This is a genomic window from Arcicella rosea, assembly GCF_014204325.1.
In the GTDB taxonomy this organism is placed as follows: domain Bacteria; phylum Bacteroidota; class Bacteroidia; order Cytophagales; family Spirosomataceae; genus Arcicella; species Arcicella rosea_A.
Window position 1 is genome coordinate 115,343 of sequence record NZ_JACHKT010000009.1, and the last position, 57,671, is coordinate 173,013.

54 protein-coding genes (1 of these 54 cut by a window edge) are annotated in these 57,671 nt (G+C 34.8%); 27 read left to right on the forward strand and 27 right to left on the reverse strand.

What is annotated here, in order from left to right; genetic code table 11:
• On the reverse strand, positions 1 to 822 hold the beginning of the coding sequence (locus HNP25_RS08180) for a TonB-dependent receptor (RefSeq protein WP_184133114.1). It extends 2,571 nt beyond the left edge of the window; 822 of the gene's 3,393 nt are visible here — the first part of the coding sequence; it begins with the start codon at positions 820 to 822; its stop codon lies off the left edge, out of view.
• Between the two features lie 503 nt (positions 823 to 1,325).
• Between HNP25_RS08180 and HNP25_RS08185 the strand changes: the two genes are divergently transcribed.
• From HNP25_RS08185 to HNP25_RS08200, 4 genes are all read left to right on the forward strand, one after another.
• Complete coding sequence (locus tag HNP25_RS08185; RefSeq protein WP_184133116.1) at positions 1,326 to 2,099, forward strand: alpha/beta fold hydrolase; 774 nt, start codon at positions 1,326 to 1,328, stop codon at positions 2,097 to 2,099.
• Between the two features lie 50 nt (positions 2,100 to 2,149).
• Positions 2,150 to 2,842 (forward strand): SAM-dependent methyltransferase, encoded by a 693-nt coding sequence (locus tag HNP25_RS08190; protein ID WP_184133119.1) that lies wholly within the window; start codon positions 2,150 to 2,152, stop codon positions 2,840 to 2,842.
• Positions 2,843 to 2,903: 61 nt separating this feature from the next.
• The gene (locus HNP25_RS08195) at positions 2,904 to 3,545 is read left to right on the forward strand and encodes an MBL fold metallo-hydrolase (RefSeq protein WP_184133122.1); all 642 of its coding nucleotides are present in this window, start codon (positions 2,904 to 2,906) and stop codon (positions 3,543 to 3,545) included.
• 23 nt (positions 3,546 to 3,568) lie between these two features.
• Positions 3,569 to 4,291, forward strand: coding sequence for a CDP-alcohol phosphatidyltransferase family protein (locus HNP25_RS08200; RefSeq protein WP_184133125.1), 723 nt, complete (start codon positions 3,569 to 3,571; stop codon positions 4,289 to 4,291).
• Positions 4,292 to 4,555: 264 nt separating this feature from the next.
• Here HNP25_RS08200 and HNP25_RS08205 read toward each other — a convergent pair whose 3' ends face one another.
• Together HNP25_RS08205 and HNP25_RS08210 are read right to left on the reverse strand one after the other, a co-directional pair.
• Positions 4,556 to 7,336 carry an alpha-amylase family glycosyl hydrolase gene (locus HNP25_RS08205; protein ID WP_184133128.1) on the reverse strand — a complete coding sequence of 927 codons (2,781 nt, stop codon included), beginning with the start codon at positions 7,334 to 7,336 and terminating at the stop codon, positions 4,556 to 4,558.
• Positions 7,337 to 7,562: 226 nt separating this feature from the next.
• Positions 7,563 to 8,141: a Maf family protein gene (locus HNP25_RS08210; RefSeq protein ID WP_184133131.1), complete on the reverse strand. Its 579-nt coding sequence runs from the start codon at positions 8,139 to 8,141 to the stop codon at positions 7,563 to 7,565.
• A gap of 73 nt (positions 8,142 to 8,214) precedes the next feature.
• Between HNP25_RS08210 and HNP25_RS08215 the strand changes: the two genes are divergently transcribed.
• The 5 genes from HNP25_RS08215 to HNP25_RS08235 all read left to right on the forward strand — a co-directional run bounded on the left by HNP25_RS08215 (position 8,215) and on the right by HNP25_RS08235 (position 12,956).
• Positions 8,215 to 10,113: a BamA/TamA family outer membrane protein gene (locus HNP25_RS08215; protein WP_184133133.1), complete on the forward strand. Its 1,899-nt coding sequence runs from the start codon at positions 8,215 to 8,217 to the stop codon at positions 10,111 to 10,113.
• Positions 10,114 to 10,216: 103 nt separating this feature from the next.
• Positions 10,217 to 10,678, forward strand: a complete 462-nt coding sequence (locus HNP25_RS08220) for a MarR family winged helix-turn-helix transcriptional regulator (protein ID WP_184133135.1) — start codon at positions 10,217 to 10,219, stop codon at positions 10,676 to 10,678.
• 107 nt (positions 10,679 to 10,785) lie between these two features.
• Positions 10,786 to 11,256 carry a MarR family winged helix-turn-helix transcriptional regulator gene (locus HNP25_RS08225; protein ID WP_184133137.1) on the forward strand — a complete coding sequence of 157 codons (471 nt, stop codon included), beginning with the start codon at positions 10,786 to 10,788 and terminating at the stop codon, positions 11,254 to 11,256.
• Positions 11,257 to 11,292: 36 nt separating this feature from the next.
• Entirely contained in the window at positions 11,293 to 11,892 is a 600-nt protein-coding gene (locus HNP25_RS08230) for a YceI family protein (RefSeq protein WP_184133139.1), read from the forward strand.
• A gap of 173 nt (positions 11,893 to 12,065) precedes the next feature.
• Positions 12,066 to 12,956, forward strand: coding sequence for an SDR family oxidoreductase (locus HNP25_RS08235; RefSeq protein ID WP_184133141.1), 891 nt, complete (start codon positions 12,066 to 12,068; stop codon positions 12,954 to 12,956).
• Positions 12,957 to 13,167: 211 nt separating this feature from the next.
• On the opposite strand, the gene HNP25_RS08240 is transcribed toward HNP25_RS08235, so the two are convergent.
• The 9 genes from HNP25_RS08240 to HNP25_RS08280 all read right to left on the reverse strand — a co-directional run bounded on the left by HNP25_RS08240 (position 13,168) and on the right by HNP25_RS08280 (position 25,165).
• Positions 13,168 to 13,740 carry a hypothetical protein gene (locus HNP25_RS08240; RefSeq protein WP_184133143.1) on the reverse strand — a complete coding sequence of 191 codons (573 nt, stop codon included), beginning with the start codon at positions 13,738 to 13,740 and terminating at the stop codon, positions 13,168 to 13,170.
• A gap of 72 nt (positions 13,741 to 13,812) precedes the next feature.
• Positions 13,813 to 16,563 carry a class I SAM-dependent DNA methyltransferase gene (locus HNP25_RS21835; protein WP_184133145.1) on the reverse strand — a complete coding sequence of 917 codons (2,751 nt, stop codon included), beginning with the start codon at positions 16,561 to 16,563 and terminating at the stop codon, positions 13,813 to 13,815.
• A gap of 637 nt (positions 16,564 to 17,200) precedes the next feature.
• Positions 17,201 to 18,106, reverse strand: coding sequence for a sugar phosphate isomerase/epimerase family protein (locus tag HNP25_RS08250; RefSeq protein WP_184133147.1), 906 nt, complete (start codon positions 18,104 to 18,106; stop codon positions 17,201 to 17,203).
• A 69-nt stretch (positions 18,107 to 18,175) separates the two neighbouring features.
• Positions 18,176 to 18,961 (reverse strand): hypothetical protein, encoded by a 786-nt coding sequence (locus HNP25_RS08255; protein WP_184133149.1) that lies wholly within the window; start codon positions 18,959 to 18,961, stop codon positions 18,176 to 18,178.
• Between the two features lie 2 nt (positions 18,962 to 18,963).
• Entirely contained in the window at positions 18,964 to 20,112 is a 1,149-nt protein-coding gene (locus HNP25_RS08260) for an AAA family ATPase (RefSeq protein WP_184133152.1), read from the reverse strand.
• A complete protein-coding gene (locus tag HNP25_RS08265) occupies positions 20,105 to 21,250 on the reverse strand; it encodes a DUF262 domain-containing protein (protein ID WP_184133155.1) in 1,146 nt (381 codons plus the stop codon). Before HNP25_RS08265 ends, HNP25_RS08260 begins: the two co-directional genes overlap by 8 nt.
• Before the next feature lie 75 nt (positions 21,251 to 21,325).
• Positions 21,326 to 22,750, reverse strand: coding sequence for a CCA tRNA nucleotidyltransferase (locus HNP25_RS08270; protein WP_184133158.1), 1,425 nt, complete (start codon positions 22,748 to 22,750; stop codon positions 21,326 to 21,328).
• Positions 22,751 to 22,946: 196 nt separating this feature from the next.
• Positions 22,947 to 23,501 (reverse strand): L-threonylcarbamoyladenylate synthase, encoded by a 555-nt coding sequence (locus HNP25_RS08275; RefSeq protein WP_184133160.1) that lies wholly within the window; start codon positions 23,499 to 23,501, stop codon positions 22,947 to 22,949.
• Between the two features lie 80 nt (positions 23,502 to 23,581).
• The gene (locus HNP25_RS08280) at positions 23,582 to 25,165 is read right to left on the reverse strand and encodes a hypothetical protein (protein ID WP_184133163.1); all 1,584 of its coding nucleotides are present in this window, start codon (positions 25,163 to 25,165) and stop codon (positions 23,582 to 23,584) included.
• A 128-nt stretch (positions 25,166 to 25,293) separates the two neighbouring features.
• On the opposite strand from HNP25_RS08280, the gene HNP25_RS08285 reads away from it, so the two are divergent.
• From HNP25_RS08285 to HNP25_RS08305, 5 genes are all read left to right on the forward strand, one after another.
• Positions 25,294 to 25,854, forward strand: a complete 561-nt coding sequence (locus HNP25_RS08285; protein WP_184133166.1) for a hypothetical protein — start codon at positions 25,294 to 25,296, stop codon at positions 25,852 to 25,854.
• A 39-nt stretch (positions 25,855 to 25,893) separates the two neighbouring features.
• A complete protein-coding gene (argS, locus tag HNP25_RS08290; protein ID WP_184133169.1) occupies positions 25,894 to 27,669 on the forward strand; it encodes an arginine--tRNA ligase in 1,776 nt (591 codons plus the stop codon).
• Between the two features lie 13 nt (positions 27,670 to 27,682).
• Positions 27,683 to 28,312: a glutathione peroxidase gene (locus tag HNP25_RS08295; protein WP_184133172.1), complete on the forward strand. Its 630-nt coding sequence runs from the start codon at positions 27,683 to 27,685 to the stop codon at positions 28,310 to 28,312.
• A 127-nt stretch (positions 28,313 to 28,439) separates the two neighbouring features.
• The gene (locus HNP25_RS08300) at positions 28,440 to 29,423 is read left to right on the forward strand and encodes a 1,4-dihydroxy-2-naphthoate polyprenyltransferase (RefSeq protein WP_184133175.1); all 984 of its coding nucleotides are present in this window, start codon (positions 28,440 to 28,442) and stop codon (positions 29,421 to 29,423) included.
• A 153-nt stretch (positions 29,424 to 29,576) separates the two neighbouring features.
• Positions 29,577 to 30,908 carry a tetratricopeptide repeat protein gene (locus HNP25_RS08305; RefSeq protein ID WP_184133178.1) on the forward strand — a complete coding sequence of 444 codons (1,332 nt, stop codon included), beginning with the start codon at positions 29,577 to 29,579 and terminating at the stop codon, positions 30,906 to 30,908.
• Positions 30,909 to 30,999: 91 nt separating this feature from the next.
• Here HNP25_RS08305 and HNP25_RS08310 read toward each other — a convergent pair whose 3' ends face one another.
• Together HNP25_RS08310 and HNP25_RS08315 are read right to left on the reverse strand one after the other, a co-directional pair.
• Positions 31,000 to 31,296 carry a hypothetical protein gene (locus HNP25_RS08310; RefSeq protein WP_184133181.1) on the reverse strand — a complete coding sequence of 99 codons (297 nt, stop codon included), beginning with the start codon at positions 31,294 to 31,296 and terminating at the stop codon, positions 31,000 to 31,002.
• Positions 31,297 to 31,380: 84 nt separating this feature from the next.
• Positions 31,381 to 32,358, reverse strand: a complete 978-nt coding sequence (locus HNP25_RS08315; protein ID WP_184133183.1) for a GlxA family transcriptional regulator — start codon at positions 32,356 to 32,358, stop codon at positions 31,381 to 31,383.
• Positions 32,359 to 32,479: 121 nt separating this feature from the next.
• Between HNP25_RS08315 and HNP25_RS08320 the strand changes: the two genes are divergently transcribed.
• The 7 genes from HNP25_RS08320 (at position 32,480) to HNP25_RS08350 (ending at position 35,689) form a co-directional block, all read left to right on the forward strand.
• A complete protein-coding gene (locus HNP25_RS08320; protein WP_184133186.1) occupies positions 32,480 to 32,905 on the forward strand; it encodes an SRPBCC domain-containing protein in 426 nt (141 codons plus the stop codon).
• A 15-nt stretch (positions 32,906 to 32,920) separates the two neighbouring features.
• Complete coding sequence (locus HNP25_RS08325) at positions 32,921 to 33,760, forward strand: VOC family protein (RefSeq protein WP_184133189.1); 840 nt, start codon at positions 32,921 to 32,923, stop codon at positions 33,758 to 33,760.
• A gap of 71 nt (positions 33,761 to 33,831) precedes the next feature.
• Entirely contained in the window at positions 33,832 to 34,272 is a 441-nt protein-coding gene (locus HNP25_RS08330; RefSeq protein ID WP_184133192.1) for a VOC family protein, read from the forward strand.
• The gene (locus HNP25_RS08335; RefSeq protein WP_184133195.1) at positions 34,259 to 34,630 is read left to right on the forward strand and encodes a DoxX family protein; all 372 of its coding nucleotides are present in this window, start codon (positions 34,259 to 34,261) and stop codon (positions 34,628 to 34,630) included. Before HNP25_RS08330 ends, HNP25_RS08335 begins: the two co-directional genes overlap by 14 nt.
• Positions 34,631 to 34,646: 16 nt before the next feature.
• Positions 34,647 to 35,009: an iron chaperone gene (locus HNP25_RS08340; RefSeq protein WP_184133198.1), complete on the forward strand. Its 363-nt coding sequence runs from the start codon at positions 34,647 to 34,649 to the stop codon at positions 35,007 to 35,009.
• A gap of 26 nt (positions 35,010 to 35,035) precedes the next feature.
• Positions 35,036 to 35,452: a DUF1801 domain-containing protein gene (locus HNP25_RS08345; RefSeq protein ID WP_184133201.1), complete on the forward strand. Its 417-nt coding sequence runs from the start codon at positions 35,036 to 35,038 to the stop codon at positions 35,450 to 35,452.
• 15 nt (positions 35,453 to 35,467) lie between these two features.
• The gene (locus tag HNP25_RS08350) at positions 35,468 to 35,689 is read left to right on the forward strand and encodes a hypothetical protein (protein ID WP_184133204.1); all 222 of its coding nucleotides are present in this window, start codon (positions 35,468 to 35,470) and stop codon (positions 35,687 to 35,689) included.
• Between the two features lie 331 nt (positions 35,690 to 36,020).
• On the opposite strand, the gene HNP25_RS08355 is transcribed toward HNP25_RS08350, so the two are convergent.
• The 7 genes from HNP25_RS08355 to alaS form a co-directional block, all read right to left on the reverse strand.
• A complete protein-coding gene (locus HNP25_RS08355; RefSeq protein ID WP_184133207.1) occupies positions 36,021 to 36,500 on the reverse strand; it encodes a DUF4199 domain-containing protein in 480 nt (159 codons plus the stop codon).
• 58 nt (positions 36,501 to 36,558) lie between these two features.
• Positions 36,559 to 37,038: an NUDIX domain-containing protein gene (locus tag HNP25_RS08360; RefSeq protein ID WP_184133209.1), complete on the reverse strand. Its 480-nt coding sequence runs from the start codon at positions 37,036 to 37,038 to the stop codon at positions 36,559 to 36,561.
• A 23-nt stretch (positions 37,039 to 37,061) separates the two neighbouring features.
• Positions 37,062 to 37,937 carry a hypothetical protein gene (locus HNP25_RS08365; RefSeq protein WP_184133212.1) on the reverse strand — a complete coding sequence of 292 codons (876 nt, stop codon included), beginning with the start codon at positions 37,935 to 37,937 and terminating at the stop codon, positions 37,062 to 37,064.
• A 7-nt stretch (positions 37,938 to 37,944) separates the two neighbouring features.
• Complete coding sequence (locus HNP25_RS08370) at positions 37,945 to 38,949, reverse strand: aminodeoxychorismate synthase component I (RefSeq protein ID WP_229202821.1); 1,005 nt, start codon at positions 38,947 to 38,949, stop codon at positions 37,945 to 37,947.
• A 98-nt stretch (positions 38,950 to 39,047) separates the two neighbouring features.
• Positions 39,048 to 39,896 (reverse strand): Rpn family recombination-promoting nuclease/putative transposase, encoded by an 849-nt coding sequence (locus HNP25_RS08375; protein WP_184133214.1) that lies wholly within the window; start codon positions 39,894 to 39,896, stop codon positions 39,048 to 39,050.
• Positions 39,881 to 40,807 carry an Rpn family recombination-promoting nuclease/putative transposase gene (locus tag HNP25_RS08380; RefSeq protein WP_184133217.1) on the reverse strand — a complete coding sequence of 309 codons (927 nt, stop codon included), beginning with the start codon at positions 40,805 to 40,807 and terminating at the stop codon, positions 39,881 to 39,883. Before HNP25_RS08380 ends, HNP25_RS08375 begins: the two co-directional genes overlap by 16 nt.
• A gap of 88 nt (positions 40,808 to 40,895) precedes the next feature.
• Positions 40,896 to 43,535, reverse strand: a complete 2,640-nt coding sequence (gene alaS, locus HNP25_RS08385) for an alanine--tRNA ligase (RefSeq protein ID WP_184133220.1) — start codon at positions 43,533 to 43,535, stop codon at positions 40,896 to 40,898.
• Between the two features lie 264 nt (positions 43,536 to 43,799).
• Between alaS and HNP25_RS08390 the strand changes: the two genes are divergently transcribed.
• The 3 genes from HNP25_RS08390 (at position 43,800) to dprA (ending at position 46,326) form a co-directional block, all read left to right on the forward strand.
• Positions 43,800 to 44,693 (forward strand): oxygenase MpaB family protein, encoded by an 894-nt coding sequence (locus HNP25_RS08390; RefSeq protein WP_184133223.1) that lies wholly within the window; start codon positions 43,800 to 43,802, stop codon positions 44,691 to 44,693.
• A gap of 98 nt (positions 44,694 to 44,791) precedes the next feature.
• The gene (locus HNP25_RS08395) at positions 44,792 to 45,154 is read left to right on the forward strand and encodes a MerR family transcriptional regulator (protein ID WP_184133226.1); all 363 of its coding nucleotides are present in this window, start codon (positions 44,792 to 44,794) and stop codon (positions 45,152 to 45,154) included.
• A 53-nt stretch (positions 45,155 to 45,207) separates the two neighbouring features.
• A complete protein-coding gene (gene dprA, locus HNP25_RS08400) occupies positions 45,208 to 46,326 on the forward strand; it encodes a DNA-processing protein DprA (protein ID WP_184133229.1) in 1,119 nt (372 codons plus the stop codon).
• Between the two features lie 72 nt (positions 46,327 to 46,398).
• On the opposite strand, the gene pyrE is transcribed toward dprA, so the two are convergent.
• Complete coding sequence (gene pyrE / locus HNP25_RS08405) at positions 46,399 to 47,037, reverse strand: orotate phosphoribosyltransferase (protein ID WP_184133232.1); 639 nt, start codon at positions 47,035 to 47,037, stop codon at positions 46,399 to 46,401.
• Positions 47,038 to 47,174: 137 nt separating this feature from the next.
• Between pyrE and HNP25_RS08410 the strand changes: the two genes are divergently transcribed.
• Positions 47,175 to 47,861, forward strand: a complete 687-nt coding sequence (locus HNP25_RS08410) for an NUDIX hydrolase (protein WP_184133234.1) — start codon at positions 47,175 to 47,177, stop codon at positions 47,859 to 47,861.
• A gap of 2 nt (positions 47,862 to 47,863) precedes the next feature.
• On the opposite strand, the gene HNP25_RS08415 is transcribed toward HNP25_RS08410, so the two are convergent.
• From HNP25_RS08415 to HNP25_RS08430, 4 genes are all read right to left on the reverse strand, one after another.
• Positions 47,864 to 49,300 (reverse strand): ATP-dependent DNA helicase, encoded by a 1,437-nt coding sequence (locus HNP25_RS08415; protein WP_184133237.1) that lies wholly within the window; start codon positions 49,298 to 49,300, stop codon positions 47,864 to 47,866.
• Positions 49,301 to 49,921 carry a retron system putative HNH endonuclease gene (locus HNP25_RS08420; protein WP_184133239.1) on the reverse strand — a complete coding sequence of 207 codons (621 nt, stop codon included), beginning with the start codon at positions 49,919 to 49,921 and terminating at the stop codon, positions 49,301 to 49,303.
• Positions 49,922 to 49,928: 7 nt separating this feature from the next.
• Positions 49,929 to 51,209 (reverse strand): AAA family ATPase, encoded by a 1,281-nt coding sequence (locus HNP25_RS08425; RefSeq protein ID WP_184133242.1) that lies wholly within the window; start codon positions 51,207 to 51,209, stop codon positions 49,929 to 49,931.
• Between the two features lie 299 nt (positions 51,210 to 51,508).
• Complete coding sequence (locus HNP25_RS08430; protein WP_184133244.1) at positions 51,509 to 52,144, reverse strand: porin family protein; 636 nt, start codon at positions 52,142 to 52,144, stop codon at positions 51,509 to 51,511.
• 214 nt (positions 52,145 to 52,358) lie between these two features.
• Here HNP25_RS08430 and radA point away from each other — a divergent pair, with 214 nt between their 5' ends.
• On the forward strand, positions 52,359 to 53,735 hold the full coding sequence (radA, locus tag HNP25_RS08435; RefSeq protein ID WP_184133247.1) for a DNA repair protein RadA: 1,377 nt from the start codon (positions 52,359 to 52,361) through the stop codon (positions 53,733 to 53,735).
• Between the two features lie 153 nt (positions 53,736 to 53,888).
• Positions 53,889 to 56,579 (forward strand): DNA mismatch repair protein MutS, encoded by a 2,691-nt coding sequence (mutS, locus tag HNP25_RS08440; RefSeq protein WP_184133250.1) that lies wholly within the window; start codon positions 53,889 to 53,891, stop codon positions 56,577 to 56,579.
• Between the two features lie 152 nt (positions 56,580 to 56,731).
• Here the strand turns inward: mutS and truA are convergent, their stop codons facing one another.
• Positions 56,732 to 57,463 carry a tRNA pseudouridine(38-40) synthase TruA gene (gene truA, locus HNP25_RS08445; protein ID WP_184133252.1) on the reverse strand — a complete coding sequence of 244 codons (732 nt, stop codon included), beginning with the start codon at positions 57,461 to 57,463 and terminating at the stop codon, positions 56,732 to 56,734.
• Between the last annotated feature and the right edge of the window lie 208 nt (positions 57,464 to 57,671).

Sequence of the window (57,671 nt, forward strand, 5' to 3'; positions counted from 1 at the left end):
ATTTTCGATACTTCCAATTTTCTTACTAACTAAGTCTTGGTTACGGTTAAAATAATAAGCCGAACCTGACCACTCGTTAGTACCACTTTTCGTTACAACGTTTACGTTTGCACCCGTTGACATACCTTGACGAACGTCAAATGGAGCAATGTTCACTTGGAATTGGTCAATTGCATCGACTGAAATAGGTTGAGCACCTGCCTGACCACCAATCGTGTTGTTCAAACCGAATGAGTTATTGAAGAATGCACCATCAACTGTAATGTTGTTGTAAAGAGCATTACGACCTGCAAAACTCAAACCACCATTTGAACGTGGGTCAAGACGAGCGAAGTCAGTTAATGAACGGTTCAAAGTAGGAAGAGTAGTTACTTGCTTATTACCAACTGTAGTAGCAGCACCAGTACGACCTGAGTTAATTACTGAACTACGTGCGGCAACCACTTTAACTTCTTCTAATTGAGCTTCAGAAGTTTCCATTTTAGCATTGATACGTAAGTCTTGTCCAAGTGTCAAGTTGATACCTGTCTTAACATTGTCTTTGTAACCAACAAATGAAATTGTTACTTTATATGGACCACCAACACGCATGTTAACAATGTTGAAACGACCATCGGCACGAGTAGCAGAACCATAACGAGAACCCGTTGGTTCATGAATAGCGACAACATTCGCACCTGGCAAGCCTGCACCTTTTTCATCTAACACTGTACCCGAGATAGCAGCAGTAGTTGATTGAGCGAAAACCTGCAAACTTGAAAGGGCAGCCATAAGAACCAAAAGAGTTCCTAAAACAACCTTTGTAGTAAAGAATTTTTTCATGTTGAAAATTTGGAATTTAGTTAGAATTTGAATTGTTGAATTTGTATGCAAAATAACAACTTTTTTTTAGCAAGAACAACATGCCTTTATTAAGAAACTGTAAACAAGAATCCCCTAATCGCTTGATTTGTAGGTATAGTGCAATTATTTGTTTGAAAAGTTTATTTGTAGGTCTTTTTTTTGAAAAGAAACATTCAATTGTAAAATAACATATTAATAACTCTATAAGTTTAGTATTTTTTTAAGATTTGCAGTGTATTGCCATATTGTTTTTTGATAAACTAAATATAGTGAAAAGAGTTTTTTGAACAGGTAATATAATGCACATTTATGATTTTTTAAGCTATTTTAAAGGCTATTTGTAATATTGAAAAAGAAACAAGAACTTTGAAAATAATTCATCTAGCCTCGTGAAATGGATTCAAATTCATTAACAACAACACATTCTTTTGGTTCTTAAAGCTTATATTTTTTTGCCAAAATGATAATTCACATAAATTTTAATGAAATTATTTTTTAGAAAAACAGGAGAAAGCGGTTCGGACATTATCATCTTACATGGGATTTTTGGTTCGTCTGATAATTGGTTGACAATTGGGAAAGTACTTGGCGAGCATTATACCGTTTATATGCTCGACCAGCGAAACCACGGGCAATCGCCAAGAAGCGACGTCTTTAATTATGAAGTAATGGCAGCCGATTTAAAAGAATTTATCGATGAAAATGCTATCGAGAACCCTATTTTAGTCGGGCATTCAATGGGTGGAAAAGTGGTGATGCAGTTCGCTATGAATTACCCTGATGCTTTTGCAAAAATGGTTGTAGTGGATATCGCTCCTAAATTTTATCCTGTTCATCATTCCATGATTTTACAAGGATTAGCGGCTGTAGATTTGAAAAACTTAAAAAGTAGAACTGAAGCCAATGAAATTTTAAAAAGGTTTGAAGAAAGTGAAGGTGTTCGTCAATTCCTCTTGAAAAACCTTTGGCGAAATCCTGAAAAGAACAATGAGTTCGATTGGCGAATCAACGTTCCTGTAATTGCAAAAAATATTGATGTAGTTGGGCATGAACTTGAAAATGAACACAGTGTTTCCAAACCTGTTTTATTTATTCGTGGAGTTTCATCTCATTATATTCAACCAGAAGATGAACGTAAAATTTGGGAATTATTCCCGAATTATGAATTAGAAACCATAGAAGGAGCAGGGCATTGGGTTCAAGCCGATAAACCTCAAGAATTCATCGAAGTATTATCTCGATTTGTAAAAGCTTAAATGTTTTAAGAATTTTTCTTGTTAATCAATCTCAAACAAATCGTTTTAAAATGCTTTTTTTAATTCCTTCCACATTAGCCCCTGATACTTCTGAATCTGTAATTTCTCCACAAATCAGAGAAGTAATTAAGGAAACAGATTACTATTTTGTTGAAAATGTACGTACAACTCGTCGTTATATCAGTGAATTGAAAGTTGGGAAAGTAATAGATCAACTTCATTTTTTTGAACTAGATAAAGATACTCCTCTTGCCAGTGTAAAGCAGTATTTCAAAGAAATTCCTGAAGGCAAATCAATTGGCGTAATTTCAGAAGCGGGTTGCCCAGGCGTAGCCGACCCCGGTGCTTTGGCAGTACAGACCGCCCATCAATTAGGAATGAAAGTAGTACCTTTGGTTGGCCCTTCGTCTATTCTTTTGGCTTTAATGGCTTCTGGTTTTTCGGGACAATCTTTTGTTTTTCACGGTTACTTACCCATTGATAAGATAGAAAGAGCTAAAAAGTTGAAAGTACTAGAAAATGATGGAAGAAAAGGGCAAACCCAAATTTTCATGGAAACGCCTTTTAGAAATAATCAATTGTTGGATGATTTATTGGTTAATTTGGCACCAAGTGCTTTTTTGTGTATTGCTTGTAATGTAACAGGTTCTGATGAATTCATACAAACAAAAACAATTGCTGAGTGGAAAAAACAAAAACCCGATTTGCATAAAAAACCTACGATGTTTTTATTGTCAAGCTAAAAATTTCAAGGATTTATCGTCATCTTTGTGTGCTTTTAAACATTAATTATTCACCATTACTATGATTCAAGTTCAAACATTTAGGTTTAACCCTTTTGGCGAAAACACGTATGTGCTTTTTGACGAAACCAAAGAGTGTGTCATCATAGACCCTGGTTGCCATGTTTATGAAGAACGAAGTGCGTTGAAAAATTATATTCAAGATCAAGGTTTGAAGGTGATTCATTTGCTGAATACTCATGCACATATCGACCATGTCTTGGGTAATGAATTTATCAAAAGAACTTATGGTGTAAAACTACATCTTCATAAAGAAGATTTGCCTCTTTTATTAAATGCAGCAAGTAGAGCAGAATATTATGGTTTTCCTACTTATGAAGCATCAACAGTAGATGTTTTTATTGAAGAAGGAGATGTCATTACTTTTGGAAATTCTAACCTTGAAGTGATTTTTGTACCCGGTCATGCACCTGGTCATGTTGCTTTTTTGAATAAAACTGAAAAGATTTGTGTAAGTGGCGATGTGTTGTTTAAAGGAAGTATTGGGAGAACCGATTTTCCTTTGTGCAGTTTTGAAGATTTAGAAAATAGTATTAAAACCAAACTTTATACCCTTGAAGATGATATGGTGGTATATCCCGGTCACGGTGAAACTACTACAATTGGTTATGAAAAAGTACATAACCCATTTGTAAAACTATAAAAAAGATTACCATCAGTAGAAAAATGATTGAAATTAAAAAACATATTCCTAATACTCTTACTTGTGCCAATTTGCTTTGTGGATGCTTTGGAATTTTAAAGGTGTTCAATGGTGACTTACAAACAGCTTCTTACTTAATCGGAATTGCTTTGCTTTGTGATTGGCTTGATGGCTTTGTTGCCAGACTGTTGCATGTTTCTTCACCTATCGGAAAACAATTAGATTCCTTGGCAGATATGGTTACTTTTGGTGCTTTGCCTGCTTTTATGATGTTGAATCTTATTGAAGGGAGTTGTACTGGTTATTGCACCACAGGTATTTTTGGTTTTCATAAACCATATATCGCTTTTGCTTTGGCTGTTTTCTCAGCGATGCGTTTGGCTAAATTTAATATTGATACTCGTCAGAGTGATTCTTTCATTGGTGTTCCCACCCCAGCAAATGGAATGGTTGTAGCGGCTTTGCCACTCATTGCATTATTTCAACCTGAATACAAAGACTTCTTTATCAATTACAATGTGTTGATTTTTTACTCAATCATCATGTCGTACTTGTTGGTTGCTGAATTACCGCTCTTTGCCTTGAAATTCAAGGATTTTGGATGGAGAGCAAATCAATTCAAATATCTGTTTTTAATTTTTTCTCTTTTGTTGGTTATTTTCCTAAAGTTTGTGGCAATTCCTGTCATAATTTTGATTTACATATTAATGTCAATCATCCAGAAATTTACGTTGAAGACACACTAAGAATAAAGACAAATTCACTTCACTACATAAGTTATCTTTGCTGATACTAAAAACCGCAAAATGCCGTAAAAAAGTATCTCACGAGATACTTTAAGTATGTCGCAAGATACTAAATCCCGCAAAATACCGCAAAAAAATATCTCACGAGATACTTGAAGTATGTCGTGAGATATAAATTACCGCAAAATACCGCAAAAAAGTATCTCGTGAGATACTTCAAGTATGTCTGGAGCATCTAAAAGACGCTCCAAATATTATTTAAGCTTATTTCTTGATGAATTTCTTCGTGAATTGTTTTTCGCCTTGGCTAACATTCAATAAATAAATGCCTTGAGGGAGTTGTCGGATGTCGATAGGATAGATTTTACCAGCATCTTTTTGTTCACTTTCAAAAACTGGTTTTCCCAATAAATTATTGATTTTAAGTAAAATCGTTCCTTTTTGTTGAGTGTTTACTTCCACCGTAATGATTTCTTCACTTGGATTTGGATAGACTTTAATGCCAACTTCTTGTTCTTCTGCACTTGCCAAAATTCTTTCTTCTTCTAATTTCCAAGGTACTAAATTAGCTTCTGGTTTGGCTAAAGCTATATTACTCAATACATGAAATTGTCCCGGTGCTAATACATATTTAGTTTTTGTATCGCTTACATTGATTTCTGAATTAGTAAAGTAATCGTACCATTTGCCAGTACTAGGAAAAACATCAGTGATTGTTTTCTGTTCTAAATCAAGATTGGCAACCATGATAATTTTTTGAGAAGCTGAATTCAACGTGATTCTTTTTACCGTCGAAGCAAGGTCAGTTTGGAAATCACTTGTTTTAAATATTTCCTGAGTTGTTTTGAGTTTAATCAATTCTGAAAATACTTTATAAAGTTTTTGGCGGTCGACATTGTCTTTGTATTCCCAAAGAATTGGTTTTTTGCCTGTTCTACCATTTTGGTCGATAGAAATATCGTAGCCCAATTCTCCAAATTGCCAAACCATTTTTGGTCCAGGAATCGCAAAAAACATTGCTGCGGCAGCCTTTGTTCTTTCCATCACGGTTGCCACGCTGAAAATAGCTTTACTGTTTTTCAAGGCATCAAAAGCGATTCTTTCTTCATCGTGACTTTCCATGTAAGCGATTGCACCAGCATTTTTAAAACCGTGTGCTTTATATGAAAGTCGGCTGAAATCACTGGCATTTCCTTTTACAGCATTTCTGAATTCTCCATTAAGATTTGCCCAAACCATCATGCCCAAGTCCGTGAAAGTTTGTTCTTCTCTGTCTTCCGAAAATAATTCTAGGATGAAATAAGCATCTTTATCGAAACTTCTGATATTATCGTAATAGCCTTTCAGAATATCAACCCTACTTTGGTCATACTGTCTGAATTGGTTATCATTTGATGAACTTTTCTGAGTGAAACCTTTGGCTAAATCCACTCGGTATCCATCAATGTTATATTCTTTCAACCAAAATTCATTCGCACGATTTACGTAGGCTTTAGTATTAGAACTTTCATGATTGAAGTCGAAGAAAACACTAAATGGATGATTTGCCTGTTGATTGAAAAAAGGAGAATCAGTTGAAGGTTGCGAGCCATCCCAATACATTTTTACATAGGGGAATTCATAATCTGCTTGGTTAAAAACAATGTCCAGAACCACAGCAATACCATTTTCATGACAAGTATCGATGAATTTCTTGAGATCTTCTCTTGTGCCATAAGCTTTGTCGGCAGCAAAGTAATAAATGGGATTATAGCCCCAAGAATCATTTCCTGTAAATTCCGTTACGGGCATTAATTCGATACAATTGATACCCAAAGTTTTTAGGTAAGGAATTCGATTAATGGCATTTTTGTAAGAACCATCCGTATCAAAATCACGAATGTGTAATTCGTAAATCACTAAATTTTCTTGGGAAGGACGTTTAAAATTGGTCGTTTTCCATGGATAGGGCGTTTGTCCAATCTGAAAAACCGAAGCAATACTCTTTACCGTTTCTGGAAGTTTTTTCAAGTTCGGATAAGTATTACTTGTGATGTATTGGTCATTATTTGGGTCAAGTATTTTTTCAGAATATGGGTCGCCAACGGCTAAAGTACTATTTACTAAATACTGATAAGCGTATTCTTCTCCTTTGGTTAAGCCATCAATTTCTAGCCAATAACGGTTGCCATCAGGAGTACGTTTCATCAAATACTTGGCATCACTTTTCCATTGATTAAAGTCACCAATGAGGTAAACGAAATCTTTTTTTGGTGCAAAAAGTACCAAAGCAACTTTTGTATCAGCGAGATAATTAATTCCATCTTTTAAGCCAGCTGGCAAGGCTTCGGTCATTGGCGTCGGTTTCACAGTAACAATAAATTCCGCAGTGGATGTTTCGGTTGGGCTTGTGGCAGTAAATTTTACAGTTTGGATGGCTCCTGAAATATTTCCTACATTCAGTGAATACTTCAAAGAATCACTATTGGTGGCACTTAAAACAGTATTACCATTTACTGTTAAACTTAAATTGGCTTTTTGCGATGCCACAGCAATAACAGGCACTATACTATTTGCATTGGCAAAAAATGTTTTTTCTTGTGGCTGACTAAAAGCTACATTCAGCTTGTTATCGTACATTGTTACAAAAAGGTCTTCCGTTTGGGCAGTACCATCGCCACTTTTCAAGAGAACTCCTAGTCGTCTAATTGTGAGCGTACTCGGAACGGCATAGTAATCTCTGGGTTTCATTTTGATACTCCATTGGTCATTTCCCAATGAGGTCATTTTGCCTTTTTCAAAAGGTTGAGCAAAATTGCTTTGTCCAGCGGGTTGATATTGAAAAGCATCACCCGTTTCGGTAGTACCTGCACCAGACCATAAGTAAACATCGGACGTTTTGCCAAGTAAAGCTTTTGCACGAGCATCTTTGGCTAGTTTAAGATTGAAGATGATGGTAATTTCTTGGTCTCCATTTGGTAACGCTGGAATTGTGGTGACGACCTGTGCAAAAGAGCAGAGGCTAATCACCCACAAAAGAGCGAATAGTATTGTTGATTTTTTCATGATGTTTATAAAAGGTTGGTCAATGGAAACCCGAAGGTAATAGAAAGGAGCGAGTACTTTGGTAGAGTGCTACACAGGTATAACGTAGAAATATTTAATTGACAAATAGTACTATGAAGGGAATTATGCCAAGAAAAAGAAGAAAGATTAGCTTTTAGCTTCTAGTTATGTAAAGAAGCGTTATTTTACATAACTAGAAGATAAATATCTGATAAACAGTATTTTATTAAATTTTAAAAAATGGTTGAAGGGCATCATAAACACGGTGAACAGGCAAACCCATCACGGTAAAATATGAACCTTCCATGCGTGGAATGCCAACCATTCCAATAAAATCCTGAACACCATAAGCCCCAGCCTTATCAAATGGCTTGCAGGTTTTAATATAATATTCAATTTCTTGGTTCGTTAGTTCACGGAAGAAAACATTGGCAATATCGACGAAATTTTGCGTACCTTCCTTTGTCATCACGCAAACACCAGTAATTACTTGGTGCTGACGACCCGATAATTTTTTAAGCATCAAGCTTGCTTCGATAGCATCTTTGGGTTTATTTAGAATATCATTATCCACAACCACGATGGTATCGGCAGTAAGTATGATTTGATTATCAAGTTCTTCTTTGAAAGCTTCAGCTTTTTTGAGTGCCAAGAAAGCGGGAACCTCAATAGCTGGCATGGTATTAGGGAAGTCTTCGTTGGTATCTTTTACTTTAACAGTAAACTCAAAACCAGCTTCTCGTAATAATTGTTGACGACGTGGAGAATTGGACGCTAGAACAAGTGGTTTAGTTAATTGAAGCATTATTTTTTGTTTTGGGAAATTAAAATTAATGAATAAAACTCGACAAAATTACTCAAATTCATTGAATCAGCTCATGAAGTTTATATTCTTCATGAGTCTATTGCTTTTTATTACTACAATCAATTTAATTGCACAAAATCTAGACTCAATAAAGATAGAAATTCCTAAGGTAAAAGCAACGCCACTTGATGTCAGCATGAAATCTGCCAAAGATAGCGTTACTTATGCCAATCTAAAAAAAAGGTTTTCTAAAAATAAAATCCTACGAGAAATCCATCATGCCTTGTTCAAAGATGTTTATAATACAAACAATAAAGGGCAAGAAATTGTAAAAATTGAAGAAGATCCCTTTACAGAATATGAAGGAAGAGTAATTCGTAAAATCTATGTAAAACGCCTAAAAGTATTCGGAGAAAGTATTGCTGATACAACCAGAATTGCGGAAGGTTTTGAAAAGTTTTTGAGTTCGCTCCATACCAATACGCAGGAGAGTGTGATTCGGAAATCGTTTCTATTATTCAATGTAGGTGATATTGTAGATGCTGATAGGTTAAGAGATAACGAGCGTTTGATGCGACAAAGTGCTATTCTGCACGATGCCAGAATTTTGGTTTTGCCAGACCCTGAGTATCCTAATTTAGTAGATTTACTAGTACTTACGCAAGATATTTGGTCTTTAATTGTAGATGGAGAAGCCAATGGTTTACAAAATTATTCAATAAGGATTCGCCAAGTAAATTTTAGGGGAGTTGGGCATTCATGGAGTAATACTTTTTTCATGAATACCCGTGAAAAACCCGCTTTAGAGTACGCCAGTACTTATACTATTCCTTATATCGGTAGAACATTTGTGACTGGTCAGGCTGAATTAGAGCTGAAAAGAACTTCTACTCATTACGCTTTTCGGCTTTTTCGTCCTTTTCTTACACCAGAAATGAAATTGGCAGGAGGTTTTGTCGTAAGTAAAGATGAAAATGAGCGAACACAATTCAGGGATTATGATGGCACAACTTATCGACTTAATGATAGCACGAATTTCTTTTTTCCTATCAAAAAAGATTTTATAGATTTTTGGTTGGCTCGTGCTTTTAAAGTTAATTTTTTAAACAAAGGAAAAGACAGTCGTTCCAGATTTGTAGTCGGACTCAGATTTTCAGATGTAAGGTTTGATAAACGCCCAGAAGTAACTGCAGATACCAATCAGCTTTTCAGAAATCATCGAGACTATCTGATAGGAATCGGTTTTTCAAATAGAAAATACAAGCGTGATATTTTAATTTATGGTTTCGGTTTAACCGAAGACGTACCTTACGGTTACTTAGCGACTTTTGTGACGGGATCTGAAAATTCAGATGCTTTCGGACATCGTTGGTATGCAGGAATTAAACTTGCCAAAGGTGAGTACATAGGCAAAGCAGGTTATTTGTATGGATTAATCAATGTTGGAGGTTACTCAAATGGGACAACTGGAATGAGTATCGAATCCAATTATTTCAGTACGCTTCATGCTTTTAGAAGACGCACACAAATCAGGCATTTTGTTAATTTACGATATGCTTTCGGAACGCAACGTTATACGGGAGAGTTCATCAATGTGAATCGTGAAAATGGAATTTTAGATGTAAATAGTGATAAACTTTGGGGAACAAAAAAATTGGGTTTGGGTTATCAGATTGTGTTTTTTTCAAAATTAAATTTTGTTGGTTTCAGAATTGCCCCGTTTTTTCAGACAGATTTTGCCTTTATAAATCCCAAAAATGAGTTTTTATTCAAGCAAACGCCTTATACAAGTATTGGTATTGGAATACGCCTCAGAAATGAGAATTTAACTTTTAATACTTTCCAGATTAAATTTTCATACTTTCCAAACCTACCCAATATACAGCTTTTGAATGCTTCATTTAATGATACTTATAATTTAAGACTAAAAGATTTTGATATTTCGGCACCTGAAATTGTACCTTTTAGGTGAAAAAATGACCGTTAACTAAGTTTTAAGTCATTTCAAAACAATATCTCATTAGCTTACGTTTTTAAAATTAGTATAAAGTTTAACCTAAGCAAACAATTAGATTATGTCCATTGAAAAAGACATTAAACAGAAGTCCTTTAAGAATGTTTATCAAAAAGTTGCCGTCAATTTGATGTTTACAGAGAGTTGGTTGCTGAATCATTATTCTCAACTTTTAAAGCCCTATAATCTCTCCGATAAACAATATTTCGTCTTGAAAATCCTTAGTGAAAGCCATCCTGATACAGTTTCGGTCAATTTCATTCTTGAAAGAATGCTTGACAAAATGTCTAATGCATCTCGTTTGGTAGATAAATTAGTCGAGAAAAAGCTTGCTGTTAAAGTTCGCTCTAAAGTCGATAAGCGTTCGATGGACGTAGCCATTACTTCACAAGGACTACAATTGGTTGAAGAATTAAATAAAAAAGTAGCTTTATGGGAAGCCAATTACGCAAGATTGACGAAGGAAGAGATTAAAGCTCTTCATGATTTACTGAATAAGATGAGAGATTCTATAAAACAATAAAATTTAAATATCTGATAATCAGGAATTTATTTCTATTAACAAAAAATTAACAATTAAATGTATTGACATTAAATGTTTTTACATTAATATTGTATCGTAATAAAATTATGAGCATCGAAAAAGACATAAAACAAGCAAGCTTTAAATCAGCCCATTCCAAAGCAATGATCAATGTTGTTTATACAAACAATTGGTTGGCTACTTTGCAAATGGAAGTTTTAAAACCTTATGATTTAACACTTCAGCAATATAACGTTCTTAGAATTTTAAGAGGGCATCATCCTGAACCTATCACAGTAATAGGAATTATCGAAAGAATGTTAGATAAAATGTCTAATGCCTCAAGATTAGTAGATAAACTTTTATTGAAAGAAATGGTAGTAAGGCGTGAATGTCCGAACGACCGCCGTGCTGTTGATATTTTGATTACTCAAAAAGGTTTAGATTTATTAGCTGAACTAGATGTATTACAAAAACAATGGGAACAACAACTTTATGGTTTAACCGAAAGCGAAGCCCTACAATTAAGCGATTTATTGGATAAACTAAGACAATCGCCACCCGAATCAGAACAATAATTAATTTTAATAAATAACAATAAATAAATTCAAGTAATGAAATCTATCAAATCTATTCTTAGCGTTTTCGCAGCAGCTTTGTTTGTAAACGTAGCAGTTGCAAGTACTCCAAACACAGGAAAAAAAGCAACAACATTACCAGTTGATACAAAAGGAAGTAAAATCCACTGGTTGGCTAAAAAAGTAACAGGTCAGCACGAAGGTACAATTGCTATCTCTTCAGGTTCATTAGTAACTTCAGGTACTAAAGTAACTGGTGGTTCTTTTGTAATCGACATGAAATCAATCGTTTGTACTGACATCACTGATGCAGAATACAACAAAAAATTCATTGGTCACATCACAACTGGTGATTTCTTTGAAGTAGAAAAATTCCCAACTTCTACTTTCAAAATTACTAAAGTAGCTGGTGCAAACATCACAGGAGATTTAACTTTACACGGAATCACTAAATCAATCACTTTCCCAGCAAAAATTGCTGTTGCTGGTGGAAAAACTACTGCAACTGCTTCTATCCCAGTTGACAGAACAGAATTTAACGTGAAATATGGTTCTAAGAAATTCTTCGAATCAATCGGTGACAAAGCTATCGATGACGTTTTCAATTTAGATGTAACTTTAGTTGCTGGTAAGTAATTTCTCTTAAACCTTTATTCTAGGTTTTAAAATCCTCATAAAGTATTCTTTCGAGATGCTTTATGAGGATTTTTCTTTGTTCGATAAATTCAACAAAGGTATGCTTGCATAATAATTTTATTTAATTCATATTGCATTATATTTTATCTTGAAATTGTATAAAATTTTAGATTATGAATTTTAATGAACCAATGCTAAGGGATGGAGCCTTACGAGGAAAAACAATTATTGTGACAGGTGGCGGAACTGGCTTGGGGCGTTCGATGTCAAAATATTTTTTAGAGTTAGGTGCCAACGTTGTAATTGCTTCAAGAAAAAAAGCAGTTTTGGACGAAACGGCTGCTGAACTCATGGTAGAAACAGGAGGGAAAGTATTGGCAATTGCCTGCGATGCTAGAAATTATGATGAAGTTGAAAATGTACTGAAAAGTTCGGTAGAGTATTTTGGTGCTGTGCATGGTTTGGTGAATAATGCCGCAGGTAATTTTATTAGCCCTACCGAAAAACTATCACATAAAGCTTTTGATATTGTTGTTGATATTGTGCTAAAAGGCTCTTATAATTTTAGTTTAGCCGTCGGGAAATATTGGATTGAACAGAAAATCAAAGGAACAGTAATGTCTATTGTTACTACTTATGCTTGGACGGGTTCGGCTTATGTTGTGCCTTCGGCAACGGCAAAAGCTGGGGTTTTGGCGTTGACACGCTCTTTGGCAGTAGAGTGGGGTGCGAAGTATGGAATTCGCTTCAATGCCATTGCACCCGGGCCATTTCCAACACAAGGAGCTTGGGAAAGACTTTTTCCAGCAGAAGCAATGGGAGAGGAGTTGGCAAGTAAATTAGCACCAGAAAATAGAATTCCACTCAAAAGAGTAGGGGAACATCAAGAGTTAGCCAATTTAGCAGCCTACTTAATGTCAGAATTTTCGGCTTATATAAACGGCGAAGTAATTACAATTGATGGCGGAGAATGGCTAATGGGAGCAGGTGAATTTTCAGATTTAAACGAAGTTTCAGAAGAAAAATGGGTAGCTATTGCAAAGGCTGTCCGTGGGAAGAAATAATAGGGTTTATGAGTTAAAAGTTTATGAGTCAAAACTGCATTTGTTTTCTCATAAACCGTGGCTGGTCAAAGTTTAAAACTTTGAATTACAAATACGCTTGCAGTCTCAGACTGCATTTTATTTATCGTTCCAAGTCTTTTTTGACTTGGAACAGCAAGCCCACAGACATAGCTTTGCTTAACACTTGAACCAGTTAGTGTTTTACACATTTTTATTCCACAATATCTTCAAATGTCAACTCATTATCAACTTTGCTTATTGAAATTCTTCTAAAAGTTGGAGCATATCCTTGTTTTCCACTTGGCTTAAAATAAGCCTTATTAAAAGTATTCTCTGTTTCATAGTTTTGAGTTACTTTAGGTCCAAAGTATCTATTCTCTGATAAATAAAGGGGCAAAGATTTACTTGAACTTTTTTCTATTTTAAAGTTCTTAGCACTCTTTATTTGCAAAATCATTTTTTGCTTGTCGCTTTCAGAAATTTTTAAACTAAAAGTATGGTAATAATCACCAATCCCTGACATAGATTTATTTCCAAGTAATTCAAAATCCTCTGTTAGTGTCAAACCTTGTTCTTCCACTAATTCTTTAGCATTATTTTTTGTAAAAAATAGGTCTTCAAATACTAAATAAAAACCTGCTGAAAATACCATACAACCGAAAATTACGGCGAGGTATTTCGCTATCTTGGGATAACCAAGCTTTTTAGGAAGGGAATAAAATAAAAGTCCTATTCCAATTAAGACTACTATTATAACCAATAAAACCAATATAAAATATTCCATGTGAAGTATTAATGCTTAATAATGAGTGCTTTACATCCAAATCTGTTCTCCCAACCAGCCTCAATAAAGTATTTATTTTATCTTTTTTGTTTTCTTAACTTTTTCTACCGTAAAAAGGTCTGCGGTATATTTTTCGTATAATTCAAACAAAAATACCATTCTGTTGGCTTCGCTTGTAAAGGCTTGTGGGCGATATGCCAAATCTACTGCTTTGTCTAATTCGTTGTGTGCTTTTACCAATACTGGGGGCATCGTCAGAGGGTCGTAAAGGTCGGCAAGTGAACTATCTGGAAATTGTAACCTTGCATCCAATATTTTTTGGGCGGCTGTTTCTATGGCTTTTACTTGTTTTTCGTTTGGATTTTCGGGAAATGGAAATGTATTGTAAGTATATAAAGCAGAATATCTAAAATCACTTTTTAATCTTCCACAAGTATATCTAACCCATGTCATGTGTATTTGTGATGTTAAAACTCCAAATTCATAAAGTGACCCATTTGGAACAATTTGAAGGTCATTACTCGCAATAATATTTGACTCTAAATAGCCTATTGGAATGTACTTCCTATTCTCCGATGATGTTCGTGGTATCGCAATATAAAAACCTTTGTTAGGTTGTCTGTCTTCTGTAAATAATGTAGGTGTTTCAGCTTTTCTCTGAGTTGGAACTTTTGTGCTTTTAAGACGCATTTCTTTTACTAAACTTACACGTCTCATTATTTCTGGCATAGCTTTCAACTCATTAGGAGTACAATCTTTAAGCCATAAACAGTAACGAGTTTCATCATTTAAAAAACCATCAGCACCCAAATATTTTATTATCCATTTACTACATGATGAGTCTTTTTGCTCCATCAAATCTTTTTCTTCTTTGGATAATATTAAATTTCCACCATCAGCAGGGATACTTCCATTAACAAGTTTATTAATTTGCCCTAAAGGAAATGAGCGACCAGTAATTAATAAATCCTTTGCATCCACCAAATAAGGATTAATGTTTTTAGCTTTTAGCTCGTGGGCTTCGCCTTTAATATCTTCGTATTCAAAAATACTTTTATTAGAAGTATCGAAATTAGCAAAACCTACAATTACACAAAAAACGGCTGCATTTCCTTTGGCTTCGTTACTCCATTTAAAAGTTCGATGAGCAAAATGGATTTTGATTTTATACTTGTTCAACATTTGCCCCCACAGAATACTTGTTTGCTCGCCTTGAACAATTGAGTTGGTGGAAACAAAAGCTACTTTAATAGTTGTGTTTTGAATGTACTTTGCTGATTTGATGTACCAACCCGTCACATAGTCTAAAACTCCGCTTCCGTCAATATTATCAAATTGTTTAACAATTTGGTCACGTTGATTTTGCTTCATAATCTTAGACCCAATAAAAGGCGGATTTCCGATGATGTATGAAAGTTCATTTTTAGACACAACATTTTCCCAATCGGTTTCTAAAGCGTCTGCATGAACAATCTTAGCAGATTTCTTTAAGGGCAAACGCACAAAGTATTGTCCAAACTCAGCACTTACCAACATATTCATTTGGTGGTCTATCAGCCACATGGCTACTTCGGCTATTCGAGCAGGAAATTCTTCGTATTCGATGCCACTGAATTGGTCAACGTCTATCCACAAGATTTGACTAATATCCAAAAAGGTTTGACCCGATTTGTTGAGTGCCTTCAATACTTCAAATTCTAATAGTCGTAACTCCCGATAAGTAATCACCAAAAAGTTGCCACAACCACAAGCAGGGTCAAGAAATTTGAGCGTACTAAGTTTTTTATGAAATTCAGGTAGTTTGTTTTTGTTGTCTTTTATATTTTCAAACTCTTTCCAAAGGTCGTCTAAAAAGAGCGGTTTAATGAGTTTGAAAATATTAGTTTCGCTGGTGTAATGAGCCCCCAAGTTTCTACGCTCTTTGGGATTCATTACGCTTTGGAACATTGAACCGAAAATGGCAGGCGAAATTTTACTCCAATCTATATAACAACAATTCAACAAAGCTTGTCGCATGGCACTGTCGAAACTTGCCATTGGTAAGATTTCTTCAAATAATTTTCCATTTACATACGGAAAATCAGCAAGTTGCTCATCAAGGTTTTTAAAACGTTTGTCTTTGGGCGTATTCAGTACTTGAAAAACTTCTTGCAATTTGGCTGCAAGGTCGCTACCATCAATATTGGTGCGTTGTTCGATATAATCTTGTAACTGTTGTTTATTGAAAATGGTAGTGTCTTCGGCAAATAAGCAAAATAAAATACGGACTAAATATACCTCAAGCACGTGTCCAGTATAGCCAATTTCCTCTAATCTATCGTGAAGTTTACCCATCAACTCAGCAGCTTTGATGTTGGCAGGGTCTTGTTCTTTATAAATTTTCTTTTGATAACCCAGCAAGTAGCCAAAGTGCTGAACATTTTGAACAAGTTCATCCAGTCTGAACTCTATCGTTTTCTCTTCTTCGAGGTCGTATAATCTGAAATGTTCAAAATCAGAAATCAGAATGTATTTTGGTAATTCGTGGTCTTTGAGTCCGTGTAAATAATCCTTTGCTTGTTGATAGGCTTTGTCGAGGTTTTTGCCTCTGCTTTTCATTTCAATCAAAATCGTTCCTTTCCAAAGCAAGTCGATGTAGCCGTCTTTATCGTTCAATTTTTTTACTCTATGTTCAAAACTTGAAACCCTTTTACTGCTTATACCAAAGACGTTAAAAAACTCAACTAAAAAAGGTTTTGCATCTGCTTCTTCATTGGCAGTATCAGCCCATTCTTTCGAGAATTTTAATGCTCGGTCTTTTATTTCATTCCAACTTAGTGCCATACTTATTTTATCAGTTTATTCTTTTCCGCTGTTTTACACTTGCAAAGTGCAGAACAATATTGTAGTAATTATTATAATGTTGGGGGAGATGATTTTCAATGTTCTAAAGTAAGTAAGAATTATGAAAAATGAGTGTTGGAATATGAATTTGTTTCTGTGAGAGTTCGGGCTTTCGCCTTTTTCCCCCGTGGCTGGTCTCCCGACCAGTCCACATTTACTGGTTCAAGCCTGAGGCTTGGAACTATTTCTTTTCAAACTGAAATGATTTATAAGTCCAAGTGACGCTTTGCTTAACACCTGAACCATTGATGGACTGGTCTCCTGACCAGTCCTCATTGCCACGGAAACAAATGTGGACTGGTCGGGAGACCAGCCACGGAGAAGTGTTATGCCGAATTAAAATAGCAGAGAAAAAAAATGAATTATGATTAAGACAATTTGCATTATCTTAATTCATAATTTAAAACTCATATCTCACTAAAACTTTACTACCTCAATTCATAATTCATAATTAAAATCTTTTTCCGTGGCTGGTCTCCTGACCAGTCCACATTGCCACGGAAACAAATGTGGACTGGTCGGGAGACCAGCCACGGAAAAAACACTAAACTCATAAACCTTTAACTCATAAGCTCTATTAAAACTTCACTTTCTTAATCCATTCCAAATCATATTTCATAGATTCTAGCGGAGTATGTCCTTGATAAGATTCTTGTTCGATGATGTACTCGGTTGTTCCAGCCGTTTTAGCCGCTTCTTTTAATACTTCAGCTACGTTCATTATTCCTTTGCCAAGCATTGAGCTTTCCCAAGGTTCGTGTTCGCCTTTTACTTCATCTTTCACGTGCATCAATTCAAAACGACCGGGATATTGTTTCAACAATTCCATCGGACGACCGCCACCGCCGTACATATTACCAATATCTAATTGCTGGCAAACCAATTTAGGGTCGGTGTATTGCATGATGATGTCGTAAACTTTTACGCTTGTCAGACGAAGACTAAATTCAAAATCATGGTTATGATAGCCAAATTTCACACCTGATTTCAAAGAAAGTTCACCTGCTTTGTTGAAAACATCCATAAAACGTTTGCAATCTTCAAAATTTCTTCGGAGACTAATATCCAACCACGGACTGATTAAATACTTTTGTCCAAGAATGGCAGCATCTTCAACGGTTTGTTTCCAAGAATCCGTAAAATCTTGCTTAGTAGCATCCCAGTCTTCCCCTTTCATCACCACGTGACCACTTCGCATCGAAAGCCCCAAATCATCAATGATTTTACGAAACTCTTTTGGCTCGTAACCATAAAATTTGTGGTTGATATAATTGGCATGTTCTACATTTTTATAGCCCATTTCGGCAACCGCTTTTAGCGTAGCCAAAGGGTCTTTCTTCATGTCGTCACGGACAGAATATAATTGTAAGCCAATATTTTTTTGAGAAGATTTACTTGCCCAAAGAGCATCAGGAATCAGTAGTGCAGTTCCAGCCAAAGCAGTAGCTTGGAGAAATTTGCGTCGAGAATTGTTGTGGTTCATTGTTGATATTTTTTTCAACAATATAAAAACTTTGGGTAGAAAAAGTGTCTTTACTTGGAGGCATTATATTTATTTTCCAAAGAATCTTCGGATTGAATTGGGAATCTCTTTATGCCATTCGCTTGGCTCAACATGAAAAGCATGAAACTGATTTTGAGGAGTTTCACCCTCAAAAGGAAATACGATAAAAGTAGTAAGCGTTTCGTCGAAATTGTAATGCCATCCTTTTTTCTCGTCAAAATTTGGGATGGCAGTATGGAGTAATTCTTGTGCTTTTTGATCAGAACAGAGAAGTTGAGAAACCTTTTCTTTGGACTTTGGTGGGTTTGCTTTTACTTTGTCGTTCCCGTGTTTGTTAGAAAAATTATAATTTTTGACATTACTACTTTTTACAATCCAATTTTGTAATTCAATAATTTCTGAGGTAGCATGTATTGTTACTCGTTCAAATTCTGAATTAGATTTGACCCAAAGAAAAACGTTGCTATAAGAAGAAAAAGATATAAGTAGTTGTTTCTGAAAAGCTTGTACAGAAGCCAGCGATTTATTTTTAATAGGATTTAAACTGGTATTTTCTTGAGCAAAACATATCTCAAAAATATGATTTTGATTATTTAATGATATGGCATCTTGTAAGATGATTTCAAGTTGATTACCAACAGATGAGGTAAAGTTTGTATCTAAATCTTCACAATTATTTTTGAACTCATAAAGCTGGGTAAAGCTGTAATATACATTAGCTCTGTGTATATAGGCTAAATTTATGAGTTCATACAACTCTGACAGATAGGTTTCTCTATCTTCAACATATTTTTCCCAATCTAAGTCTATATAAAAGTGTAAATCTTGATACATAGTTAAAAACCCATTAAATATTTTCTATCAAGTGTAAATTGGTCAAAGAAGCCTTTTGGGGTATAACGTACTTTTCCGCCTTCTTCTATATTTATTTTTGTTGCTTTTGTACAATGCTCCGTTTCGTCCCTATCAAAATGATAAATACTCACATGGTCTTTGAATATTCCTTTTTCTCTTTCCTCAAACCTTTTACACTGCACTAAAATTCCATTGATAACATGGTCGCTATGTGTTTCAATAATAATCTGAATACCAGCTTCAGCAGCCAGGCATATTAGTTCCGTCAATTTTGCAATACCATTCGGATGTAAATGAGCTTCTGGGTTTTCAATGATAATGAGAGCATCCTTTTCAGCTGAGAGAATAGCTACTAAAATAGGCATTACATAACTTAACCCAAAACCTACGTTCGTTGCTTCAAAATTTTTAGTTTTGCTTGTTTTACTTTTTGTTGTATCAAACGAATATTTTAAAATATACCCCAATTTTCCAGAATCTAATATATCTATGTTGATTCCATCACAGATTTCTTTTTCCCAAGCTATTACTTGTGAAAATAAATCATTGTATAATGGATTTATATTTTTACGAATTCCTTCAAGCACTACTTTGTTTCTATATCTATCTAAAAAATGAACAAAATATTCTGCATTTCCGTCAATATCAGATATTTGTTTATAAATATCAATAATCTTATCTCCTTTCGGATACTGATTTTGTGGACCTAAACGATAAGCACTTAAATATTGAAAGTTAGTATTGAATAAACTTTCTTTGATAAAATCAGGTGGATATTGAGATATACTTTGATTCAATTTAATGAAAGATTTTACTTTTTCATCTTCAGTATTAGCTTCATAAGTAAAGTGGTAATTATTACCACTTATTACTAAGCTTATGCTAAATCCATCAAAATCACCAAATTCGTATATTGCATCAGAAGCAGTTCCAATTTTGACTGAGTTAGATTGGAAATCAAGAATGTCAAAGGATTTATCCTTTAAATAAGCTTCACGCAAAAGCAATAAAAGCTGAGTTGAAGATGATTTTCCAACTCCATTTATGCCACATAAAACACTAAGATTTCCTAATTGAAGTTGTGTTGTTTTATGAGATTTAAAATTTTGTATTTCAATTTTTTCAATCATTTAAAAAATTGTAAAGTAAAGTTTGAAATTCTCTATTTCTATTAATAACACTATCCTTTGTAGCTGTACCTGTTGTAATAGCATTCCAAAATTTTGTATTTGTTTTTTGAAATTCTATAAAAGTATTAGCAAATGCTTCTTTCCTCAGAATTAATTTTTCTATGTTATCTTCAGTTAGTTTTGAAAATGACACACCTAATACTTCAAAAATTGGCTTATTGATAGGCTTTCTAGTATCCAGAACGTTTTGTCTTTTTCTAAAGGAGTCTTTATTGAAGATATGATATGCGAGTCTCATTGCCTTTATAAAATCATATCTTATGTGATTTTGTTCATTAATATTATTTGGAATTTTTTTAGTCCCCATTGTTATGAATCTATCCATATCAGGTTCATAATCGTTGAAATCAATTAAGTAGAAAGCCACAAATCTTGAAATAAAATCTAAATCTTCTTGTCTTCTAGATTTAACAGAACCATCAGTAGCGATTTTAAAGTATCTTCCAGCTTCAGATTGTTCTGTGATTAGTGATTCCAAAAAATCAACTCTATAACCTTGGAAAAGTGCTGTTCTAATTTCTTGTGCTTTCAGAGGAACATCCCCCTGATTTATTCTGCTGAAAATAGTATATTTTACCTCGTCAGGAGTACCTTTTCCAATCAAATTGATTGTTACTTGATTTGAATTAATCCTTCTTTTTATATCCTTGGGTAACTCCTGCCAAGTTTTGCCGTTATAATCTTGTAGGAATTCTAAGTTTTGGAGTTTCAAACATTCTTTATTATTTCCAACGTCACCTTTCCCAATTATAAAATGTTCAAGAGTACTCATTCTTTGTAATCCATCAACGACATACCATTTTTTATCATCACCTTCGTCAAAGTAAAATAATGGTATGGGTAAATCCAGCATCAACGATTCAATGAAACGGCTTTTTTTAGTTTCGCTCCATAAATTAGGTAGTCGTTGATATTTGGGTATTAAAATTTGTTCATCTTCAAGTAATTCAACCAGTTGTCCTATATTTCTTGGTATAATTTTTATATTGATTTGAGAAGGGTCAAAAGGAACTTCTATTCTTATATTCTCATTCCCAACTTCTTCTTCTATATCATCAATTTGCTCGTTTTCTCCCATTGTAATTGTCCAATTATTTTATTACTTAAAAGTACTCTAAATATAATAAAATGTACGTTGTAGTTTACAAAAAAATCATTTCTCAACCGCCACCAAACCTAATTTTGCTCCTTCTGCCAACACAAAAGGTATGCCTGACTCTAAAGTATTTTCGATTTGTCCTTCTAAAATGGCTTCACGAACGGCTATTTTGATGATGCCTACTTCTTTGGATGGTTTAATGCCGAACAACTCCATAATGATTTCACCTGTTACTACTGGTTGAAATTGACGTAATTTGTCGCTTTCTTCTACTTCTTTTAATTTCTGTTCTACGATGTCGAAATTGCGGAGGTATTTTTTTACTTTTTCACCATTTTTAGAAGTAATATCTGCCCGACAAAGTATCATCAAACCTTCTAAATCTTCGCCTGCTTCGTAGAGCAAACGTCTGAGGGCAGAATCTGTAATGGCTTCTTTGGAAAGAGCAATTGGGCGTAAGTGCAAACGCACCAATTTTTTCACATAACGCATTTTCTCATTCAAAGGTAAACGCATTTCTGTGAAAATTCCTTTGACCCATTTTGCACCCATTTCTTCATGTCCGTGGAAAGTCCAACCACGTTTTTTATCAAAACGTTTAGTGGCAGGTTTGGCAATATCGTGTAAAATCGCTGCCCAACGAATCCATAAATCATCTGTTTTGGTAGAAGCATTGTCTAATACTTGTAGCGTATGGTAAAAATTATCTTTATGTCCTTTGCCTTCTTCGGTTTCTACGCCTTTGAGTTTTACAAATTCAGGAAAAATTTTCTCTAATAATCCGCAAGAATCCAGTAACAGGAAGCCGTAAGAGGGTTTTTTCGCCAAGATTATTTTATTCAATTCGTCTGTAATTCGTTCTTTTGAAATAATTTCTATGCGTTCTTTTTCTTTGATAAGGGCATCAAAAGTATCTGGATGAATATCAAAATTGAGTTGCGTAGCAAAACGAATGGCACGCATCATCCTGAGCGGGTCGTCCGAAAAAGTAATACTTGGTTCTAATGGCGTTTTGATGATTTTTCTACGAATATCCGCCAAGCCATCGAAAGGGTCGATAAGTTCACCAAAATTATTATCGTTCAAAGAAATCGCCATCGCATTAATGGTGAAATCTCTACGATTTTGGTCGTCTTCCAAAGTACCGTCTTCTACGATGGGTTTACGTGAATCGCGTTGGTAAGATTCTTTTCTTGCTCCTACAAATTCTACTTCCCAATCGTCTAATTTTATCATTGCCGTTCCGAAATTCTTGAAAACGGAAAGATAAGTATCTTCTCTGCCAGAGTTTTTGGCTACTAATTCAGCTAATTCAATGCCCGAACCTACACAAACGATGTCAATATCTTTGGAAGGGCGATTTAAAATAAGGTCACGCACAAATCCACCTACTACATAAGCAGGCACATTTAATGTTTTTGCGGCATCTGCTACAATTTTAAAAATCGGATTTGTATGTAAAGTTTCTGCGAAATTCATATTGTTAAGTAATTGAGCGATTTTACTACATTTAAACCGCAGCAACGGCTGACCGCTTACAAATTACCTTTTGTATTATATTAATTGCTTTAGACTTTAAGCTGTATGCAATAAGCATAAAACTAGCTTTTTTCAATAAAAAAACATTTTGCCTAATGCCTAATGCTTATAGCCTACTGCATCATCACTAAGTAATTTATTTTCTGATGAATTTAAAATCACCACCAAGCCCCAATTTTACAATTTGCGAGGGCTGAACATTTTTATTTTCTCCTTTTGGGTTCTTCAAAATGAAGTCAACATTTTCGATAATTTTCGGAGAAATATCGTCAAATTTTTGTGGAGAAACATCGCCCGAAAGGTTTGCCGAAGTAGAAACAATGGCACGTTCAAATTTATAAACCAAACCTTTGCAAAATTCATCTTTCACCAAACGAATGGCAATTGAACCATCTTCGCCCAATAAATTTGGTGCAATATTTTTTCCTTGTGGATAAATCACTGTCAAAGGTTTTTCTGCAAATTCTACCAAATTCCAAGCAATTTCTGGTACTTCTGTTACGTATTCTGAAAGTTGTTCTATTTTTGAAATTAAAATGATAAAAGCCTTATTTTCAGGTCTTTGTTTAAGCTGGTAAAGTTTTTCAACGGCTTTTTCGTTGCGGGAATCACATCCTAAACCCCAAATAGTATCAGAAGGGTAGAGAAGTGTATCTCCTTTGCGTAAATGTTGAAGGGCGTCGTGGTACATAATTAAATTTTTTGCAAAGGTATGAAAAAAGCTTTGCTCTGCCTTCTTAACTGGAATGATTGTAGTTTCAGCCTTTTCGTTTATTGACTTTTTGTCTCTTTTTGTGGAACATAATGGAGTTTCCGAAGGTAAAAAACTTCTCTTGGTAATTCATCTAAACGACTATTGCCTTCTAATCTTCTTTTTCCCCAAACCAGAAAATTCTGATTGTACCATGCAGCAACATTGGCATCTTCGTCGGCTTTTTGCGTGCTATCGCTTTTGATTTCAAAGGTTTCTATTTCTCCTAATACTACATTTTTCCTGATTTGTTGCATCTGTACTTTGCCTTTTTTGAAATATGCCATCAGATAGCGGTCTTGTAAACTAGAAATTTGTACTTGTTCTACCAACTCACCACTTTCTAAATTATCCATCACCAAGGCATTATCCCATAAAAGATTTCCTTCCTTATCAAATTCACAAATGACTGCGTGCGTAAAACGATAATCGTCTTTATTTTCATAATTCTTGAACTGTGTTCGGGTTATAGTATTGAAACTGTTGTAGTTTTTAGGCAAAGTATAATAAATTTCAGCAACTAGAATTGCACCATTTTTACTTTCTAATAAATTATGAACCAGTAATTTATAGCTGAAGTTTGGGTCTTTCCCTTCTTTCTTTTTTTGTTCAATTTTTTCTTTCAGCTTTTCTTGTTTCTTGGGCGACATAAAGCTGAAAAAGTTTTTCAAATCAGCAAATTTGATGATACTCGTATTTTTTTCGAGTCCTTCTTCCAAACGAGTAAGGTATAATCCTTTTGAAAATTCATTACAATTATTCGAAAAATTTCCGACCAAAAGCGATTCTTTGTCATTTAAAGTCAACATTTTTCCACTGATAAAACTCAAACTGTTTCCTTCCTTGTCTGGCACATGAATGGTTCGTAACGATTTGCCTTCATAAGAATAGGTTTGAATTACCAAACCGCATTTTCCTTTTCGGCGTTCTTTGACGATAACGTTCAGTTCATTTCTTTTTTCATCAATTTCCAAGGCATTAATTTCCAGTCGGTCATCGTACAAACCGTGAAGTACTTTAGCTTTTTGATTGAAAAATGAAAAAGATGCAACGATGGGTTTATCAAAATAAACACCTCCCAAAAAAGCTGTATTGCTCAATACTTTAAAGAAAGAAAAATCAATGATACTTGGTAATTCGCCTTTAAATTCATCAATTTCTCCTCTGGCTAAATCAATTCTAACGATGTTGATTTTGGGAGTTTCTGGAATACTAAAAAGCCAAAACAAGTAATCTTTGTTCTGAAAACTCATTTGAAGCTCATACTCATAAGCCATTGAAAAATTAGTTGTCCAAGATAAATGAAGGTCGGTATTGTACTTTTGGAATGTCCATTGCATACCATCACGGTTATACATACCATTTTTTTCGAGCGTCAACAGCAAGCCATCATTTTCTAATGGCAAAACCGTCATTGTTTCTTCCATTTTATTATTCTTGGGAATTTCAATGGAAGCAACTTGGTTGAGCTGTGCAAAAATGTTTTGGGAAAGTAACAAAAAGGATAGAAATCCTATAAAAGCAATTTTTTGATGTATTGGAGTAAAACGATGAATTGTTCTTAACCTCAACAACAACGAAAGTTTAGTTAGTAGATACTTCATAGCTTGAATACATTTAGGATAACAAGTTACAAAATCCGATGTTTACTCAAGATAAAATTGGCTAACTTTGTAGAAAATTATGTGAATGAAATTTGATTATACTTATTCCACCTCAAAAAAGGAAAGAGATGAAAGGAATTAATTATTTGAAGAACAAGTTCTATATCCTAATCATTGGTTTACTTCTACCAAGTTGTAGTAAAGAAGAAAAGCAAAAGAGCAGGCTAAATCCTGAAATTATGAACTTTGTTAGAAAGTATGAGCAAATTATTAAGTACGAAAAAATATTTAAAAATGATGAAAAATACATCATTTGTGCTTATGTCGAAAACAGTGTTGATACCATCAAAATAAATGTTTACCAAGTTCATTCGTGGGAAGTTTTAATGAAATTAGGTCAACCCATTGAGGAAGATTCAGTAGGTAAAACGAAAGTTTATATTTATGCTCCTCAAGTACAATATATGTTCACAGATAACAAAAAGGTAAAATTTGATTCAAAATATTTTTTAGGAAATGATACTCTTAGCCTACGTTGTATGATTCCCAATCTAACATTAAAGAGATATGGAAAAGATTCTGTTGTAACTTATGAAGTAATGAATACTCCTATTTTTATAAAATTGGCTCCACCACCGCCACCAAAATCAAAACCAGTTAAATTTGAACCAATTAAAATTTCAAAGTAAGAGTCTCATCAGGGATTATTACAATACATATATAATTAAATGAATTTAGAAAAAATATTACAAGACCACATCGCAGCGGCTTTAAAAGCTGAATTTGACGTAGAAGAATCTAATATTGCCCTTCAACCCACTCGTAAAGATTTTGAAGGTTCTTTCACTTTTGTGGTTTTTCCTTACGTAAAAACTTTACGTAAATCGCCTGTTGAATTGGGGAATGCCATCGGCAATTACTTGGTCGCTAATTCGGGTGTGGTGAAGGCTTTCAATGTTGTGCAAGGATTTTTAAACATTTCTATTGCTGATGCTGCTTGGCTTGATATGTTCGGTGGAATTTTTAAAGATAAAAAGTTTGGACAATTAGCCAATAAAAAGGAAACCGTAATGGTGGAGTATTCTTCACCAAATACCAACAAACCTTTGCACCTTGGTCATCTTCGTAATAATTTCTTAGGTTTTTCGGTTGCTCAAATTTTGTCAGCCAATGGCTATGAAGTAGTAAAAGCCAATTTGGTAAACGACCGTGGAATCCATATTTGTAAGTCGATGTTGGCTTATCAAAAATTTGGTAATGGCGAAACACCTGAGTCGTCAGGTTTAAAAGGCGACCATTTGGTTGGAAAGTATTACGTAGAATTTGACAAGCATTATAAAGTAGAAATTGAAGCGTTGAAAGCCACAGGTTTGTCGGAAGATGATGCTAAAAAACAAGCTCCACTTTTGGTTGAAGCTCAAGAAATGCTGTTGAAATGGGAAGAAGGCGATGCTGAAACATTGGCACTTTGGAACAAAATGAATGATTGGGTTTTTGCAGGTTTCAATCAAACTTACCAAAAAATGGGCGTAAGTTTTGATAAAATCTATCGTGAATCAAATACTTATTTATTGGGTAAAAAATCAGTTGAAGAAGGTTTAAAATCAGGAGTTTTCTTTCAAAAAGAAGATTCTTCGGTTTGGATTGATTTAACCGACGAAGGATTAGACCAAAAATTGGTGCTTCGTAAAGACGGTACTTCGGTATATATTACCCAAGATATTGGTACGGCTGATTTGAAATACAATGATTTTAAAATGTCGAAATCGGTGTATGTCGTTGGAAACGAGCAGGATTATCACTTTGAAGTATTGTTCAAGATTTTGAAAAAATTGGGTCGTCCATACTCAGAGGGTACTTATCACTTGAGTTACGGAATGGTAGATTTACCTTCTGGAAAAATGAAATCTCGTGAAGGAACAGTAGTTGATGCAGATGATTTAATGCAGGAAATGACTGACACTGCTCGTGAGCGTACTTTAGAATTGGGTAAAATCGACGGTTTTTCAAAAGAAGAGGCAGAAGAATTGTATGATACTTTAGCAATGGGAGCGTTGAAATACTTCTTGTTAAAAGTTGACCCAAAGAAAAGGATGTTGTTCAATCCAGAAGAATCAATTGATTTCCAAGGAAATACTGGGCCGTTTATTCAATATACTCATGCTCGTATTTGCTCTATTTTAAGAAAAGCACATGAACAAGGAATTATTGGCGTTGCCACTAATTACAAGACCTTGCACGAATCTGAACAAGAAGTAATATATTTATTGAGCGAATACCCTAAAAAATTAGCAGATGCTGGTAGAGAGCTTTCTCCGTCTTTAATTGCTCAATATGCTTATGACTTGGCGAAGGCTTATAATCGTTTTTATAATGAAGTAAGTATTTTTAATGAGACCGATTTGGATGCTCAGCAATTTAGAATTGCATTTTCGAGCGTGGTGGGAGAAACAATTAAGAAGGCTATGGCGTTATTAGGAATAAATGTTCCTAGTAGAATGTAACATTTGCCATTTCATGAAAAAGAAAATCATTTTATCTTTCATCTTAATCTTCACAATAATTATGTTATTCAACTTATTAAAAATCGGTTCTTTGTTGGGTGCTTTGGCAATCCCATTTACACAGAATGACATCGCAAGCCGACCAGAAACAATGGAAGCCCCAGCAAAACAAGGTCTTTATGATTTCAAAGTGAAATCTTTAGAGGGCAAAAATGTAGATTTGTCGATGTACAAAGGCAAGAAAGTAATTATTTTGAACACTGCTTCTAAATGTGGATTTACACCACAATATGCAGATTGGGAAAAATTCTATTTAGCAAATAAAGATAAAGTAGTGGTATTAGGTTTTCCTGCTAATGAATTTGGTGGACAAGAACCTGGTTCTGATGAAGAAATCTCTACTTTCTGCAAGAAAAATTATGGGGTTTCTTTCCCAATGTTTTCTAAAGTAGTAGTGAAAGGCGAAGGTAAATGTCCTTTGTATCAATGGTTAACTACTAAATCGTTAAACGGTTGGAACGACAAAGAACCATCTTGGAATTTCTGTAAATACGTTATCAACGAAAAAGGAGAATTAACACATTTCTTTGCTTCAAAAGTAAAACCTGATAGTCCAGAGTTTTTAGAAGCTATTAAATTATAATAGATTTTAAAGAAAACCTCATCCCCAACCCCTTCTCCTTCAGAGAAGGGGCTTTTTAAGCTCAAAAGCTCCCCTCTCTGAAGGAGAGGGGTTGGGGGTGAGGTTCTTACCAATACATATATCCCTTATGAAACACTGGATTTCTGCTGCCAGACCACGTACTTTACCGCTTGCCCTTTCAAGTATTTTCATGGGAAGTTTCTTAGCTGCTGGTGCACATGCTTTCTCTTGGACTACCTTCACTTTAGCCGTTCTTACGACCATTTTCTTGCAAGTACTTTCTAATTTCGCTAACGATTATGGCGATACTGTCAGCGGTGTAGATACTGCTGAAAGAACTGTCGCCACTCGTGCCGTTCAAACAGGAGCAATTACTCGTGAGCAAATGACTAGAGCAATGATTGTCATGGCTGTTCTATCTTTTATTACAGGTTCTTGGTTGATTTATGAAGGATTAAAAGATACTTCAACTCAAGCGATTCTTACTTTCTTTGGTTTAGGGATTCTTGCTATTATTGCTTCGATTACTTATACAGTCGGGAAAAGACCTTATGGTTACATGGGCTTGGGTGATATTTCTGTGTTGATTTTCTTTGGTTGGGTTGGTGTATTGGGTACATATTATTTGTATGCTCATGAATTTGTTTGGCTGAATGTTTTGCCTGCTACTTCATGCGGTTTGTTTGCTGTTGGAGTATTAAATATTAATAATATTCGTGACATAGAATCAGATACAAAAACAGGGAAAAACTCTATTCCTGTTCGTTTAGGGAAAGATAAAGCCGTAATTTATCATTGGTTTTTATTAGGAACAGGTTTTTTGTGTACAGTAATTTATGCTGCAATTATTACTTTAAAAGAACGCTCTGAATTTAATTTTAACTTGAGTTATAAAAATAGCGACCTTCATCTTAATGTAGGTACTGGCGACCAAAATATTAATTTACTTTGGTTTAACTGGCTTTTCATCGTAACGATTCCATTGCTAATTAGGATTTGTAAAGGTGTAGCCAGAGGCAAAACACCTGCCCAAATAGACCCTTTCTTGAAAGTAATGGCATTAACTACACTGCTGTTTGTTATCACTTTTGGCATAGGACAATTGTTATGATCATTTCTTGTTTGCTAGATATGATTATTGATACTGCCATACAAATTTCAAGGAATTGGCAATAAGCTTTACAAACATGCCGTTAAATTTGTAATATTGTGGGCTTAAATAACCGTTGTGTTTAATAATCAATAGCATTTATCGTTTTTACTTATGAAAAAGAGTTTACTATTCTTATCCCTAGTCTTTTTGCTAATCAGCCATTTTAGTTACTCACAGAGTCAGACTTTCCAAGAATTAATGGACTTGGGCGTTACTCAAAGTCGTCTTGGTAACCATGCAATGGCTCAAAGCTATTTTTCACAAGCAATTGCCCTTAAACCAGATGATGCTGTTGCTTATTATGACCGTGGTGTAACCAAAGCCAATTTAAAAGATAACCGTGGAGCGATTAATGATTTTGATAAAGCCATTGAACTAAACCCTAAATATGCGGAAGCTTATAGCGGTAGAGGACAAAGTAAAGCTCGTCAAGATGACCATAAAGGTGCTTTACAAGATTATAACAGAAGTGTAGATTTGAATCCTGCTGATGCCAATGCTTATTTTATCCGTGGTATCAGTAAAGCAAAATTAGAAAACTACAAAGGAGCGCTTTCGGACTTCAATAAAACACTTGATTTAACGCCCGATAATGCACAAGGACTTTCTTCTCGTGGAACAATCAAACAAAAATTAGAAGACTATAAAGGAAGTTTAGAAGATTTCAATAGAGCTATAGAAATCAGCCCTAAAAGAGCGAGTTCTTTTTCAGGCAGAGCTTACAGCAAAATGAAAATGAGTGATTATAAAGGTGCTATTGCAGATTATGGTAAATCATTAGAATTAGTGCCAGAAGATGCTGAATCTTTATATTACAGAGGTTTTTGTAAATGTCAATTAGAAGATTTTCAAGGTGCATTAGCTGATTTCGACCAAGCACTTACTCAAGACCCTGAAAGTGCAAGTGCATATTATGGTCGTGGTTTTGCCAAAAGTAGATTAGGCAATACAAAGAGTGCTATTGAAGACTACAGCAAAGCAATCGCTATCGGAAATACCGAAAATACAAAGGTGGTTTACACTGGAGCGATTACTAAAGTGATTTTAGATGAACTTCGTAATAATGTACAAGAACGTTTGAAAATGTCTGAAATTACAGCTCAGCGTTCAGAAGTATATTATAACAGAGGTTTGGCAAAAGCAAAATCTGGAGATACAAAAGCAGCCATTGAAGATTATAACAAAGCGATAGCGTTAAATCCTACTTATTCAGAAGCATATTTTACTCGTGGCATGGTGAAATCTCAGATGGGTGACCAAAAAGGTGCGATTCAAGATTGTAATAATGCTATTACCTTGAATCCGAAATACTCGGAAGCTTATTATGTAAGAGGAATCATTCGTCATTCTTTAGGTGATACTGATGGTTGTAATGATTTAAGTAAAGCAGGCGAATTAGGTTTTACAGCCGCTTATGCAGCTATTCGTGATTATTGTAATTAGACGGGGGACTTTAGGATTTTGAGACTTTAGGACTTAAAGACTAAAGATATAAGAGGCAAGATGTAAGATTTAAACTTTGTCATTTAAAGATTCAAGATTTGGGCTTTGGAGACAAGGTTTGAATCTTGAATTTTTTTTGAGCATAAAAACAATGCTCATGAGTATTGAATTGATTCATTCGAGTATTAAAACAATGCTCGTGAGTATCGAATTGATTCATTCGAGTATTAAAACGATACTCACGAGTACCAAATTGATTCATTCGAGTATTAAAACGATACTCGTGAGTATCGAATTGATTCATTCGAGTATAAAAACGATGCTCGTGAGTATCGAATTGATTCATTCGAGTATAAAAACGATGCTCGTGAGTATCGAATTGATTCATTCGAGCATAAAAACGATGCTCATGAGTTTAATAAATAGTCTCTCTCCGAAAAGCCTCTTTTTACGCTAAATTTTGAACGCATATTTAATCCGTCGCAATTTTATTGTATTTGTTTTTATACTCAACAGGGCTAAGTCCTGTTATTTTTTTGAAAGTAGTTCTAAAGGCCTTGGTGTCGGTATAACCAACATCAAACATTACTTCATTAATGTTTTTTCGGCTACTTTCAATACTTCGTTTCGCCGCTTCAATTTTTACTCTTTGAATATATTCTAATACCGAATTATTAGTTGCTAATTTGAATCTACGTTCAAAGCTTCTTCTGCCCAAAGCTACTTTTTCGGCAAGGTCTTCTACCGTGAACTTTTCTTCAATATTACTTTCTATATATGTCTGGATTTTTCGGATGGCATCATCTTTATGTTCTTTTTGTCCTTTGAACATCGCAAAAGACGATTGACTGGTGCGGTCAATATCAATGGCAAAATACTTTGAAGTAAGAATTGCTGTTTCACGGTCAACATATTTTTCGATAAGATACAACAATAAATTCCAACAAGAATTGGCTCCACCACTTGAATAAATACCATCTTCATCGGTTACAATTTTCCCATCTTGTAAAATCACCTCTGGAAACATTGTTCTAAATTCATCATTAAATCCCCAATGCGTCGAACATTTTTTGCCATTCACCAAACCCGTCGAAGCCAATAAGAATGCCCCAACACAAAGCGAAGCTACTTCCGAACCTTTTTGATGTTGGGTGATAATCCAATCAATAGAGTTTTTATTAGCCCAAATACCTTCTTGCATATTCCCCGCCATTGGTGGAATAATGATTAAATCTGTGTCATCAACCTCATTGATAAGTAAGTCGGGAGTAACCATAAAAGGCCCATCAATGATTTGCATTTGCTTTTGTTGCCCGACCAATTTAATATCGAACAATTTTTCTCTACCAGAACTGATAAGGAACTGATTCACAGTTTCAAACATAAAACGTGATATAGCAACCACATGGATAGTTGAATGCTCAGGAATTAGAATTGCCACTTTTTTCATAGTACAAATATAGAAAAATACTTTGTCGTAAATTACCCTTGATTTGTCGTTTTTACATCTTTAATTTAGAAAAAGCTTTTGCACATTTGTATCATCAATAAATCAAAAAAAACCTAACATTATGGAAAGTGTAAAGAATACAAAGATTACTGTAGAAGTTTTGATAAATGCCCAGCTCGAAAAAGTATGGGAGCAATTTAATAGCCCAGCGCATATTATTCATTGGTGTTTTGCTTCAGACGATTGGCATGCACCTGCGGCTGAAAATGATTTCAGAGAGGGCGGAAAGAGTAAAACCGTCATGGCTGCTAAAGATGGAAGTTTTTCTTTTGATTTTGAATGGATTTATACCAAGATAGAAGACTTGGCAATTGTAGAATATATTTTGGAAGATGGCAGAGAAGTAAGCGTACAATTTGAACAAACAGCCGATGGCATAAAAGTAACAGAAACTTTTGACCCAGAACAAGAAAATACGCTTGAATTACAAAGAGCAGGTTGGCAAGCAATTCTTGAAAATTTCAAAAAGTACGTAGAGCAAAACTAATCCAATTTAATTATCATGTACACAAACGCTATTACTTCATGCTTATGGTTTGACGGGCAAGCCAAAGAAGCTGCAACATTTTATAGTACTGTTTTTAAAAGTAGCAAAATCACATCCGAAAACCCGATGGTAGTTACTTTTGAATTGAATGGAACAAAATTCATGGGGCTAAATGGTGGGCCTATGTTCAAAATTAACCCATCCATTTCATTTTTTGTTACTTGTGGAACACTCGAAGAAGTGAATAAAATATGGGATAAATTGATTGATGGAGGAAAAGCATTAATGGCAATTGATACTTATCCTTGGAGTGAAAGATATGGCTGGTTACAAGATAAGTTTGGCGTAACATGGCAAATCAGTATCGCCAACGATGGTGAAATTGAGCAGAAAATCAAACCATCGATGTTATTCACCAGTAATCAATTTGGAAAAGCGGAAGCTGCAATTAGTTTTTATACAAGTATTTTTGGTGATTCAACAACGGATTTATTGGTACTTTATCCAGATGGTGGCGATCATGCTGGAAAAGTTATGTATTCAGAATTTCAGTTGAGTCAACATCCCTTAATTGCGATGGATGGACCTGGAGTACATGAATATACTTTCAATGAAGGAGTTTCTTTGATGATTAGTTGTGAAACACAAGCGGAAATAGACCATTATTGGTACAAACTCACAGAAGGTGGTGCCGAGAGCATGTGCGGTTGGTTGAAAGATAAATTTGGGGTATCATGGCAAGTTGTTCCTTCAATCATTGGTAAACTCATGAGCGACCCTGAAAAAGGAGGAAGAGCGATGCAAGCAGTCATGAAAATGAGAAAGCTAGATATCGCAACATTGTTGAACGCATAACTTAAAGTATATCAATGTTTTAAATCATAGCGTATAGTATCGCTATAATTCCCAACTCTTTCTTATCTTAGATGTCAACTATCAGTGCATATTTGAATTTTAACGGAAATTGTCGTGAAGCGATGCACTTTTATCAGCTATGTTTAGGAGGAAAACTTTTGATACAAACCCTCGCCGAACATCCTGATGCCGATAAAATGCCCAAGCAAATGAAAGCTTGCGTACTTCATGCTAGTTTAAGTAGAAAAGGGTTACTCATCATGGGAACCGATATGCTTGGCGATGAAGGTTTGATAAAAGGCAACACCATTTCATTATTATTACATTGCGAAAGTGAAACAGAGATTGCGGATTGTTACCAGAAACTATCAAAAGGAGGGAAGCAAACACATCCAATTACGCTAAGTTTTTGGGGAGCTTTATTTGGCGATTTAACCGATAAGTTTGGCAATCAATGGCTTTTACATTACCCGAAAAATAAACTTAAAACTAATAAATATGAAAACGACTAAAATTACTTTCTGGATTAGTACTTCATTAATTTTCTTATTCATGGGTGTAATGCCAGCGTTAACTGGACACACTGAGATGGCAAAAGAAGGTACAAGACATTTGGGTTATCCTCAATATTTCGGAATGGCTTTGAACATCTTTAAAATAATCGGTTCACTAGCTTTGATTATTCCTCAGGTTCCCAAAGTGCTTAAAGAATGGGCTTATGCAGGTTTTGTATTTGATATAATTTTTGCAACCATTAGTTTATGGGCAGTTGATGGATTTAACGCTATGCTTTTAGTTCCTGTATTAGTGATGGCTGTTTTATTGGTGTCGTATTTTAGCTTTCATAAATTGCAAAGCTCAAAATCTTAATTATTAATACTTAGCAATGAAAGTTGTAAGCAATATCGATGAATACATCGCAGATTTTCCTGAAGAAACGCAAGTGCTTTTAAGGCAAATGCGTGAGACGATAAGTAACGCTGTTCCAGAAGCTACCGAGAAAATAAGTTATGCAATGCCCACTTTTTATTTAAAAGGAAACTTGGTGCATTTTGCAGCGTATAAAAATCATATCGGCTTTTATCCAGCTCCATCAGGACTTACCGCTTTTCCTGAAGAAATGGTTCATTATAAATTTTCAAAAGGAGCGGTACAATTTCCATTGGATAAACCTTTACCGCTTGATTTTATTAAAAGAGTTGTAGCTTTCCGAGTAGAAGAAAATCTTAACAAAGCAACAAAGCAATGAATTCATAGATAGAATTTTAAGCAAGTATGGCAAAGAAACCTAAACTATCAGATGAAGAGCAAGTATTAGCATATTTTGAGGTGTTGAATCATCCTTTGAAAAATGTTGTTCAGGCATTGAGAAAAGTTGTGCTTTCTACCGATGAAGAAATTGCAGAACAAATAAAATGGAATTCACCCAGCTTCTATTATGCAGGAGAGATGAAACCCTTTGACCCTAAAGAATACAAAAGGGATATTGTTGTGTTTAATCTTCATAAAAATGATTGTGTATTATTGGTTTTCCCGACAGGAGCGACAATCAATGATACATCAGGATTTTTGGAAGGAAAATTTACAGATGCCAGAAAGATTGCTAAATTTATGACTTTAGAAGAAGTAAATAGCAAAGAAGTAGCCTTGAAGAAGGTGATAAAAACGTGGTTAAACCAAATAGATAAATAAAATTGATAGGCTAGGATGGCAGAAATGGTAATAGAAATATTCAAAACGAATGTGAGTAACGAGCAAACATCGGAAGAAGTATTAAATTTACTCAAGGGCTTTTATCCTCATCTTAAAATAACTTTTGACCTTGACGATTGCGACAATATTTTAAGAATTCAAGGTCACAACTTTCATTCAAACCATATTGTTGAAGTATTAAGTCAGATGGGAATTTGTTGTGAATTGATAGAATGAAAAACATGAGTCATCCCGAATTTTAAAATCACAAAAAAGCGGTCGAAAAACTAATTTCGACCGCTTTTTTGTGATTGATGAACAACGAATTCCTACTGTTTGAGCGAAGCGAGGCGGTTCGCCGCTGCGATTAGGAATTCTTGATTTTTTTGTTACTTTTTGCATAAAGGCAAAAAGTAAGGACGAGAACCAATCCAAAAACATTGAAATCTTTTAAAATTCATTTTTTCAAGAGAAAATTCGGGATGACTCATGTTCTGAATATCGAAAACTAATTTTCAAGAGAAATTTAGGAATACAACTTTACTCATAAACCCTAAATTCATTTACTTTATTTCTTTCCCCTAGTAAAAATTGCAACAATAGCAGTCGTTACAATTCCCATCAATAAAGCTCCAATTAAACCTTCTTTGATGTAATTTTCTAAACTAAAATATTGCTCTGCTTCTGCTTGTTTCAACAATCCAGCACTTACTGAATAGTTTATTACATTTGGAAAAAAATCAGGCGTGATAATTTCTGTGGTAATAATTTGCGTTAATGGACTCAAAAACGCTATGATTACGCTGATAATTGTACCCGAAATAAAACCTTGCAGATAAGTCATTGAGCCATGATAAAACTTATTCTTTTTTTCTAACAAAGCAAAAACATAGACCGTGATAGCAGGAATGGCAATGAAATTTGTGTAAGTAGCGTGTTTGTCGATATGAGTACTATGCAAGCCAGAAAGCTTTTCAAGTAACATCCAAAACAGTGACATGGCAACGAAAATTAATGCCCATTTGATTTCGTGGGATAGCTTTTTCATGAATTTATAGTTTACAGTTATTAAAATTCATCAAATAAAATCACCTCTTCTTCAACCACTAAATCATTCCCTTTGTATTCAAAAGCTCCTCTAAAGTATTACAAAAACCAAAAGCTCTGTGTACTTCTCTAGCTGGTTTAGCTTTAATTTCCTCAAAGCTCATCCATTTCACTTCTTGAATAATCTGTTCCTCCAATTCTGGGTCAAAGCCTTTTTTTACTTTGCCTTTTTCAAGATTTACGCTGAAAAACAATTCTATCGCATGAAGCGGAGGTTCGTTAAACTCGCTTACAAACATGAAATGTTTGATAGAAATTTCCGTAAATGTTTCTTCTAAAAACTCACGTTTGATGGCTTCTACTGAACTTTCGCCAAACTGTAAACCTCCGCCAGGCGGACACCAAAAGTCTGCATTTTCAACGACTCCTTTGTGTTTTATCATTAAAATTTTATCATCCTGAACACAAATACCGCATACTCTTACTCGTAATTGTTCACCGTATTGAGCCATCACTTGCTCATGAACTCTGTCTATCATTTTATACTTAGGTTTTGAAATAGCTAATCTTTAGCCATTTCTTTATCATGAAGAATCTTAATGTATTTGATACTTCCAGCATTAAATATCTGAATAAAACTTTGTTCTTTCAAACCTTCGGAATGATTAATGTTAAAACGTTCGAAGGTTTGTTTATTGATCATAAAATGTTGCGGAGAAGTATTTTCAATTTTCTGAAATCCCAAGGTTTCATAACTTCTTCCGTCCGACCAATCTCTGTCTGCATACGACATCACATCGTCAGGCTGATGTTCATTCGTAAAAGCCTTTAAAAGCTTGTCCATTCCACCAACAACATGATGATTTTTTAGCGTTGCAAAACGCAATAATTCATAAGAACGAGTACCAGCACGTTCACCATATTTCATCGCTCGTCCTGCACTAAAAGTAGCCACTGCAATTAATAAAGGCTGATTTTTCTCTTGAATCAATGCCGAATCTATGAATTTTTCAAGGTACTGAGCTTTCAAAAATAAGCCATATTTGAATTTAGATTTCACCGAAGCCTGTAAATGATTTTCATTTAAAAATATTACTGCCGTTGGATTATCAATTCTTTCTACAAAGCAATGTCGGGCGTTTAGTCGTTTTGAATATCCGCACATAGCCAAAATTCTGGCATTTACTAAAGCTGAATTTTGGGCATAAACATCTTCCCAAAGATGAATAATTCTTTGATGTTGAGTCTGAATTTTTTCAGAAAAATCTTTAAAAAAATCGGGAGGAATAGTTGTGTTTTTGAAATTTTCAAGTGAAATAAAATGTAGAAAAAGTAGTTGTTGGGGTAAATAAATAACCTCAAAGGGAGAATCAAAAGTCTTTTTTTCAAAACTAATTTGATGCTTTTCTAATAAAGTATAAATTTTTGATTGCCACACAAGCGTATTATTTTGAAGTAAGATATACTTTATCAATCATTTCTTGATACTCTAATTGTTCGTCAGAAAAAACAGTGATTCCACCGCCACTTTTGAAGATAAGTGAATTATTTTCCATTTTTTCGATAAAACGAATCATCACAGAACTGTCTAAATTTTCACCATCAAAAATGCCAAAAACTCCTGTATAATATCCTCGATTGTAGTTTTCAGCTTCTTCAATAATTGCCAAAGTTTGTGGTTTGGGTGCTCCACAAATTGAACCTGCTGGTAATAATTTAAACAATAATGAACCGATTTGCTGATGAAAGTTTTCAGGTAACTTTCCACAAATTTCAGAACTTACTTGTAATAAATCACCTTCCGAAGTTTGTACTTTGCTAATATACCGAAAACGCTCAACCCAAACTTTTTCTGCTACCATGCTAATATCATTTCTAATTAAATCAACAATTGTTGCGTGTTCTGCAAGTTCTTTTTTATTATTCAGAATCTCCGATTCGGCATTAGGTACGTTTGCCGAAATTGTACCTTTCATAGGATGCGAAGAAATGATTCCGTTGTTGATTTTAATAAAAATTTCAGGTGAAAATAGCACAAATTGATTGTTGAAGTACAATTGATATTGAGCCGAACTACGTTCAAAAATCTCTTTTAAACTCAAATTTACTTTGATAGGAGTGGGTTTGGTGAGATTGACCAAAAAACTATTTCCTCGAATTAAATGACGTTTTACGATGTCGAACGACTGTTGATATTCCCGAAAATTAATCGGATATTTTTCTAAATAAAGAGGCTTTTCCAGTAATTTTTTTTCGGGGTTGAAATTACTTTTGTTCCCAACTTTATATAAAATATCCTCTTTTTCAACTTCCTCAAGTGGCAAAACAATCGGCTTTTTCATTTCATAATCAATGATGAAAAGGAAAGGCTTGCGGTCACGACCCAACAAATTCATTTGTTCGATAGCGATTTTAGCTTGATTAGGAAGTATTTGAGATTTGAAAGACAATGGATATTGAAGTACCTAAAACTGGTTAATTGATTATTGTAGTGAATGAAAAAGACCTAAAAAGTTTATAAAAACCTTTTAGGTCTTGAAAATTATAGTTAACGTAAGTGATTAATTTCCTCCTCTGAAAGACCAGTAGCTTGAGAAATCGTTTCCATAGACAATCCTAATGAGAGCATATTTCGAGCAACTTTTTGTATTCCCTCGGCTTCACCTTTCTCTCTTGCAGTATCCAATGAGTTTTTCAAATCTCTGTAATACTTCAAACTATCTTCATAAGAAAGGACTTGTTCTGGCGTGAATTTGGCTATTTCTGCTGTTTCAAATACCTTCTCAAAAATACGTTCTCTTAAACTTTCAGGAATGCGTTCTAACTGATTCAAGTTTCGTATTAAATAAAGCCATTTTTCAAAACGTGTCGCTAACTCATCTATACTTTTCTTGAACTTTGGCATTTCTAAGTAAATGAAAGTTAGCTTATCATAGAATATTTTATTGGTTTCTATGTCTTGTAACTTCACATCATAACGAAACTTCTCAGGCTCATTTTTATCTGAATCGAAAACAAAATCAAGTATGGCTATCGTATAAACAGCTTTTAATTCAAAGTTCCAATCTGCTCGTTTAGCTTGTTCTCTAATCGGGAATGTTGAATAATAAACCGTTCTATCCTTAAAGAAATTTTGTTTGGATTTCTGTAATTCAACTATAAATTTCTCTCCACGTTCGTTTTCGCAATACAAATCAAAAATAGCTTTTCTGTCAGATTCTGTCAAGCCCAAATGTTCGGTTTTCAAATACGTTAAATCCTTGATTTGACCTTGTTCCTCTCGCAATAATTCGTTCAAAAAATCCAACAACAAGTCCTTGTTTAGTTCTTCGCCAAACAATTTCTTAAAGCCAAAACCCATAAACGGATTGATGTATTTTTCTATGAATTCAGCCATTTTTTTAGCTCTTCCTCTGTTAGTTCCAACGCTTGTGCTACCACTTCTAAGGATAAACCTATTGAAAGCATATTTCGAGCGACTTCTAATTTACCTTCCAATTTACCTTTTACAATTCCTAATTGTTCACCTTTCGCAATCCCTATCTGTTCTCCTTTGATTATCCCTTCAGCTTCGCCTTCCTCTCTTGCGGTGTCCAAAGAGTTTTTCAAATCTCTGTAATACTTCAAACTATCTTCATAAGAAAGGATTTGTTCTGGTGTGAATTTGGCTATTTCTGCTGTTTCAAATACTTTCTCAAAAATACGTTCTCTTAAACTTTCAGGAATGCGTTCTAACTGATTCAAGTTTCGTATTAAATAAAGCCATTTTTCAAAACGTGTCGCTAACTCATCTATACTTTTCTTGAACTTTGGCATTTCTAAGTAAATGAAAGTTAGCTTATCATAGAATATTTTATTGGTTTCTATGTCTTGTAACTTCACATCATAACGAAACTTCTCAGGCTCATTTTTATCTGAATCGAAAACAAAATCAAGTATGGCTATCGTATAAACAGCTTTTAATTCAAAGTTCCAATCTGCTCGTTTGGCTTGTTCTCGAATGGGAAAAGTTGAGTAGTAAACAGTCCTATCCTTAAAGAAATTTTGTTTGGATTTCTGTAATTCAACTATAAATTTCTCTCCACGTTCGTTTTCGCAATACAAATCAAAAATAGCTTTTCTGTCAGATTCTGTCAAGCCCAAATGTTCGGTTTTCAGATACGTTAAATCCTTGATTTGACCTTGTTCCTCTCGCAATAATTCGTTCAAAAAATCCAACAACAAGTCCTTGTTTAGTTCTTCGCCAAACAATTTCTTAAAGCCAAAATCCGTAAACGGATTGATATATTTTTCTATGAATTCAGCCATTTGTATCTAATGTAAAAAATCTGATTCAAACAAACGAATAATTGGACTTTAGTTTTTGAAAATGAGTATATAAAAACAATGCTCATAACTAAACCGCACTTTTCCCTTTTTCAATCGCTTTAGCCAAACCTGAAACATCTGAACCGCCTGCCGTTGCAAAGAACGGCTGTCCACCGCCTCCGCCTTTTACTTCTTTCGCCATTTCACGAATGATTTGCCCAGCGTTTAAGCCTTTATCAGCTACCAAATTATCGGCAATCATAACCGCCAACTGTGGTTTGCCTGCTACTTCTGCCCCTAAAACGCAATATAAATTATCAATTTTAGCTTTTAACTCATAAGCCAATTGCTTTAAAGCATCAGCATTTGGCACTGAAACTACTTCAGCAATTACATTTACTTCGCCAATTGCTTGTACTTTCGTTAGTAACGTTTCTTTGATGGCTTGTAATTTTTCAGATTCAAAAGCTTCAATTTTTTTACTTAAAATCGCTTTTTCTTCTAACAAAGCTTTTACGGCTTTTACTATGTCTGATTGACCTTTGAATAAACCTTTTAATTCGTTTACAATCGCCAATTGTTCTTCAAACATTGCCAAAGCATTTTCGCCAGTATAAGCTTCTACACGACGAACGCCAGCCGAAACCGAACTTTCTGCTACGAATTTAAACAAGCCGATTTGTCCTGTAGAAGGTACGTGCGTACCACCACAAAGTTCTACCGAAAAGTTCGGGTCGAAAGTGATTACACGGACAAAATCGCCGTATTTTTCTCCAAAAGTTGCCGTTGCTCCAGCCGCTACCGCTTCTTTGATTGGCACATTGCGTTTTTCGTCTAAAGCAATATTTTCTCTGATTTTTGCATTAACGATGTCTTCGATTTTGCCCAATTCCTCATCTGTTACTTTCGAGAAGTGCGAGAAGTCGAAACGAGTAAGGTCTTCGTTTTGAAAAGAACCTTTTTGCGAAATATGCGAGCCTAATACTTCACGCATCGCCGAAAGCATCAAGTGCGTAGCGGTGTGGTTTGACGTAATTTTACTTCTGCGTGCTGTATCAATTTTGGCTACTAAATTTTTGTTGGTAGCATATTGTTCAACAAATTTCTCGAAATTTTTATCGGTAGAAATATGAATAAACAAATCGTTTTCCTTTTTAGTATCTGAAATTTGGATAGATAAATCTCCCGAAACTAATACGCCAGAATCGCCAACTTGTCCACCCATTTCTGCGTAAAAAGGCGTTTTGTCTAAAACTATATGATACTCGCTTCCAGTTTTAGTTTTTACTTTACGGTATTTGATAAGGCTTGCTGACGCTTCCGTTTCGTCGTAACCTACAAATTCAAAGTCGAAATCTTCGTCAGAAATAATCGTCCAGTCGGTTGCTTCTTTGGTTGAATCTTTACGAGAACGGTCTTTTTGTGCTTGAAGGGCAATTTTATAGCCTTCTTCGTCGATTGACAAACCATTTTCACGGGCAATCAAAGCCGTTAAATCAGAAGGGAAACCGAAAGTATCGTTCAATTCAAAAACGATTTCTCCTGCAATTCTTCCGTTTTTCTCAGTTTCAGCAATGATTTTATCTAATCTTGTCAAACCTGTTTCCAAAGTACGCAAGAAAGAATTTTCTTCTTCTAAAATTACTCTTTCTACAAATTCTTGTTGAGCAACTAATTCAGGGAAAACGCCATCAAATTGTTCAGCCAACAATGGAATAATACTGTGCATAAATGGCTCACGGAAACCTAAATAAGTATAACCATAACGAACCGCACGACGCAAAATTCTGCGGATTACATAACCCGCTTTGTTGTTTGAAGGTAATTGTCCGTCAGCAATCGCAAAAGCAATCGCACGAATATGGTCAGCAATTACTCTTAAAGCGATGTCTTCCCATTTCCCCTCGCCATATTTTTTACCAGCTTTTTCAGCAACAAAATTGATTGTATTTGAGAAAACGTCTGTATCATAATTCGATTGTTTGCCTTGAATTGCCATACACAAACGTTCAAAACCCATGCCTGTATCAACGTGTTTGGCAGGCAATGAAACCAAAGAACCATCCGCCATACGTTCAAACTGCATGAATACGTTGTTCCAGATTTCAACCACTTGTGGGTGGTCGGCATTTACTAATTCTTTTCCAGAAATTCTGGCTACTTCATCTGCATCACGCAAGTCGATGTGGATTTCAGAACATGGCCCACATGGCCCAGTATCGCCCATTTCCCAGAAATTATCTTTTTTATTTCCAAGAATAATACGGTCTTCACCCACCATTGATGCCCAAATATCCCAAGCTTCTTGGTCAAAAGGAACGCTATCTTTTTCATCACCTTGAAACACAGAAACATAAATTCTATCTTTTGGTAATTTGAAAACCTCTGTCAATAATTCCCAAGACCATGCCAAGGCTTCTTTCTTGAAGTAATCGCCAAAAGACCAGTTTCCCAACATTTCAAACATGGTGTGGTGGTAAGTATCAAAACCTACGTCCTCAAGGTCGTTGTGTTTACCAGACACACGCAAACATTTTTGTGTATCGGCAATACGCTTTGACGGAGGCGTACCATTGCCCAAGAAAAAGTCTTTGAACTGAGCCATCCCTGAGTTATTGAACATCAAGGTCGGGTCGTTTTTTGCAACAAGAGGAGCTGAAGGAACAATTAAGTGACCTTTTGATTTGAAGAAATCTAAAAACTGTTGACGTATTTCTTTGGAAGTCATTATAAAATCGGAATTTGGAAAGTCGAAACACAATCGTTCGACAGCATTTTTTAAATTAACCGCAAAATTAGTGAATAGTCTTGGAGAATGTTAGTAAAACAATAGAAAATGAAATGAGATAGAAAAAAAGGTGATTTAAATTGATTGAATTAATAAATCCGTAGTACGAGTTTCCAACTCGTCCCAATAATTATGTATATTTTTACGAGTTGGAAACTCGTACTACTTTTCGATTTCAAATCTATCGCTCAAAATCATTTCTCAATGAAAACTTACGCCAAAAGATTTTATATTTTTCGTAATCCTGAAGTTCAACAAGAAATCGCTTCGTTGAATCCTATCACCGACCATCAGCGAATGGTATATTTGATGACTGCTTACGATTTCCCTTTTGACATGGTTCGTGCTTTGGAATTGGCTTTGTTTCATACTTATGCCAGTCCAAGTATTTCGATACTTTTACAAAAAACTGGTGAATTTGTAAAAAGAGGACAAAAGCGTTATGACGATACTGGAATCTTGATTGCTCAATTTATGCAAGCTGGTTACGATAGTGAATTAGGTAAAAGAGCGATTGAACAAATGAATAAAATTCATGGAAATTATCGGATTGCGAATGAAGATTATTTACTGGTGCTTTCTACTTTCGTTTTTTATCCCATCAATTGGATGGAAATAAATGGCTGGCGAAAATTGAGCGAAGCTGAAAAATTAGCGTTGTTTATCTTTTTCAAAGAAGTAGCGCAAAGAATGAATTTAACCGATATTCCTGAGGATTTTGAAGCATTAAAATACTTTGCAGAACGTTACGAACAAAAGTATTTTCGTTATGCTGAAAGTAACAAAGTGATTGCTGATGCCACGATAAAAATCGTCGAAAATTGGTTTCCAAGTTTTTTGAGATTTGCTGTTAAACCAGTTTTTGTAGCTTTGATTACGGAAAAATTAAGAGAATCGTTTGGCTACAAAAAACCTTCAAAGCTGTTTTCTGAAATGTTACAGATGAGTTTTCAAATCAGAAAGTACTTTTTGAAATATATTACTTTCAAGAAATATCCAACAGAAATTAGCAATACTTATTATCGTACTTATCCAAAACACGAGTTTACGATAGAAACGCTTGGTCCAGCGTATTTGAATCAGACAAAGAGGAAATAATAGAATTATGTAAATCTATTGAAAACTAAGATGTCAAGTATTCTACAAAATTTCTATCTTTGTTGAGTTTAATTTAATCCTTATTTTATTTTTGGAAGATGGAAAGTGTTGCTTTGACCAAAAGGTATTATTCAATTTCAGAAGTTGCGCAGATGTTTGAGATGAACATCTCAAAACTTCGTTTTTGGGAAGAGCAGTTTCCTTCACTCAATCCAAAGAGAGACCGTTCAGGAGATAGGAAATATACTCAAGAAGACATTAATCATCTTACTGAAATTGTGGATTTAGTTGAAAATCAGGGTTATACTATTGAAGGAGCGAAGCGAGCATTAGAAGCTAAAAAACGCAAAAAACAAGAACATCAAGCGATTATTGATAGATTAACCGAAATTAAAAAGTTTATGCAAGAAATTCGGGAAGGACTTGATGATAAAACGGATGAAACATTACAGTCTGCTTAACGCTAATTTTGCTGTTATTTAAATATTATTCACTTACAATTCTACCTTATTTTATGTCTTCTACCGAAAACCTCCAATATCAAATTGCACTCACATTAATTCCCAAAATTGGGGATGTACTTATCCGCCAGCTTATCAGTTATTGTGGCGGGGCAGAACAAGTGTTTAAAACACCTGTTGCAAAACTGCTTAAAATTCCAAATATCGGAAAAACACTCGCTCAAAATCTCCAAGATAAATCTGTTCTCGAAAAAGCTTCCAAAATAATTGAAGAGGCTGAAAAGCAGCAAGTTGAATTGTTGTTTTATACCGATAAAAACTATCCAAATCGTTTAAAACAGCTTTATGATGCTCCAGTTTTGTTGTACTATAAAGGAAAAGCCGATTTGAATCATACCAAAACGGTAGCGATTGTTGGTACTCGTCAATCTACAGAATATGGTAAAAATGTCACTGACGAAATCATTGAAGATTTAAAGCCTTTTAATCCTTTGGTGATAAGTGGTTTGGCTTACGGCATTGATATTGTAGCACATAAAGCTTGTTTGAAAAATGCTGTTCCTACTTTAGGCGTGATGGCAAGTGGAATAGATTTAATTTATCCCTATCAGCATAAAAATGTTTCGATTCAGATGCAAGAAACAGGAGGAATCATTACTGAACAAACTTTTGAAACGCAACCCGATCCAAGATTTTTCCCACAGAGAAATAGAATTATTGCTGGCATGGCAGATGTAACGATTGTGGTAGAAGCTGCTGCAAAAGGCGGAGCCTTAATTACGGCAGAGTATGCTAATAACTACCACCGAGATGTTTTTGCCGTGCCTGGGCAGTTGGGGAAATCTTTTTCGGAAGGTTGTAATAAATTAATTAAGGAACGAAAAGCCGAAATTTATACCAGTATTCAGGATGTCGTAGAAACTTTAAATTGGGATTTGATTGGTCATGAGAAAAACCAAGTTGTCAAACAAATACTTGATTTAAGTACTTTTACCGAAGAAGAAAGTCAGATTATGGCTTTACTTCATAAAAATCAGGTGATGGAAATTGATGAAATCGCTTGGCAATCGCAAATTCATATCGCTAAATTATCGTCGCTGTTATTGAATCTGGAATTTCAAGGAGTATTAAAATCTTTACCGGGAAAGAAGTATGCGATTTCTGTACGGTAATCGGTTTTGAGGAAACAAAAAAACCAATCTAATTTTCGTTTAGATTGGTTTTTGTCTAATCTTTTACCTGAATTATACTTTCCATTCAGAAGGATTATGTCTCCACTCTTGTAAAGTAATTAATTGACTTTCAGAAACATAGTTTTTGGCAACAGCTTCTTTAATCAAAGTGTCGTAATTACTCAAAGTATAAACTTTTAGGTTTTTTTCTGCAAAATTTTTGTCAGCAATTTCAAAACCATACGTAAAAATAGAAACCATTCCTAAAACATTTGCACCAGCTTCACGCAAAGCATCAACTGCTTTTAAAGAACTTCCGCCTGTTGAAACTAAATCTTCAATTAAAACTACTTTTTGTCCAGCTTTAATTTTTCCTTCAATTTGGTTGCCCATTCCATGTTTTTTTGGTTCAGGACGAACATAACAGAAAGGGAGGTCTAACCAATCTGCTACCAATGCGCCTTGCGGGATTCCTGCTGTTGCTACACCAGCGATAATATCAACATCACTCCAATAAGCCTTCACAGCTGATGCAAGCCCATTTTTGATAGCAGTACGCACTTTAGGATACGAAAGCGTGATTCTATTATCACAGTAAATAGGTGAATTCCAGCCTGATGCCCATTTGAAAGGTTGGTCTGGACTAAGTCGAACAGCTTGAACTTCAAGTAACATAGAAGCGACTGTTTCTGCAAGAGTACGTTGTGCCATTTTTGGGTTTTTGTTAAATCTATGTGCAAAATTAAAAACTCTCAGTAATGTTTCGTAACAAAAGTTTAATTTTACGATGAAATATAAATTTTGATTTCAATTCACGAGCTAATCATTAAGGATCAATCCAACTAAAAATGATAATTTTCATTAACGAAAGACCAATTAAGGTCGTAGGGAAAAAGAAAGCCCAAGCACTTACTTCAACAGAATTTGATCACTTGATAGATGCTCAGTTAGAAGCCATAAAAGCCAATAGTTTGCAAGGTCATGTGTTGATTATTAATGTACTTTCTCCGACAATTTCTAGGTTATTCTCTCTCTTAAAAAACGAAGAGCTTCCTAATTTACAATCGATAACGCTCGTCTCAGAAAATAAAGATGCAACAGAAACGCAAATCAAATCTCAATACAAATTAGTAAGAGCCGCTGGTGGAGTAGTGAGAAATGAAGAAGGTAAAGTATTGATGATGTATCGCCTCAAAAAATGGGATTTACCCAAAGGTAAACTCGATAAAGGGGAATCATTTAAGGTAGCTGCCGTGCGTGAAGTAGAAGAAGAATGTAACGTAAAAGCTAGATTAGATGAAAAAATCTGTACCACATATCATACCTATACTTATAAAAATGAAGCCATTTTGAAACAAACAAAATGGTATTCGATGGAATTAGTTGACGACACTAAAATGAAACCTCAGTTTGAGGAAGATATTGAAAAATTAGAGTGGATGGATAGAAAACAAATCCATACAGCCATGATTAATTCATATTACTCGATTCGCTATGTATTGAAAAAATACTTTTACGAAGGCGAAGACAAATGAATTTAATCGAAAAAATCTGCATGAAAATTCAATAAAAATACTTCATGGGTTGCACGGGTGACAGCCGTGTAAAGCCATCTGATAAAATCTTCATTGATATTTTCGTCGGTCAAGTAACCTTGTTCTACAAAAACCGCATTCCATTGTCCACCTTGTGATTTATGGCAAGTAAGTGCATACGCAAATTTTACTTGCAAAGCATTCAAATAAGGGTCTTTTCTAATGTCTTCATTTCTGTGCTTTTTACTCGCTATATGTCCATAATCGGCTGATACAGAATCGTAAAGAGCTTTATTTTCATCTTTAGACATCGCAGGCGTATTCGTATAAAGCGTACTCAGCATTACTTTGGCTTCGATGTGTGGATGTTCTTCGTAGTCTAGCAAACGAAGCGTAAGCGTAGCAAACCTAAATCCGTGCATTTCTTCGATACCTCTAATTTTCATTACTTCTACAAAATCACCATTTGCTAAAAATCCCGCTGGAGAATCTTCACCTAGCCAATGATAATTGTTTCGGACAATCATCAGCAAATCACCAGTTGATAATTCATCTTCCATCGAAAAGATTTGCTGACGAATGTATCGGTTATACTGCACAGCAGTTTTGTTAGAGCGAGTAAGAATAATGGTGTTTTCTCTGCCAAATTTTCGGTAAGCGTAGTTCAGTCCGTCTTCCAACTTTTCGCCAGTCATTTTAAAGAAATCCTTAAAACCTTTGGTGTTAAAACTGATTTGAGGTTTTTCGTCTTTCAGAATATCTCTCAGATTCGTCGCATTAAACAAAATACCTGAATCCGCATCTTGACGCATTACTTCTGTCAATTCCTGTTCCATTATTCCCAAATGAAACTGGCTTTCCATATATCCTTTTTCCAAAGCGGGCGACATTAATTTACCCACAGGAGGTAATTGAGCGGTGTCGCCCACAAAAATCACTTTATTGAAATTATAGTCTAATTCAGGATGCGAGAAAATAAATTTCATTAAATCCGTCAATAATCCTGGCGTGCCAAATTCAGCATCATCAGAAATCATAGATGCTTCATCAATGATAAAAATCGTTTTGGTAGCGTAATTATTCTGTAATTGAAATTCTAAACTACCAGTATATTGATTAGCAACTTGTCTGTAAATCTTCTTATGAATAGTCAATGCTTTGGTTTTAGAGTAATTACTCATCACCTTGGCCGCACGACCAGTAGGAGCGAGGAGGATGGCTTTATAACCAAATTTTGGCAGTACCTTCATGATGGTACTCAAAACCGTAGTTTTACCAGTACCTGCATAACCTTTTAACAAAAAACAAAGTGGACCAAAATCATCCTGATTAGGAATAAACTTATCCATTTTCTGAAACAAGTCAATTTGCCCATTGGTAGGTTCAAAAGGAAACTTTTGGCGTAGTAGGAAGGATGGGGTTGGTTTTTCTGTTGACATTTATTTATAAAAGTATAGGAGTTCTTCAATAAAGTTTCGGTATTCGTAATCGTTAATATCAAACTCTTCCTCTTTTTTGAAGTTTCTGATAGCTATTAATCTCATTTTAACGATTGATTTATCGTTCAGCTTAAATACTTCAATCGTCTTTGCTGCTCGTTCAGTATATGCTTTTCCTTTAAGTTCATTCACCAAAATTTCTCCAGTACTTGTATCAAAGAAAAAGGAATCGTTTGGATGATAGTCTTCGGAATCTGGTCTTAAAATCAAATCGCTGTATTGTGCTAATTTTGATTTATTACATCCAGCACAAGACAAGTAAAGGTTTGTCCACTCGTAAGCTAATTCTTCATGTTTACTTACTGGCTTGAAGTGGTCTATTTGAAGGTCTATTTTAGCTCTTGCATCAAGAGGATATTTATCACAATACGAACAGTGTTCGTGAGTTAATGTTGAAAGAGCCTCTATTATTTCATCATGGTAATTAACTTTACTTTTTATCCATGAGTGTTTATATTTTTTATTTGCTTTTCGAGCTTCAATAAACTTTTCAGTCCACTCTTTGCCTTTTTCTTGTAATATTTGAGGTTCTGAAGTTGGGTGTCGATTTATTTTAAACATTGGAAATTTAGGCGATAACTTGTTTACGTATTCTGTTAATTTGATGTACTTGTGGAGCAATAACAGCCATGATTTCATCAGGACGATTTTGATTCTGGAAGAAAGTAATGATAGCATTCCATTCTTCTAAATTTTGTTCATTTCCTTTTAAAATCTCTTTAGTGATTTTTCTAAATCTATCTAATTTTGATTCAATTTCATTGCCAAAACGCTCTTTTATACCGAAAATCTCCTCTAAAATAGTATCATAACTTTCCGCATCTTCCGACAAAACAGGCTCGCCATCCAAAACCGCATAAGCTCCTACTTTTTTTAATTTGTGTACCCAAGCACCATCCACAGAACCTACTACAAAAGGCGAATGCGTAGAAATAAAAATCTGAGCATTTTTAAAGAGTTTTTGTACAACTGGTAAAATTTTACGCTGCCAAGCTGGATGAAGATGCACTTCTATTTCGTCTAAGAAAAGTACGAAGGTTTGATGTAGAGATATTTTTGACTTGTCACTCCAATCAATAGACTCTAATCTCATTAATAAATCTCCCATCCAAATAATCATTGACTTGATTCCATCAGGTAAAACCTCAAAGCTAAGTTCAACACCATCAATTTGTAGAGCTACATTAAGAAATGGTTTTGAAAGTAAAACAAACTCAATTGATAGGTTCGTTATTTCAGAAATTGCATTTTCAACTGCTGCAATGGAGCCGATATAAGATTGATATTCAAATTCATCTCCATTGGATTTAGCTACTAAAGCCCTTGTTTTTGTTGATAATATCCAATTAATAAAACTGTTAGAATGGGCTGTTTTAGTAAAATTTACAGCATCCTGAAGGGGTTTGAAATACTCATTTTCATTGGACTTATCATCCTTTGTATGAGCATTAATATATCTATTGTTTGAGTATGCAAAAAAAGCAAAATCTGTAAGATATGTTAAGTCATGTTCGTTTTGAAGTGCTTCAGGAGAAGTATAAAAACCATCGGTGTTAGTTTGCCTTCTAAAATAACTTCTTTCATCTTTCTTTTTTGTATAATTAATATGATAGCCAGAAATGTCGCCTTTACCTTTGGTTAGTATTCTACTAAAATAAAAATTTTCATTTGAATTATCTGCAATTCCTGTCATCAAATTTAAAATCGTACTCTTCCCAGTCCCATTTTCTCCAGTTAAAATATGGATTTCAGCTTTTTCAGGGTCAGTCTTTTTGGGAAAGTCCATTTTTAGATGCTCAAAAGCTCCTATTTTATTGATTTCTAAACTTTCTATCCGAAAATTTTCCATGATATTTTTCGCTTGATTTCTTAAAAATACTCAAAAAAATGATGTAAATGATTATTGAACTTAAATCAAGAACCTATTTTATAAAGTATAAAGATTGATTTGAGGGTGTTTTGTGTTTTATGACTGTAAAACGGTATTTCAATCAACACAAAAGTAATCAAAGCCCGTGATTGAAAGAAGAATGAATTTGAAAATCAAAAAACAAAAGTTTTCTAACAGTATTAAACAAAAAAAGAGTGATGATTTCCAAGTGCTTTTGCAGGGAAATTATCACTCTTAAAGATTGTGATTTGTGAATCTTAAAAAATCTTATAGCCTAGAGTCATTTGCCAAAGGTTTCCTTTTTGGCTGTAGTTAACACTTTTTGATAAATCAACCACTGAAGAAATCTCTGAAAGACTTCCTTCATAACGTAAATCAACAGACAATGAACCAAGGTCAATTCCAGCACCAGCTTGATAGCCATAAGAAGCATTTTTGAAGGAATCTCCAATGTTACTTGAATAGTTTTTTAAATCGTCACTAATGCTATTTGAGACTTTAAAAGATGCTACAGGCCCAGCGTTTATACGAAGAGGTCCAAGTTTATAACCAATCAGTAATGGCACATCAAGGCTTGTATAATCAATTTTTACTGTTTCATAATCAGTGGATGAACCACTTTTTAATAGATTCAAGCTTCCTCCTTTTGCCGAGAAAATTAATTCTGGCTGTACAAAAAACGTTTTTCCTATTCGGAAATATACACCACCAACATAACCAGTTTTGGTATCTAAGCTTTGTTTTAAATTCGCTCCAACCGACTGACTTTCAAAATCAGTTTTTAATTGAGAGAAGTTTACACCACCTTTGATACCGAATGAAATTTGTGCAAAAACACTACCTGTTTTTACAAAAATTAACAGGGCAACGAGTAAAATAATTTTTTTGTGCATAGTAGTAAAATTTATTTTATTAGCAAGATAACAGTATATCACCGACCTGAAGTATTTTGTTACCCGTTTTTTTTAGCATAATTTAGTAAACGGTATGTATTTCAAGGCTGAGCTTGATAATCAACAAGTAATTATAGGTATAATCCTAATGTGGATTTTAAAGAAATAAACAAAAGCTTCTTATCATTTGATAATGAGCTTGTTAAATTATAATATGGCAAAAACTAAAACTTCATTTTTCTGTCAAAATTGTGGAAATCAGGCACCTAAATGGCTAGGAAGATGTCCTTCATGTGGTGAATGGAACACTTTTGTAGAAGAGGTTGTACAGAAAGATGAACCTCAAAAAGGTTCTTGGAAAGTAAGTACTTCATTGAAAGTAGCAGCCAAGCCACGAGCGATTCAAGAAATTAATTTTCAGGAACAAGCAAGAATCTTGACCAAAGATGGAGAATTAAATCGTGTGTTGGGTGGAGGAATTGTTTTGGGTTCGTTGGTACTCATCGGTGGCGAACCGGGTATTGGTAAGTCAACACTAATGTTACAAATCGCTTTGATGCTGGATTCGCACCGAGTATTGTATGTTTCTGGGGAAGAATCAGAGCATCAAATCAAAATGCGAGCGGAACGTTTGGAAAACAAAAGTGACAATTGTTTTATCCTGACAGAAACCCAAACCCAAAATATCTTCAAACAAGTAGAGAATTTTGAACCTGATATTTTAATCATTGATTCAATCCAAACACTACAATCTTCATTTATTGAAGCGGGAGCAGGAAGTGTTTCGCAAGTAAAAGAATGTGCGGCTGAGTTGATGAAATTTGCCAAAGAATCGGGTACGCCAGTTTTTATTATCGGACATATTACCAAAGACGGTTCGCTGGCTGGTCCAAAGGTATTGGAACACATGGTGGACACTGTTTTGCAATTTGAAGGCGACCGACATTTGGCGTATAGAATTCTACGAACCACCAAAAACCGCTTTGGAAGTACTTCTGAATTAGGAATTTATGAAATGTTGAACTCTGGTTTGAGGGAAGTATCAAATCCTTCCGAAATTTTGATTTCACAAAGAGATGAAGACTTTTCGGGAATTACCATTGGAGCGATGTTAGAAGGAAATCGACCTTTATTAATTGAAACACAATCTTTGGTGTCCATTGCAACTTATGGTACTCCACAAAGAAGTTCAACGGGTTTTGATGCCAAACGTTTGAATATGTTGTTGGCGGTGTTGGAAAAAAGAGGTGGTTTCAGATTGGGCAATCAGGATGTTTTCTTGAACATTGCGGGCGGTTTAAAAGTAGAAGACCCAGCGATTGATTTAGCCGTTTGTGCATCCATTGTGTCTTCTTATGAAGATATTTCTATTCCGAGTACGATTTGTTTTGCGGCAGAAGTAGGTTTGGGTGGAGAAATAAGAGCAGTAAATCGTATTGAAAATCGTATTTCAGAAGCCGAGAAATTAGGCTTTAAAGAAATTTGGATTTCAAAATTCAATGCCAAAGGTTTGGATGTAAATAATTATAAAATCAAAGTAAGAATGGCATCAAGGTTGGATGAAGTATTTATGCAGGTTTTGAGAAAGTGATGCTTTTCTTCAAATCTTTTCCCAATTCATAAATTCTTTAAATCGCTCTGTGTATTTTTGTGAAACATTTAAATTTTAATAACAAACTCAATTTTCAAGCCTAATTGTTCAACGAAAATTTTTGAACGGTTGATTTGAAACATCAATAATCACATGGCAAGACCTTCTCAGAATCCTAACGATACTTCAAAAGCCACCAAAAAACCTAACGAAACTCCCCTTGCCAAACAGTATAACCAAATTAAAGCTCGTTATCCGGGTGCTTTGTTGCTGTTTAGAGTAGGCGATTTCTACGAAACTTTTGGGGAAGATGCTGTTCGTGCTGCTAAGATTTTGGGAATTACGCTTACTCGTAGAAATAACGGTACTGCCGATGACCATTTAGCGGGTTTTCCGCATCATTCTTTGGATACTTATTTGCCAAGATTGGTTCGTGCTGGCGAACGTGTAGCAATATGCGACCAACTCGAAGACCCTGCCACTGCCAAAGGAATAGTAAAAAGAGGAGTAACAGAATTGGTTACTCCGGGCGTTTCCTACAACGATAATGTACTCGATACCAAGCAAAATAATTACTTAGCTTCTATTAGTTTTTCGTCTTTTTCTACAGAAATTATTGGCATTGCTTTCTTAGATATTTCAACGGGGGAATTTCTTTGTTCACAAGGGAATGCGGCTTATATCGAAAAATTATTACAGAGCTTTTCGCCTTCAGAAGTACTTTTTTGCAAGAAAAATCGACAAGAATTTACGGCTTTGTTTGGTGATAAATTCAATACTTTCGGAATTGACGACTGGGCTTTTACTCGTGATTTTACTTATCCGTTACTTACTAATCATTTCAAAACCAATTCTTTAAAAGGTTTCGGTATCGAGTCTTTGGCGGAAGGGATTATTGCTGCTGGCGTGATTTTACATTATTTAGCTGAAACTGAACATAAAGAAGTAAGTCATATTTCAAGAATCAACCGTTTGGAAGAAGAGAAATATGTGTGGTTGGATAGATTCACGATTCGTAATCTGGAATTAGTCGCACCACAACAAGAAGGTGGTATTTCTTTGATTCAAATTCTTGACCAAACTACCACTCCGATGGGTGCAAGATTACTCCGTAAATGGTTGGTTTTGCCTTTGAAAGAAAAAGCTTTGATTCAAGAACGCTTGGAAACTGTTTCTTTTTTCAAGGAAAATACTGAGTTGCGTGAGGCTATCGAACAGCAACTCAAACCCATTGGTGATTTAGAACGTCTGATTTCAAAAGTTGCCGTTCGCAGAATTAATCCTCGTGAATTGGCGACTTTGAAAAGAGCTTTGTCACGCATTGAACCGATTCGTGAATTATTACTCAACTCGGTTCATTCAGAAAACAAAACGGCAACGGCACAAGTAGCTAATGTAAAAATGCTGAGAAAATATGCCGACCAACTGAATCCGTGTCAGTTTTTATTAGATAAAATAGAAAGTGAATTGCGTGACGAATCTTTACCAATTGTGACCAACCAAGGCGGCATGATTAAAGCTGGCGTGGATGATGAATTGGACAGACTTTTAGGCATTGCTCATACCGGAAAAGACTTTTTATTGCAATTACAAAACCGTGAAATCGAACGCACGGGCATTACTTCCCTCAAAGTTTCTTTCAATAAAGTATTTGGTTATTATTTAGAAGTAACCAATGCTCACAAAGATAAAGTACCCAACGACTGGATTCGTAAACAAACTTTGGTGAATGCAGAACGCTATATTACACCAGAATTGAAAGAGTATGAAGAAACAATTCTGGGTGCAGAAGATAAAATTGCAGTGATTGAATTTAGAATTTTCAATGAATTGGTCAATGTAGCGAACGATTATGTACATCAAATTCAGCAGAACGCTAAAATAATTGCAGTATTGGATGTGTTGACCAACTTTGCTAAAATTGCTGAGAAAAATAATTATGCCAAACCGCAAGTTTCTGACGGTAAAGAACTTGAAATTAAAGATGGTCGCCATCCCGTAATTGAACAACAATTACCTTTGGGCGAAATTTATGTGCCGAATGATTTGTATTTGGATGATGCTACTCAACAAATTATTATCATTACTGGGCCAAACATGGCGGGTAAATCTGCTTTGCTAAGACAAACAGCCTTGATTGTGTTAATGGCACAAATTGGTTGTTTTGTACCAGCGAGCGAAGCCAAAATTGGGATTGTCGATAAAGTATTTACAAGAGTAGGAGCGAGTGATAACCTTTCAAAAGGGGAATCTACTTTTATGGTAGAAATGACCGAAACGGCAAGTATTTTGAATAATCTTTCAGACAGAAGTTTAGTTTTGATGGATGAAATTGGTCGTGGAACAAGTACTTATGATGGCGTTTCGATTGCGTGGGCAATTGCGGAACATTTGCATAATCATTCAAATTATCGTCCCAAAACCCTTTTTGCTACGCATTATCATGAACTGAATGAATTAGCGAATGATTTTCCACGCATCAAAAATTTCAATGTTTCAGTTAAAGAAATCAACGGCAAAGTAATTTTTATGCGTAAATTGAAAGAAGGCGGTTCTGAGCATAGTTTTGGGATTCATGTGGCACAATTAGCAGGTATTCCGCAGCCAGTGGTGTATCGTGCCAGCGAAATTTTGGTAGAATTAGAGAAAAACCGCTCAAAAGAACAACATCGCCAAACGATTCGTGAAATGCCAAAACAGAATTTTCAAATGAGTATTTTCGGTGGAGAAAGTAATCCGAAATTTGAAAAAATACAAAACCTATTAAAACATCTCGACATCAACACCATGTCGCCCATTGAAGCTTTATTGAAATTGAATGAAGTGAAGAAAGTGCTTGAATAGTAACTCTTTATAGAATCAATAAGCATTTTTGGAGGACAAACACCCTTTCTCTTTTTACCGCAAGATTCCATCTCTGAGATAGGTTTTTGCATCTTTTTACCGCAAGATTCTATCTCAGAGATAGGTTTGATATTTTCAGAAAATCAGGCTTGTTAGTAATTTACTTCCATTAAAAACAAACCTTGCGGAGGAGCCGCACCGCCAGCTTTTTGACGATTTTTTGATTGAATAATCTTTTCAAAATCTTCTATACTAATTTTTCCCATGCCTACTTCAATCAGCGTTCCGACGATTGCTCTTACCATTCCTCTCAAAAATCTATTTGATTTAATGTGGAATACCAAAACGTCATTTTCTCTTTCTTCCCATCTTGCTTCCATAATGGTACAATTAAAAGTGAATACTTGTGAATGTAATTTGCTGAAACTCTCAAAATCAATGTATTGAAAGAAGTATTTGCAGGCTTCGTTCATTGCTGTTATATTCAGAATAGGCGTAAATTCATAGCATAAATCTTTTAGGAAAGGGTTCTTTTTTCTTGAAATATGATACTCATACTTTCTTGAAGTTGCCTCAAAACGAGAATGGTAATCGTCGGCAACAGCGAAAATATTCAAGATAGCAATATCAAAAGGCAACATTTTGTTCATGCGATAAACGATATTCTCAGGATTAGGAATGGCTTCTTCCAAATCAAAATGTGCTGTTTGATGTTTTGCATGAACTCCCGTGTCTGTTCTACTACTTCCTACAATTTCAATAGGTTTTCTTAGTAAAATAGACAGTACTTTTTCTATTTCCCCCTGAATAGTCCGTGCATTATCTTGTGCTTGCCAACCGCAGTAATTTGTGCCTTTATATGAACATTCTATAAAATATCGCATTTCAATTTTTTTACTAAATAAAAGATGGTTATGAAAGAAAAATGAATTATTCCTAATTTAAAAATCACAAAAAAACGGTCAAAAAACTAATTTAGACCGCTTTTATGTGATTGAGGAACAACGAATTCCTACTGTCTGAGCGAAGCGAGTTTAGGAATTCTTGATTTTCTTTTGTTACTTTTCTTTCATCAAGGTGCTGTGTTAAAAA

Coding starts and splice junctions, on each gene's coding strand:
- HNP25_RS08185 (WP_184133116.1), top strand. CDS start 1,326: ATGAAATTATTTTTTAGAAAAACAGGAGAAAGCGGTTCGGACATTATC.
- HNP25_RS08190 (WP_184133119.1), top strand. CDS start 2,150: ATGCTTTTTTTAATTCCTTCCACATTAGCCCCTGATACTTCTGAATCT.
- HNP25_RS08195 (WP_184133122.1), top strand. CDS start 2,904: ATGATTCAAGTTCAAACATTTAGGTTTAACCCTTTTGGCGAAAACACG.
- HNP25_RS08200 (WP_184133125.1), top strand. CDS start 3,569: ATGATTGAAATTAAAAAACATATTCCTAATACTCTTACTTGTGCCAAT.
- HNP25_RS08205 (WP_184133128.1), bottom strand. CDS start 7,336: ATGAAAAAATCAACAATACTATTCGCTCTTTTGTGGGTGATTAGCCTC.
- HNP25_RS08210 (WP_184133131.1), bottom strand. CDS start 8,141: ATGCTTCAATTAACTAAACCACTTGTTCTAGCGTCCAATTCTCCACGT.
- HNP25_RS08215 (WP_184133133.1), top strand. CDS start 8,215: ATGAAGTTTATATTCTTCATGAGTCTATTGCTTTTTATTACTACAATC.
- HNP25_RS08220 (WP_184133135.1), top strand. CDS start 10,217: ATGTCCATTGAAAAAGACATTAAACAGAAGTCCTTTAAGAATGTTTAT.
- HNP25_RS08225 (WP_184133137.1), top strand. CDS start 10,786: ATGAGCATCGAAAAAGACATAAAACAAGCAAGCTTTAAATCAGCCCAT.
- HNP25_RS08230 (WP_184133139.1), top strand. CDS start 11,293: ATGAAATCTATCAAATCTATTCTTAGCGTTTTCGCAGCAGCTTTGTTT.
- HNP25_RS08235 (WP_184133141.1), top strand. CDS start 12,066: ATGAATTTTAATGAACCAATGCTAAGGGATGGAGCCTTACGAGGAAAA.
- HNP25_RS08240 (WP_184133143.1), bottom strand. CDS start 13,740: ATGGAATATTTTATATTGGTTTTATTGGTTATAATAGTAGTCTTAATT.
- HNP25_RS21835 (WP_184133145.1), bottom strand. CDS start 16,563: ATGGCACTAAGTTGGAATGAAATAAAAGACCGAGCATTAAAATTCTCG.
- HNP25_RS08250 (WP_184133147.1), bottom strand. CDS start 18,106: ATGAACCACAACAATTCTCGACGCAAATTTCTCCAAGCTACTGCTTTG.
- HNP25_RS08255 (WP_184133149.1), bottom strand. CDS start 18,961: ATGTATCAAGATTTACACTTTTATATAGACTTAGATTGGGAAAAATAT.
- HNP25_RS08260 (WP_184133152.1), bottom strand. CDS start 20,112: ATGATTGAAAAAATTGAAATACAAAATTTTAAATCTCATAAAACAACA.
- HNP25_RS08265 (WP_184133155.1), bottom strand. CDS start 21,250: ATGGGAGAAAACGAGCAAATTGATGATATAGAAGAAGAAGTTGGGAAT.
- HNP25_RS08270 (WP_184133158.1), bottom strand. CDS start 22,750: ATGAATTTCGCAGAAACTTTACATACAAATCCGATTTTTAAAATTGTA.
- HNP25_RS08275 (WP_184133160.1), bottom strand. CDS start 23,501: ATGTACCACGACGCCCTTCAACATTTACGCAAAGGAGATACACTTCTC.
- HNP25_RS08280 (WP_184133163.1), bottom strand. CDS start 25,165: ATGAAGTATCTACTAACTAAACTTTCGTTGTTGTTGAGGTTAAGAACA.
- HNP25_RS08285 (WP_184133166.1), top strand. CDS start 25,294: ATGAAAGGAATTAATTATTTGAAGAACAAGTTCTATATCCTAATCATT.
- argS (WP_184133169.1), top strand. CDS start 25,894: ATGAATTTAGAAAAAATATTACAAGACCACATCGCAGCGGCTTTAAAA.
- HNP25_RS08295 (WP_184133172.1), top strand. CDS start 27,683: ATGAAAAAGAAAATCATTTTATCTTTCATCTTAATCTTCACAATAATT.
- HNP25_RS08300 (WP_184133175.1), top strand. CDS start 28,440: ATGAAACACTGGATTTCTGCTGCCAGACCACGTACTTTACCGCTTGCC.
- HNP25_RS08305 (WP_184133178.1), top strand. CDS start 29,577: ATGAAAAAGAGTTTACTATTCTTATCCCTAGTCTTTTTGCTAATCAGC.
- HNP25_RS08310 (WP_184133181.1), bottom strand. CDS start 31,296: ATGAATCAATTCGATACTCACGAGCATCGTTTTTATACTCGAATGAAT.
- HNP25_RS08315 (WP_184133183.1), bottom strand. CDS start 32,358: ATGAAAAAAGTGGCAATTCTAATTCCTGAGCATTCAACTATCCATGTG.
- HNP25_RS08320 (WP_184133186.1), top strand. CDS start 32,480: ATGGAAAGTGTAAAGAATACAAAGATTACTGTAGAAGTTTTGATAAAT.
- HNP25_RS08325 (WP_184133189.1), top strand. CDS start 32,921: ATGTACACAAACGCTATTACTTCATGCTTATGGTTTGACGGGCAAGCC.
- HNP25_RS08330 (WP_184133192.1), top strand. CDS start 33,832: ATGTCAACTATCAGTGCATATTTGAATTTTAACGGAAATTGTCGTGAA.
- HNP25_RS08335 (WP_184133195.1), top strand. CDS start 34,259: ATGAAAACGACTAAAATTACTTTCTGGATTAGTACTTCATTAATTTTC.
- HNP25_RS08340 (WP_184133198.1), top strand. CDS start 34,647: ATGAAAGTTGTAAGCAATATCGATGAATACATCGCAGATTTTCCTGAA.
- HNP25_RS08345 (WP_184133201.1), top strand. CDS start 35,036: ATGGCAAAGAAACCTAAACTATCAGATGAAGAGCAAGTATTAGCATAT.
- HNP25_RS08350 (WP_184133204.1), top strand. CDS start 35,468: ATGGCAGAAATGGTAATAGAAATATTCAAAACGAATGTGAGTAACGAG.
- HNP25_RS08355 (WP_184133207.1), bottom strand. CDS start 36,500: ATGAAAAAGCTATCCCACGAAATCAAATGGGCATTAATTTTCGTTGCC.
- HNP25_RS08360 (WP_184133209.1), bottom strand. CDS start 37,038: ATGATAGACAGAGTTCATGAGCAAGTGATGGCTCAATACGGTGAACAA.
- HNP25_RS08375 (WP_184133214.1), bottom strand. CDS start 39,896: ATGGCTGAATTCATAGAAAAATACATCAATCCGTTTATGGGTTTTGGC.
- HNP25_RS08380 (WP_184133217.1), bottom strand. CDS start 40,807: ATGGCTGAATTCATAGAAAAATATATCAATCCGTTTACGGATTTTGGC.
- alaS (WP_184133220.1), bottom strand. CDS start 43,535: ATGACTTCCAAAGAAATACGTCAACAGTTTTTAGATTTCTTCAAATCA.
- HNP25_RS08390 (WP_184133223.1), top strand. CDS start 43,800: ATGAAAACTTACGCCAAAAGATTTTATATTTTTCGTAATCCTGAAGTT.
- HNP25_RS08395 (WP_184133226.1), top strand. CDS start 44,792: ATGGAAAGTGTTGCTTTGACCAAAAGGTATTATTCAATTTCAGAAGTT.
- dprA (WP_184133229.1), top strand. CDS start 45,208: ATGTCTTCTACCGAAAACCTCCAATATCAAATTGCACTCACATTAATT.
- pyrE (WP_184133232.1), bottom strand. CDS start 47,037: ATGGCACAACGTACTCTTGCAGAAACAGTCGCTTCTATGTTACTTGAA.
- HNP25_RS08410 (WP_184133234.1), top strand. CDS start 47,175: ATGATAATTTTCATTAACGAAAGACCAATTAAGGTCGTAGGGAAAAAG.
- HNP25_RS08415 (WP_184133237.1), bottom strand. CDS start 49,300: ATGTCAACAGAAAAACCAACCCCATCCTTCCTACTACGCCAAAAGTTT.
- HNP25_RS08420 (WP_184133239.1), bottom strand. CDS start 49,921: ATGTTTAAAATAAATCGACACCCAACTTCAGAACCTCAAATATTACAA.
- HNP25_RS08425 (WP_184133242.1), bottom strand. CDS start 51,209: ATGGAAAATTTTCGGATAGAAAGTTTAGAAATCAATAAAATAGGAGCT.
- HNP25_RS08430 (WP_184133244.1), bottom strand. CDS start 52,144: ATGCACAAAAAAATTATTTTACTCGTTGCCCTGTTAATTTTTGTAAAA.
- radA (WP_184133247.1), top strand. CDS start 52,359: ATGGCAAAAACTAAAACTTCATTTTTCTGTCAAAATTGTGGAAATCAG.
- mutS (WP_184133250.1), top strand. CDS start 53,889: ATGGCAAGACCTTCTCAGAATCCTAACGATACTTCAAAAGCCACCAAA.
- truA (WP_184133252.1), bottom strand. CDS start 57,463: ATGCGATATTTTATAGAATGTTCATATAAAGGCACAAATTACTGCGGT.